This is a genomic window from Alcanivorax jadensis T9, from assembly GCF_000756655.1.
GTDB lineage: Bacteria > Pseudomonadota > Gammaproteobacteria > Pseudomonadales > Alcanivoracaceae > Alcanivorax > Alcanivorax jadensis.
Window position 1 is genome coordinate 1 of record NZ_ARXU01000006.1, and the last position, 57,671, is coordinate 57,671.

Genomic DNA, 57,671 nt, shown 5'->3' on the forward strand with positions numbered 1-57,671 from the left:
CGGGGAGTTTTTCAGAGGCTCCTTAACTATTTTTCATCACTCCACGCAGTGCCACCAGCACCACCTCATCCACCACACCCTGCCGCTGTGCCGGCGTTTCCGAGTCGCGGGGCTGGTACCAGTTGATTACCGAGTTCATGGCGCCGAAGACGGGCTTGATGGACATCTTCGGTCGTGCTGCACGCATGGTTCCATTGGCGATGCCCTCTTCCAGCACGGTCAGGAACAGGCCCTCGCAGCGCTTGCGACGCTCCTGCAAGCGCTCGAGCTGGGCACGCTGGGCCTCGGTGGTGCTGCTGCGCAGCAACATCTGCACCGCTTCCGAAACGGTACGCTGGTAAGGCTGAGTACGGATCAGGGTGCGCACATAGCAGCGGGCCATTTCCGTAAAACGTTCCGGAGCAGGAAGATCGGAACCGACCACCGGTTCCAGCTCTTCAAAAAGCGCGTCCATGGCCCGGTGATGGATCTCGAAGAAAAGCTGCGCCTTGGAATCGAAGTAGTGATACACCATCCCCTTGGTCGCAGAAAGACGCCGGGCAATGTCATCAATACTGGTGGCATTGAAACCCCTCTCCATAAAACAGAGGGCCGCCGCATCGAGAATCGCATCACGGGGATCGGTAAGCAGGGCTTCACTTTGTTCTGGCATGGTGCTCCTCAATCACGGTGCAGACCAATTTTATCGGAAAATAGTGACATACCCGGGGCCCCTCACCATTGACCCTCCCGCACAGCAGTGGCGGAATTCTCGCCCTTCATGGCGCTTTTCACCCTTTACGGCCAGTTACGCCACCCCCATACTGATATTTTTGAAATAATATTCTGAAAATATGGCGCGTTCGCGCCACTATTAGGGAGAGCCCCATGAGCAGAGCGCAGATTACGATTGAGGAACTGCAGACAAAAACCGGTGAAGCTGTGGGCGTGTCCCAATGGCGCACCGTGGACCAGCAGCGCATCGACGGCTTTGCTGAGTTGACCGAAGATCCCCAATGGATCCACACGGACCCGGCACGGGCCGCAAAGGAAAGCCCTTTCGGCGCCACCATCGCCCACGGCTTCCTGTCCCTGTCGCTGCTGTCCGCCATGGCCATGGACGTGCTGCCCACCATCAAGGGCCAGGAAATGGGCATCAACTATGGCTTCGACAAGGTGCGCTTCATGAACCCGGTGCGCGAGGGTAGCAAGGTGCGCGGCAAATTCACCCTGCTGGAAGTGAAGCAGCGCTCCGATAAAGAATGGCAACTGCGCCATGGTGTGGAAGTGGAAATCGAAGGACAGGATAAACCCGCTCTGATCGCCGAATGGCTGAGCCTGGCGATTGTACCAGCTTGATTTAACAGGCCGCTGTAGGAGCGTCGCTCGCGGCGCGATAACCGAACCCAGAATCAAAAGCCTTTTCACCACAGAGCATACAGAGTACACAGAGCACACCGAGGAAACCTGTCTTTTCCTCAGTGATCTCTGTGCCCTCTGTGGTAAGTCCGCCTTTCAGGTTTTGGGTTTATGCACTTCGTTCCGGTTCGCGCCGAGAGCGACGCTCCTACAAAAGGGTATTTGATGAAGATTATTGGGAGAGAGAAGCATGACAATCCGTTTTGATAACCAAGTAGCCATCGTCACCGGCGCCGGTAACGGCCTGGGAAAATGCCATGCGCTAGAGCTGGCGCGTCTGGGCGCCAAGGTCGTGGTCAATGACTTCGGCGGTGCTCGCGATGGCAGTGGTGGTTCCAGCGAAGCTGCCGAGCAGGTAGTGGCTGAAATCCAGGCCGCCGGTGGTGAAGCGATTGCCAACGGCGCCGATGTGTCCAGCCCGGAACAGGTGGACGCCATGGTGAAACAGGCCTTGGACACCTGGGGCCGCATTGATGTGCTGATCAACAACGCCGGCATCCTGCGCGACAAGAGCTTTGTGAAAATGACCCAGGACGACTGGGACAAGGTGGTCGCCGTTCACCTGACCGGCTCCGAAATTTGCACCAGGGCAGTATGGCCAATCATGCGCGAACAGGGCTACGGCCGTATCGTCATGACCACGTCCACATCCGGCCTGTACGGCAACTTCGGCCAGGCCAACTACGGGGCCGCCAAGATGGCCGTGGCCGGGCTGATGAATACCCTGTGTATTGAAGGGGAAAAATACGACATCAAGGTCAACTGCATTGCCCCCACTGCCGCCACGCGCATGACTGAAGACCTGATGCCCCCGGAAGTGCTGGCCATGCTGGAGCCAAAGGAAATCACCCCGGCAGTCTTGTTCCTGTGCAGTAACAAGGCGCCGACCCACCGCATCGTATTGGCAGGCGCCGGCTGCTACGCCATGGTTCGCCTGATGGAAAGCGAAGGCGTCTACCTGAATGAAGACGAGCGAAATGTGGATGGCGTCGCCGCCCACTTCGCACAGATTGGCAACATGGACAACGCCCGGGAAATTCTCGCCGGCGGCGACCATGTCACCAAGATTCTCACCAAGGCTGCCCAGGCCAAAGGCATCAAGCTGGGTTAAACGCAGCAGCTGATCAACCGGCTGCAGGCAAACTCCTTCAGCGAGACATCGACCGAATATCAATCTGGAGAGGCATCATGAGAGAAGCCGTCATCGTTTCCACCGCCCGCACCCCTATTGGCAAAGCCTACCGGGGCGCCTTCAACGACACTCAGGCCCAGGCGCTGGGTGGCCATGCCATCAAACACGCCGTGGAGCGCGCCGGCATCGACCCGGAGACTATTCAGGACGTGATCATGGGCGCCGCTCTGCAGCAGGGTAGCACCAGCGGCAACGTGGCCCGCCAGTGCGCCCTGCGTGCCGGCCTGCCCACCAGCGTGTCCGGCATGTCCATGGACCGTCAGTGCGCCTCCGGCCTGATGGCCATTGCCACTGCCGCCAAGGAAATCATTGTCGATAAAATGGACGTGGCCGTGGCCGGCGGCCTGGAGTCCATTTCCCTGGTCCAGAACGACAAGATGAACACTTTCCGCGCCGCCGATCCGTGGCTGAAACAGCATCGCCCGGACATCTACATGTCCATGCTGGAAACCGCCGAAATCGTCGCTGACCGCTACAACGTATCTCGCGATGCTCAGGACGAATACGCCTACCAGTCCCAGATGCGCACCGCCACTGCCCAGCAAGCCGGCAAATTCGATGACGAAATCGCCCCCATGACCACTGTCATGAAAGTGATGAACAAGGAAACCAAAGAGGTTTCCGATCAGGAAGTCACTCTGGGCAAAGACGAAGGTAATCGCCCGCAAACCACCCAGGAAGGCCTGCAATCCCTGCAGCCGGTCTTCAAGGGCGGACAGGAGGTTCAGGAAGGCCGCTTCATCACCGCCGGTAACGCGTCCCAGCTATCCGACGGCGCCAGCGCCTGCGTGCTGATGGAAGCTGCAGAGGCCGAACGACTGGGCCTGCAACCGCTGGGCGCCTACCGGGGCATGGCTGTGGCCGGCTGCGACCCGAACGAAATGGGCATCGGCCCGGTGTTCGCGGTACCCAAGTTGCTCAAGCGCTTTGGCCTGACCGTGGACGATATCGGCATCTGGGAGCTCAACGAAGCCTTTGCCAGCCAGTGCCTGTACAGTCGCGACCGCCTGGGCATCGACCCGGAGAAATACAACGTGAACGGCGGCGCCATTTCCATCGGGCACCCCTACGGCATGTCCGGTGCCCGCATGACTGGCCACGCCCTGATTGAAGGCAAGCGCCGTGGCGTTAAATATGTGGTTGTCACCATGTGCATTGGCGGCGGCATGGGTGCCGCTGGCCTGTTTGAAGTGTTCTGATTTCTGTCTCTGACTTCCCCTTCAGGGCGCCACACGGCGCCCTTTTTTTATCTTCACGATCAGGGACCATTGCCAGGCAAAGTCTTGCTGTGGTTTTCTGCTATGGAATTCTTTAGAAAATGTGTCAAAGCTCACAAATGCCACTAAAATGAAACCACCTTTTATTTGTTACCCTGGGTAACGAATTCCCACGAACAGTAAACACCACCTTCAGTATCGTTTCTTTTACTCGGTTTTAAATCACGAAAACTCCATAAAAAATACCGCACTTATTCCAGTAACAGGCCTTTCTCTCCCCATTTTCCCTCAACTTCGACCTTGGTCCGTCTTGACCACATACCCGTCGGTATGTATGAATTGAATCCGAATCATCGCTTTTCGAAATCATTGTCCAAAAAAATGAAAGGCGAGGATCAGGATTTTAACGCCCGATGGGACCGGGCGTGACAACAAGTGCGCTACAACAACGTTCACAACAACAAACGGAATTTCTACCCGGCTCATCACTGGGTAGTGGGAGAGCAAAATAATGCGAAGCAAAGCGATCGCTGTTGGCTGCAGCAGTGCCCTGGCTCTGGGCCTGCTGACAGCCGCAGCCCCGGCCATGGCTGGCGAAAAACAGTTCAATGAAGACGTCAGCGTCAAATGGAACCTGAAAGCCTCCGTGGGCGCTATTTCCCGTATGGAGTCTGCCCGCAAGGAAAACCTGTTTGCCGGTGATACCCCCGGCGGCACCTCCGGTTCCGCCGTCTCCGACGACGGCAACCTGAACTATGATGGTGGCGAAGTGGTGTCTGCCGTTGCCAAGGCAGTGGGCGACGTCAACCTGCAGTACAAGAATTATGGCCTGTTTGTGCGTGCCAAGGGCTGGTACGACTATGTGCAGAAAGAGAAGGATGTCCCTCACGGCAACTTCCCCAATGAATTTGTCGGCGGTGAACCGCTCAGCGATGACGGCTTTGATCGCAACTCCAAATTCCAGGGAGCCACCTTTCAGGATGTCTTTGTCCACGGCACCTTCCAGGTCAACGAACAGCCTCTGAAACTGAAAGCGGGTCGTCAGACTTTGCTGTGGGGGCGCAGCCTGTATTCCCGTGGCTCCCTCAGTTCGCTGAACGCCATCGACCTGGCCGCCCTTCATCGTCCTGGTGCCGAGTACACCGAGTTCCTCAAGCCCGCAGGCATGGTGACCGCCGACTACAAGTTTACCGACCGGCTCTCCATGAAGTCCTTCTACCAGTATGAGTGGCGGGCCGCGAACCTGGATGGCTGTGGCACCTTCTTTTCCACCCTCGACAACACCGCCGTCGGCTGTAACGCCACCTTCTCCAGCTCAGTGATCATTCCCAACAAGACCGCCTATGAAAATGGCGTCTACATTCCACGCCGGGACGAAAAAGAGCCGGATGATGGCGGCCAATACGGGCTGAAATTCGACTATGCCTTCCCAAAATCCAAGGCCAAGGTGGGCGCCTACTTCCTGAACTATCATATGCGTCTGCCGATCTACTCGGTGACCAAGGAAGACAGCCCGCTGGCGCAGGGGATTACCGCTGGCAACGACATCGCCTACTTCTATGAATACCCGGAAGATATTCAGGTGATCGGCCTGACCGCCGACAAAACCTTTGAGGGTGTCGGCAATCTGGCCATGAACCTGAGCTACCTCCCGGATATGCCAGTCCAGATCAACACCCCGGATCTGACAACCGCACGGGTGCTGGAAGCCAATGGCGTGCCGGCAGCGGCCGCACAAGGGTTTGCCACCGTTCCCCAGGACACCATTGACTACGTCTACGGCTCCGGCAACGAAGTCACCGGCTTCCAGGAGTTCGATATTCAGCGTGCCGAAGTGACCTTTACCACGGTCATCCCCAAATTGCTGGGGGCACAGAAAACCATCGTCTCAACTCAGATAGGCTCGGAATTCATCTCCGACCTGCCGGATCAGGAAGACATGCGCTTCCGCCGCCACACCAACTTCGGGGTTGGCGAGCTGGGTGAGGACGGCTATGTAACTGACTTCAGCTGGGGTTACCAACTGACGCTCAAATCCACCTATGCCAACGTCATTGGCCCGGTAGCGCTGACCCCGTCGCTGACCATGAAACATGGCGTGGAAGGCTACTCCAGCGATGACGCACTGCAAGAAGACGAACGCAGCCTGGGTCTGGGCGTGGGCATGAGCTACAAGAAACTCAGCGCCGACCTGTCCTACACCACTTATAACGATGCCAAGTACAGCGTGGTCAACGACCGGGATTATCTGTCCCTGAGCACCACCTACAACTTCTGAGAAGGCAAGGACACCGCAGGCTGCCCCCAGTGGCCTGCCAAACAGAATGAGGATGGAACGATGAGAAAAGTGAAATTTGCCATGGTGGCCCTGTTCGCTGCACTACTCGCGGCCTGTGCCACCGGCTACCACGACACCCGTATGGTCAACACCCAGACCGGCGTAGAAAAAGAACCCCAAGGTCCCTACCAGTCACTGGTGGTGGGGGTTCTGGTAGAGCATGAACTGCGTGCCCACCTGGAAAACGCCATTGTCGCCAAGTTTGCCGAACAGGGTATCCAGGCCACCGCCGCCCACACGGTTTTTGGTGACAAAGGGATTGAAGGTAAAAGCCGTGACTATTTGGCGCAACGCATGAAGGAAAATAGCTTCGACAGCGCCCTGGCGATCCACCTGGAAGAGCAGCGCACCGAAACCCTTGAAGTCAAAGGTGACCCGGGGACGGCCGTACCGGTCGCCGGCACCATGACCATGCGCCCTCAGGTGTTCAGCGACGACTTTTTCGTGAATGAGGACATCTATGTGGTTCGGCTGGACCTCTGGGATGTAGACCAGCAAGCGATTATCTGGCAAGGCAACACCGTCAGCTTCAACACCGGCGGCTTCAAGGGCCTGGAAAAGGGCGCAGGCCACTTCGCCCAGGTCATCACCAACGCCATCGGCAAGGCCGATATCTTCTGATCCTGTTTTCTCCTTGATTGTCTCCACCTTCCTTGCCCACTTCGGTGGGCATTTTTTTGCCTTGTCCTGTCACGATCCTGTCATGCCGACCCGGCATATTGACCACCTATCAAGGAGAGAGGCTCGCCCTCTTGCTTCTGACGGGCGCCATCGCTAGGCTTGAGAACTGAATTCAAAGAGATTTCACCATGAACGCAGCCCTGCACAATCACGGCATCAATGCAGACCGCAACCCGGTCGGCACGGTTGTGCCCGCTGCCTTCTATTATGGGTATTGGTTTAGCCGCTCGCGCGCCTGACCGTTACCCAGGCGCGCCCGCTACGGGACGCCTGCCGAATCATGAAAACCCCGGTCGGTATCCCGCCCGGGGTTTTTTATTGCCCGATAAATACCGAAACACCGCACCACAGAGGACAAACACCATGTATCGATATAGCCAGCACCACAAAGAATCGCGATTTAGCCAATGGCAAAGCCCGCTCCAGCGAACACTACGATCGAATCACGCGCGACGGTAATGCGCACAGAACAGTAAGGAACGACCATGCAACAGACACAGAGCACCACTACCCCCGCCGACACCAGTCCGCGCCGCAGCTTGCCGCTGCCCTCCCCCACCGTGCTGCGTGATCGCCTGCCGGTGGACGTCCGGCTGGCAGCACAGATTCAGGCACATCGCCAAACCGTACGCGATATTCTCAATGGCACCGATGACCGCCTGCTTGTTATTACTGGCCCCTGCTCGCTTCACGACCCGAAAGCAGCGCTGGAATACGGCCATCGTCTGAGCGAACTGTCCCGTCAGCTGGACGACAAGGTCTTCCTGGTAATGCGCGCCTACGTGGAAAAGCCACGCACCACCGTGGGGTGGAAAGGCATGCTCTACGACCCACACCTGGACGGCAGCAACGATATCGCCACCGGGCTGAACGTATCCCGCCACCTGTTGCTGGACCTGGCACGGCTGGGACTGCCCCTGGCCACCGAACTGTTGCACCCCATGGCCGCCGACTACCTGGGCGACCTGCTCAGCTGGGCAGCCATCGGCGCACGCACCACCGAATCCCAGATCCACCGGGAAATGGTCAGCGGCCTGTCCATGCCCGTGGGCTTCAAGAACGGCACCGATGGCAGCATTGATGTAGCGAGTGACGCCATGGGCGCCGCCGAGCATCCCCACACGCATCTTGGCATCGATGACAACGGCCACAGCGCCCTGCTACAGACAGCGGGCAACCCGGATACCCACCTGGTACTGCGCGGCGGGCATCAAGGCCCCAACTACGATGCCGACAGCATTCGCACTGCCGTCGACGCCCTGCAGGCTAAAGGCCGCAACCCGCGACTGATCGTGGACTGCAGCCACGCCAACAGTGGCAAAGATCCACTCAAGCAACCGGAGGTGCTGAACGATCTGCTTGAACAGCGGCGCAAGGGTGAAAAACATATCGCCGGTGTCATGCTGGAAAGCCATCTTCAGGACGGCAAACAGCCCCTGCAGAAACCCCTGCAGTACGGCCTCTCCATCACCGATGGTTGCCTGGGTTGGGACAGGACGGAACAGTTACTCTGTGGTATCGACTAGAGCGGCCCACGGAAACGAACCTGGCAGAAAGATTGATCCGAATCACGACACCGGCGCTTATTCAGTAAAGGCGGCGGTGCCGTGATAATGTCTACATAACAGACAGGAGACCTTCATCATGACTCTGGAACAACTGATTACCGCTTTCGTGCTGTTCCTCTGCGGCATTGCCGTGGTGGCATTTATTGTTTATCTGAAAAATCAGTCAAACAAATGATAAGAGGCTTTTGAGACCAGCAGTCAAACCGCTGCTTGCCCCTATAAACCCCGATACCGTAAATGCGACGCTTTACGCTCTTGCACGACTTTTTGTGGACTCCACATACCGAATACTCATACCAGCCCCCGAGCTACCGAAATCAAATAAAACTTTCCGTATACCCACCCACTGTCCTGTAATTAAAAGCGCTCACTTCCCCAGCACCTTGAATCGATGACGTAATCGAAACCCCTGATCATCCACCAGCGTCAGCGTATGCCAGCCGGGTTCAGCGATGATGGCCTGTTCATGGAAGTGACGGGTCTTGCCGAGAAAACGATCGTCCAGATGCCAGAACAGCTCTGCCTGGCTGCGCTGATGGACCGCGCGGAAAACGGCGCGGCCCAAGCGACCATTCAGCTCCACGGGGATGTAGATAGCGGTGCCGGCATGGGGGTAAACCAGCGCCATGGGCGGTTCGCTTTGCATGGCACGGGCGCCAGCCACACAGTCGGCCCGCCAGGCCGGCAAAGGCCGATAGCCGGGATGATGACGGCGATAGAACCAGGCCTGGGCCGGTGGCAGTACGAACCAGTCCCGATGCTGCATCTGACTCACTGATTCACACTGACTGTGCACCCGTTGGCCGTTGGCATCCAGGTGCACGCGGATATGGTGTGGTGTGACGGTCTGAAAATGGCTCTGTCTCGGAGCCCACTGGTCCACGGTCTCGCACCGCCCCCCAGCCAGGTAGCCATCATCGGCACAGACCTGCACGGTTTTCAGTTCGCCCAATGGCGGCTGCGGCCATGGCGCAGTGCCCAGCAGGCTGAACACATCCAGCATCAGTGGTGCAGCCGTCACTGCCCCGCCGAGGGACGGGGCCGGCTCGCCGTTGCCGTTGCCCGCCCACACACCCACCGTGTATTGCCCATTACTGCCGATGGCCCAGGCATCGCGCAGGCCGTAGCTGGTGCCGGTTTTCCAGGCTATCGGCTGACTGGAGGTGAACAGTCGCCACTGTTGTGCCGTGCCTGGTCTGGCGACCTCCCGTAAGGCCTGCAAGGTAAGCCAGGCGGCGCCCGGGCTGATTGCCACTCCCGGCACCGCCCCGGGTTGCGCCCCTGTTAGTGTCCGCACTGATTCAGGGGCCAGTCCATTGGCGCTGGCCATCATCTGCGCATAAATTGCGGTGAGTTCATCCAGCCGCCCTTCTGCCCCACCGAGGATCAGGGTGAGCCCGTAGTCTTCTGCGCTACGAAACAGGGTGGTCATGCCCAGGCGCTGTAGTTCGCTATGAAATCGCCCCAGCCCGTAGTCCTTCAACATACGTACCGCGGGAATGTTCAGTGACTGGCTCAGGGCCTGGTGCGCAGGCACTGCCCCCCGATAGCCGTGATCAAAGTTTTCCGGGCTGAAACCGCCATAGTTGGTGGGCAGATCCGGCACCAGGGTGCCGGGCAGCAAACGCCCGTCATCCAGCATCAACCCGTACAGCAAGGGTTTGAGGACGCTGCCGGTGGAACGGGGAGCGCTGGCGATATCCACCGCTGCCCCGTATTCCGCAGGGTCGCCATGGGAGACGTTGCCCACATAGGCGCGGGTTTGTCGTTGCTGATGATCAATGACCACCACCGCCACGTTATGGACCCCATCGCGGGCCAACCGCCGACCGTGCTGCCGGGCCAATTCCCTGACCCGCCGTTGAAGGTCCGCATCCAGCGTTGTGGTCAGTAGCCGTCCCGTGGAAGTCTTCGAGAGAGTGTTCAGCAAGTGAGGGGCCAGCCCCGGCAGAGGCCTGGGCGCGGCAGGTAAAGGCTCCATTAACGCCAGCCGCAGGTCTGCATCTGCCATGGAACCCTGACGGTGGAGGTGCTGCAGCAAGGCATTGCGCTTGGCCAGCAGACGTTCGCGATTACGACCCGGATGGATCAGCGAAGGCGAATTGGGTAGCACTGCCAGCAGGGCCGCCTCCGCCCAGCTCAAGGCTCCGGGTTCGCGGCCAAAATAACGCCAGGATGCGGCACGCAAGCCGACTATGTTGCCACCGAAAGGAGCCCAGCTGGCGTAATGGACAAGGATCTCCGGCTTGCTGAAGTGCCACTCCAGCTGCAATGCCAGTAGCGCCTCACGGGCTTTTTCGGTGAGAGTCCGCGGCGGGTCGTCACGCAGCAGCCGAGCCAGCTGCATGGTCAGCGTAGAACCGCCACTGACCACCCTTCCCGCCTCCAGGTTCAGGCGCATGGCCCGGGCGATGGCCAGCGGATCAATGCCCGGGTGCCGGTAAAAGCGCTTGTCTTCGAACAACAGCAGTGCCTGTTCGTATTTGTCCGGCAGCTGTGCCACCGGCACGAAACGCCACTGCTGATCCTCGGCAATCCGGGCATCCAGCAGGCGGCCGTGGCGATCCAGCATCAAGGTGGCGTAGGGCGTGTTATCCAGCCGCTCAGGCAGCGGCCACCATTGCAGGGCCGCCAGCATCAGTAGCAAAGCAAGCAACAAGCCTGTCAGAAGAAATCGTCTTTTTCGGTATTGTCGCTTCATGGGCTGGCAGGCAGAGGGAGATACCGAAAGCCTACTCAACAATAAGGAAAGGGTCGACCGAACAAAAAAACGGGCGCATTAAGCGCCCGTTTAGCGTGGTTCCGGAATAACTTAAAGGTGAAGGCCGCACTCGGTCTTCTGCTGGCCTTTCCAACGACCTTCGCGGCCTTCGCCCTTGAAGGTACAGTGGCTGCAGCCGATAGAGTTATAGCCTTCCGCCACCAGCGGATGGAACGGCAGATCGTGTTCTTCGATATAGCTATCGCGCTGTTCCTTGGTCACGTCGATCATGGGATTGAACTTGATCATCCCGCCACGCTCTTCGAATACCTGCAGCCCGGCGCGGTGCTCGGTCTGCCAGCCCATCAGGCTGGAAATCCACAGGTCGTAGTTTTCCTTGGCCTCATCCAGGGGATTCACCTTGTTCACCTGGCAGCACAGGTCCGGATCGGATTCCCACATGCGGTTTTCCAAAGACACCTGATGATGGTCCGGGTCCGGGGTCACATCAATGACGGTCAGGCCAAAGCGCTCCACCAGGTAGTCCTTGTACTTGAGTGTTTCCTCAAAGTGGTAACCGGTATCGATGAAATGCACCGGCTGCTCGGGACGGATGCTGGAGATAATATGCAGGAAATACGCAGAGGTAGCCGCAAAGGAAGAGGTAATCATAATGCGCTCGGGGGAAAAATCCTCAAACACGCGCGCGATACGCTCTTCAAAACTCAACGGACCATAGACACGATTCAAGTCTGACAAGGCTTCTTTGGACAAGCCGGCAGTGTTATCTCCGAAACGTGTAATAAGCTGTGCACTACCCATGATCTACAGCACCTCAAAACAGGAATTGCGAGTGCCATGATAGGGAGTTAGCGAAGAAGATAAAGGAATATATGGTGATACTTTTATAACCTTTAAGAATATAAAAGACAGCCTGTGATCGCACCGAGAGCCCGGACTACTCGCCGTCTCCCCGGTGCAACCCGGCATTTCCTCTCTCAGAACTTGTAGTTAAGTCCCAGCCCAATCAGTTCCTGAGTACCGAAGTCATTATCCACCAGACGCAAATACTCCAGACTCATGCTGATGTGCTTTTCCATCCCTAGGTCGAAGCCACCACCGTAGGAGGCACCGTCGTCACGCAGGGTTTCGCCATTGAAGTCATTCTCAACATAGCTGTAACCCCCGATCAGATACGGACGGACAGGGCCTGCTAGCGGTGGCGTCAGCCGGGCATACACGCCGTAGTGAAAGTCATTCTCCACCTCCACGCCGCGGTAGGAATCATCACCGAATGCCTTACCGGCATGAACCTCGGCGCTAATCAGCTCGTGCAGTACCATGCCACCACGCAGTGTCAGACCGGTGAGAGTCACATTGCTGACCGAGCCACGATCTATGTTCAGCATATTGACCTGGGCACCAGTGTAAAACTCAGCCTGTGCCGCCGTGCCGGCCAACAACATCCATGCTACGAGCGTTCCGCGAACAATTCCGGTTCTTTTCAACATTCAGCTCTCCTTGGTTTTTCTTATCAGTCCCATCGTGGACGAAATCCACCCACCTATTGAAACGGTCATAGCGTAAAAAGGAAAGTGCCGAGGACAGCAGGATCTTTGACTATCGATTACCGGTGATACGCGATGAATGACGATCGCCACACATATTTACACAACTTAACAAAAGGCAAGGAACGGATACTCACAGGTTTGTCGGACCTGTCAGGTGCCATGCGCGATGACCCGATACGCCATGGCACAAAACTGCCCTCTGACATTCATGCAGGGGGGCATGAATACGCAAAGGAGACTGATCTATGAAAAAGCCAATAACCGCCATGGCCGCACTGCTGTTTACCAGCGCTCTGACCGCCACCGCCATCGCACAGCAGCCTGGCACCACCGGTGCCCCGCAACAAGGCGCTCCGCAGACCCAGAACATGCCTCAGCAGCAGAACCTGCCGGATGCTTCCGACTTTTCCGATTCGGATCTGGATGCATTTGTTGCCACCCAGAAAGACATGGCAGGGATTCAGAAAAAGTATTCCCAGAAGCTGCAAGCCAACCAGGACAAGCCCAAGAAAGCCATGGAGGTTCAGCAGGAAGCCCAGCAGAAAATGGTGGAAGCCGTGCAAGACAACGGCCTGGAACTGGAAAAATACAACCAGATCGTCCGTCTGGCGCAGTATGATGCGGACTTCCGCGCCAGCCTTCAGGCAAAATTGTAATCGTAGGCCTGAAGACAAAAAACGCCGGCTGATGCCGGCGTTTTTTTTGCACAAACCATCAGAAGTTCATGGTTACGCCCAGCCAGTAACGCCGGCCATCTTCCACATAGCCATACTCATCCAGCAAAATTGTCTTGTCGGTGAGGTTATAGATGCCAGTGTTCAGTTTCGCCTGCGGTGACAACCGGAACCCCAGCCCCGCATCCACCAGCGTACTGGACGGCGCGATGATGGCACTACTGGAAGGCCCGGTAGTCGGCTGGCTTTCCTCTCCGCGATAGCGCACCGTTGCCCAGGGCGATACGGTGTCCGTGGCCTGCCAGTTGGCCTGCAGACTGGCCAGATGTTCCGGCAACTGGTTCAGCGGTTCCCCTTTGTACTCCCCGGATTTCTGCTCGGAATCCGTATAGGTATAACTGAGACTCAGTGTCAGCACTCGATACAGTGTGGACGACAGGGCAGCTTCTACCCCCCGGGTTACCGCTTCGTCCACGTTGACCCGATAGGTAGGATCAGCGCCGAACTGATTGGCACCGTCGGTGCAAATAGCAATCGGGCAGGCAATGCGGGTAATCTTGTCTTCAAAATCATTATGGAAAACGGTGACGTTCGCCATCAGGCTACGCCCGGCATTGAAGTACAGCCCCAGCTCCTTGTTTACTGACGTTTCCGGTTCCAGATCCGGATTGCCGTAGATATTGCCACCACGACTCACCTGCCCCCAGTCCGGGGTAATTTCACGCAACGAGGGAGAACGAAAACCGGTAGACACCCCCCCTTTCAGGGTCCAGCGAGGACTGAAGCCCCACACGCCATACAGTCGCGGACTGAAGTGACTACCAAAATTGTCATCGTCATCCAGCCGTGCCCCGGCGGTGAGCGAGAAAGTATCAGTCAGCATCCATTCGTCTTCTGCGAACAGCGCGTATTTTGCGGTATCGATACGGGTTCGTTCGGAAATCCGGTTGGAGGTCTTGTCGGAGAGCGCTTCCTCAATAAAGTCCGCGCCCATGGTGACCCTGTGATTACCCAGCGGCATGACCAATGACGATTTCGCCGTGGTGTTGGTGATCACCATCTCGCGGTTTTCGTTTTCCGCCCTTTCCCGTTGCACATAGGTATCAGAGGTTCCTATCGCCCAGCGCCCGGTATGGCTCAGCGAGAAGGCTTCGCGGCTGCTGCGATTATCGGAATCTGTACAGCCACCACGACAATCGGTGGCCGGGGCGCTGTAACCGACCAGCGAACGACGACGCTGGTCCACCTGGCTGGCCTCCAGCACAAGGTCATGATCCTTGCTGGGCGTCACCGACACCTTGGCAGTCAGGTTCTTCAGGGATTTTTCTTCAAAGCCGTTTTCAAACAGATCCTCTTCCCGGTCCTGGAAGCGACCGTAAAGCTGTAACCCCACCAGCCCTTCCTTGAGGGGGCCGTTGAGACTGAAATTACCCTGCTTGATATCCCCGGATCGGGAATCATCCTGAATGATGGTGTCCAGCTGCACTGAACCACCCCATTCATCGGCCACCTTGCGGGTGATGATGTTAACGACCCCACCAAGAGCATCGGAACCGTACAGGGTGGACATGGGCCCGCGCACCACTTCGATCCGCTCAATGCTTTGCAAGGGCGGCAACCAGTCCTGCTCGAAACCGGCGCTGCCGTTGGGGCGGGTTTCGCGGGTGGAGACGCGTTTGCCGTCGACGAGGATAAGGGTGTACGACGAAGGCATACCACGCATGACAATATCCGTGCCGCGATCACCGGAACCGCCACCGGTCACAACGACGCCGGGAATATCCCGCAAGGCATCGGTAGCATCCTTGTAATAGCGCTGCTCGATCTGCTCCCGGTTGATTACGCTAATGGAAGCCGGAGCATCTTCCACCTGCTGGGCGTAGCCCCCCGCAGTCACCGAAATCTGGCCAAGCTCGTGGCTGTCCTGCTCTGCCCAGGCGATACCGCTGGTCACCAGCAAAACCAGCCCCAGGTTCCCCAAACGCATTCCCATCTTCCTTATCTCCTCAATAACATCGACAACATGACCAGAGCCCCGGCGCCATTTCTGGCAACCAGGCGCTGATCCCCCCGCAAACGCGGCATAAAGCCGCCTAAGGAATTAATGAACATTATTCACTGGTGATGATATTGATTCTTGTTTGCATATAAAGGAGATTTACAAACTATACAGCCGCCGGCAATCGCAGATGGACCCGCAGCCCAGGGTCGGCGTTTTCTGCCCACAGTTGGCCGCCAAGCCACTGCACGGAGCGAAAGGCAATGCTCAACCCCAGCCCGAAACCACTGTTGCCGGCACGGGCACTGTCTAGACGGACGAAAGGTGCAAAGATGTCTTCCAGACGATTCGCAGGCACACCTGGCCCCTGATCAGTGACCCACAGGTGCCACCAGTCCCCCTCCCGGGTTCCTGACAGGGAAATCCGCCCCTCCGCCGGAGAATAACGCACCGCATTGCGCACCAGATTTTCCAGTACCTGGGCCAGCGCATTGAGATTACCGCGGACCTGCGCATCGGCAGGAAGATCACAGGGAAAGCGTGACTGGAGCCAGCCACTTTCGAAGGCGGCGTTGTCGCTCACCACATCCCAGAGGGCCAGTAACGAGATCGGCTCCTGCCCACCGTCACCGGATTCCGTATCCTGCCAACCCAGGGTAAGCGTATCGTTGACCAGGGTACGCATCTGCACCAGCTCACGCGCCACCCGCTGCCGTAGCCCCGCCTCATCCAGATCACTCTCCAGCGCCACCGCCAGACGACTGAGTGGCGTGCGTAGCTCATGGGACATATCGTTGAGAAGCTGCCGCTGGGTGGCCAGCATAGCCGACACCTGCTCGGCCATGTGATTGACACTGCGAGCCACATCGCCGAATTCGTCACGACGGTGGCTCAGCGAGGGCTGAACCCGGGCCTGCGGATCATCCTTGAACTGCAGCACCTGATGCTGCAATTCCCGCAGCGGCACACGCACACGCCAGAACAGCAGCAGCCCCAGTATCAGTGCCACCAACGCTGGTAGCCCCACCATCAACAAAGACTTCCAGAGTGGCCAGTCCTGGCCGGGCATGTAACGGGGCGGGAGTTGCATCACCAGACTGCCCTGCTCCGGGCTTTTGGGGAAAGGGACACCGATATAGGGCATGGAGCGATAGCGAAAACTCATCCGCCATTCCAGACCCCGTTGAAACCGCAGGCCGGCCCGTTCTGATTCCGTCAGGGGAATACCACTGAGTGACTGATCATCCTGGCTGACTACCATGATGTTACCGGGTTCGCGATCACCCATGGCAGCAATCCAGTGCTCTACCCCCGCTGCACCGTTCTCCAACCAGGCCTGCTCTGCATCGGCGGCATAACCGCGCAGGGCGCTTTTTGCCTCGTCGCTGAGCAACAGGGCACGGCTGCTGAGAGTACGGTTGAGCCAGTCGCTGAGCGTCACGGTGCACACCGCCGTCACCATCAGCAGCAACGCCAGCCGCCACAACAGAGAATGTCGCCCCAGCATCACAGGTGCTCGGTGATCAGGGTATATCCCTGGCCCCAAACGGTGCGAACAGAGGATTCCGGCGCGCCGGCATCCCGCAACTTGCGACGCAGATGGCTCACATGCAGGTCCAGGCTGCGATCGTGGCGACCACAGCCCCGGTACAACACCGTCTGGTAAAGGAAGGGTTTGCTCAATACCTGGTCATGGTGCTCCAGCAGCACCTGCAGCAAACGAAATTCCGTGGTGGTCAGCCCCAGGTCACGCTGGCGATAACAGGCAGTCTCGGACGGCTCTTCCAGAACCAATCCACCTACCGAATTCGACGACACCATCCGGTGTCGCTCCATGCTGACCCGGCGCAGCACCGCCTCTACCCGCACCGCCAATTCCGCCATGCTGAACGGCTTGGGCAGATAGTCATCCGCCCCGCCGATCAGCCCCTGAATCCTTGCCTGCTCATCGCCAAGAGCAGACACCACGATCACCGGCACCGGGCTCCTGTGGCGAAGCTGGCCCAGCAACTCCAGGCCATTCAGCCCGGGTAACAGAATATCCAGCAATACCAGATCAAAGTCGCCGGAGGACGCCGCCGCCAGCCCCAGGGTGCCATCCGCACAGAGGGTGACCTGGTATCGGCGCTCGGACAGGAAATCATGGAGATGCGCACTGAGCACAGCATCATCTTCGATGACCAGCAAACGGGAGGGAATTTGGGCAACAGCATTCATTCGCGAATGATAGAAATTATCATTTAACAAATCCAGAATTATTTGAACTTAATTCACTTCCACCAGCACCCCTTACATTCTTTACACCCTTACGGCTGTTTAAAAATAACCATTCTCATTACCATCCCTGCCACCGAAATATGCCGAGCCCTTTCCGTGGTGAACAAGAAACGCAAAGCCTTCTGGTTGAAACAGCTCCACCAGTGGCACTGGATTACCTCGGCCCTTTGCCTGATCAGTCTGCTGCTGTTCAGCATCACCGGGATCACGCTTAACCACGCCAGTGCCATCAGCGCCGACCCGACTATCCGGGAACAGGAAGCCTCCCTGCCCGCCCCTCTACTGGAAGCACTGAGTCTTCACCAGGAGGGCCCCCTACCCGTTCCGGTGCGCGACTGGCTGGACCAGGAGATGCAGATCCGCACCGGTGACAAGACCGCCGAATGGTCGGCCGGGGAAGTCTATCTGGCCTTGCCACGGCCCGGCGGAGACGCCTGGCTGGCCATTGATCTTGATGATGGCTCGGTGCTGGCCGAGCAGACCGACCGGGGCTGGATCGCGTTTTTCAACGACCTGCACAAAGGTCGTCATACCGGCATCGCCTGGTCCTGGTTTATCGACATCTTTGCCGTGGCCAGCCTGCTGTTCTCGCTCACTGGTCTGGGGCTGATGATGCTTCATGCCAAACGACGCCCGGCCACCTGGCCGGTCACCCTGGCCGGGCTGGTGCTGCCCTGGCTGCTGATCGTGGTTTTCATGCATTAACAAGGACAGCCCTATGCGTTTACTTCCTCTCGCACTGTTTTCCCTGCTGGCCAGTTACGCCAGCGCCGACACCTTCCAGGTAGAGGTAGAAGTCCCCCGGCTGCGGGTGGCGGAATACCACGCCCCCTACGTGGCCTTCTGGGTGGAAAACGCCGACCGCAGCACCATCGTGCCTCTGGGTCTGTGGTACGACGATCAGGAAAAGTGGCTCAAGGATATCCGCCAGTGGTGGCGTCGCACCGGCCGGGGCCAGCAAAAGCCCTATGACGGCCTCACCGGCGCCACCCGCAGCCCCGGCAAGCACCAAATGGATTTCAGCGAGTTGCAAAGCCTGCAGAAACTGCCCGCGGATGAGTACCAATTGGTAGTCGAGGCCTCCCGTGAAGTGGGCGGCCGGGAAGTAGTACGCCTGCCTTTCCAGTGGCCGGCCAGCAACCACCAGCAACAACAGGTTAACGGTACCAGTGAGCTGGGCACCGTCACGCTCAGCGTAAGACCCTGAAGCCCAATAAACTGAAAAGGATAAGCGCCATGAACATCACGCTAAAACGCATCGGCATGCTATCGCTACTGGCAATGGCTCTGCCGGCCCAGGCTCACAAACTCTGGCTGCTACCCAGCCACACCAGTGTCTCCGAACCGCAATGGGTCACCGTGGATGCCAGCATTTCCAACGAAATCTTCGGCGTGGAACGCGCCTACCCGCTGGACTACCTGGAAGTGAGCGATCCTGATGGGCAGGCCGCCACCGTGGAGAACCGGCTCGAAGGACATCGTCGCAGTGTCTTCGATGTGAAACTGAACAAACCCGGTAGCTACCGTATCGCCGTGGCCAAACCCGGTTATTTTCTGATGTACCAGGTGGATGGTGAGCGGAAACGTGCCCGCGGCATGGATGCGGACAAGCTGCTTGCCCAACTGCCGGACAATGCCAGCGACGTAACACTGAGCGAAGTCCATAACCGCCTGGAAACCGTAGTTACACTGGGCGCTCCGACCGCCATCGCACCTACCGGTAAAGGCATGGAACTGGAAATGCTCACTCACCCCAACGATCTCTACGCCGGTGAAACCGCACAATGGCGGTTGCTGGTGGACGGTGAACCAGCCTCTGGGGTGGAAATGGAACTGGTCCCCGGTGGCACCCGCTACCGCGACAGCCAGGACAACTGGACTGTGACCAGTGACGACAATGGCATGCTGTCCATCACCTGGCCCCAGGCCGGCCGCTACTACCTGGAAGCCGCCAGCTCTGATGACAAGGTCAGCAACAAGAAAGCCGATCAGCGGCGGCTGCAGTATCTGGGGACGGTGGAAGTGTTGCCGATGTGAAGAGAAGCGCTGCAAGCTACAACGCGGTAGGGGCCGAGCCTGACGGCCCGTACCCTGTCCGCGATATTATCCCTAATGCTTCTACGAAGCCGCTGCAGGAACGTAGCGTAGCGGAGTAACGACCGTAGGTCGCCCCGAAGGGTGAGCGTAGCGAATACGGAGCTTGGGCCGCGAACCTTGCGCAACAAGGAAATCGTCCGCAGGACGATCAGGGATCCCAGAGCTCGAGAGATTCCGTTAATTAGCCACCGTAGAGCGCTAATCGCGCCGCCAGCGACGCTCCTACAGCAGCTTTGTACAGATGACGAAGTCCTGCAGCTTTCCGACGTTTTCCGATCCAACGCTCCTAGCTAGCGGTTAACCCCGTCAAGCAGATCCCGCATTGTGCGCACCGCGTCATCCAGCCCGGACATCACGGCCCGGGCGATGATGCTGTGGCCAATGTTCAGTTCGTTGATGCCGGGAATAGCGGCGATGGGCAGAGTGTTGTGGTAATGCAGACCATGGCCGGCGTTCACCACCAGGCCTTGCTCCAGCGCATAGGCAACACCATCTCGAATTTTCGCCAGTTCCTGCTGCTCGCTGGCCGGGTCCGTCGCATCGGCGTAATGGCCGGTATGAATTTCGATGGTGGGCGCACCACATTCCCGGGCGGCACGGATTTGCGCCGGGTCCGCATCGATAAACAGGGACACATCAATGCCCGCCTGCCCCAGGCGCTGGCAGCACTGGGCAATCCACGCCTGGTTACCCACCACGTCCAACCCACCTTCTGTGGTCAGCTCTTCGCGCTTTTCCGGCACCAGGCAGCAATGGGGCGGCTTGATGCGACAGGCAATGGCGACCATTTCCTCGGTGGCAGCCATTTCCAGGTTCATGCGAGTCTGCAGGGTCTGCGCCAGCAGCTCCACGTCGCGGTCATTGATGTGGCGGCGGTCTTCGCGCAGATGCACAGTAATTCCATCCGCCCCCGCCTGCTCCGCTACCAGCGCAGCCTGCACCGGCTCCGGATAACGGGTGCCACGGGCCTGGCGCAGGGTGGCGATGTGATCGATGTTAACGCCGAGCAATACTCTGGACATGGAATTCCTCAAAAAATCAGCTGCAAGTTACAAGCTTCAAGCTACAACGCGAGTCAGTTTTGTGCCAATCGAAACTGTCTGTGCTCCGCGCTACCAAAATCTGTTCGCCGTGCAAGCATGGGCTCCTACAAAACCATACACCTTAGAAAAAACGGCTGGAAAAATGCATCATAAACCGTGACAAAGGGGCCACAGAATAGCTTCAGCCTGGTTTGCGTTGTGGCTTGTAGCTCATTATTCATTTCTCACGAAACAGCTCACGGCTTTTCAGAGGTTTGTCCCCCAGGTGCGGGGCCAATAACACCCGGCACAGGTGGAGGGCGGTTTTACGGGCTGACGGTTGCCAGTCGCCGTTGACGATGGCCAGTAAGTCGTTGCCGTGATAACCCTCCTGGGCGGGCAACAGGCCCTGCTGAGGATCCAGCAGGTAGTATCCGTCTGGGCGCAATGCCTCGCCGTGAATATCGTACCCCAGTGCGATGCCGTAGCCCATTTCCTCCACCAGTCCCAACTCGAACTGCCGCAGGGCCACATCCAGCCATTGCCCTTCCGCCAGCGCATTGAGCGCCTGTTCGTAAAGCGGCCAAAGCTCCGGGTGTGGGTCGTCCCGATGCAACAGACGGGTCAGGAGTTCGTTCAGATAAAAGCCGCAGTACAGAGGCTTGCCTTGCAGGGCCAGGCGCGGGCCACGAGGTTCGCAGCCACGAAAGCTGTAAAGTTCGCCGGCGCTTTTCAGTTCGATCCACAGGGGAGTAAAGGGTGCCAACAACGGATCCTTGCGACCGCCTCGCACCACCGCCCCCACACGGCCCAGCGCGGGCACAAACAGCTCCACGATCAGGCTGGTGTTGCGGAAGGGCCGGCGGTGTAACAGCCAGGCCGGTTGCAGGGTGGGGTTCACGGGAAAAGCTCCTAGCTTCTAGCTTCTAGCTTCTAGCTTCTAGCTTCTAGCTTTCAGGATGGTGCTTCGCATAAAGCCAAACACAATGTTTTTCTAGCAGCTCGTAGCTATAAGCTCGTCGCTCAATTCCGTTCGTCATAACCAAGCGAGCGCAACGCCCGCGCGTCGTCGGACCAGCCAGCCTTGATCTTCACCCACAGATTCAGCATCACCTTGCGATCAATCAGGCGTTCAATGTCTTCCCGTGCCTGAGTGCCGATCTGCTTGATACGGTCACCACCGTCACCGATGAGAATCTTTTTCTGGCCACGACGCTCCACCAGGATCGCCGCAGAAACTTCGGTGACACGGGGACCATCTTCCCACATTTCCACTTCCACGCTCACCTGATGGGGCAGTTCCTGGCCCAACTGGCGCACCACTTTTTCACGAATAATTTCTGCCGCCATGAAGCGCAGGCTGCGGTCGGTGAGCTGATCTTCGTCGTACCAGAACTCCCCTTCCGGCAAGCGCTCGACCAGCGCCTTTTCCAACTCCATCAGGTTCTGTTCCTTGAGCGCCGACACCGGTATCACCGCATCAAAGGGATAACGCTCGGTAAGCGCTTCAATGTGTGGTAGCAACTGGGCCTTGTCATCCAGGCTGTCCACCTTGTTGATGATCAGCAGCACCGGCATTTCCGGATGTGCGGGCAACAGCGACAGCACGTACTCATCACCCGGCGTCCACTTGAGACCATCCACCATCATGCACACCACATCGACGCCACTGAGCGTGGAGACTGCAGCTTCGTTCATGGCTCGATTAAGCGCCCGCTCCTGACCGGTATGAATGCCAGGGGTATCGGCAAAGATAATCTGATAGTTGTCACGGGTATGGATACCGTGAATACGGTGACGGGTGGTTTGCGGCTTGCGCGAGGTAATGCTGACCTTCTGCCCGATCAGGTGATTCATCAGGGTAGATTTACCCACGTTGGGCCGCCCAACGATGGAGATCATCCCGCAACGGGTCGGTGTTACGTCAGTCATACTGCTGCTCCAGCCAGCTCAGGACAGTGGCCGCGACCTGCTGTTCGGCCTTGCGGCGACTGGCTCCCTGGGCCTTGAAGGTTTGTTGCATCTGCTCCAGTTCACAGGTCACTTCAAAGGTCTGCGTGGGAGCGAGACCCTCCACCTGAGTGACCTGGTAGGTGGGCAATTCGAATTTGCGGGCCTGCAGCCATTCCTGCAGGCGGGTTTTAGCGTCTTTCTGGGCACTCTGCGGGGTGATGATCTGCAGCCGTTCATCAAACCAGTCCAGCACCACTTCCCGGCAGGGCGCCTCGCCGCCATCCAGCAGGATGGCACCGATTATCGCTTCCAGAGAATCAGCAAGAATGGAATCGCGGCGAAAACCACCACTTTTCAGTTCGCCACCGCCCAGTACCAGATAATCTCCCAGGCCCAGCTCCCGCGCCACCAAGGCCAGGGTCTGGCCCCGCACCAGGGACGCCCGCATCCGGGTGAGTTGCCCTTCTGCTGCATCCGGGAAGCGCTCAAACAAGGCAATGGAAATGATCTGCCCGAGCTGGGCGTCACCGAGAAATTCCAGGCGTTCGTAGTTACGGTGGCGGCTGACACTGCGATGGGTCAGTGCCAGTGCCAGCAATTCAATATCATTGAAACGATAGCCCAGCCGGGCCATCAACCTGTCGAGATCATTATTCACTGGCGAACGTCTTTGCTGAACTCGTCCTGAAAGGTCATCACGATACTGACGTTGTAGAACATAGGTTCGCGAACCTCGTAATCAGTACTGATTTTAAGGATCCCGCTATCCTTGCTGATTGTAAGATCGTTGGCGCTGATCACATTAACTTGGTTGATTTTAAACCGTTTTCTCAGGGCTTCGCGCACTTCATTGGGTGACATTAACGCGGTCTTGCTATCCTGCATCAGGGACTTGATTGATGAAGATATTGTGTTGTGTTCCATGTAGGCGGGCACCATCCGCAGAGCTGCCGTACCCAATACAACGGCAACAAGCAGAATCACTGCCCAGCCAATCATTGAAATCCCGCGTTGTTGTGATGGCATTGTCATCATTGTTAGTTCGCCTCCACCTTGTCTATGGCGCCATTACGAGAAAAACTGGGTATCGAGAAGATCGGCTTCCAGTGCATCCAGATCAGGAAAGCCTCCCCCACTACCAGCTCTTCCGGGACTATACCCCAGAATCGGCTGTCGTTACTGTTATCCCGGTTGTCGCCCATCACAAAGTAGGCACCTTCCGGGACTTGCCATTCACCTTGAGTCCGGCTCTGTGGCACTTTGCGGCCGGTGAAGGGGTTAATCTTGCCTTCCTGCCATATCAGGTGACGGCTATCACCGAGCTGCTCTACATACTCGCGCCGCCAGGCGCCGGAGCCTTCCCACTCCCGTGCCAACTCACGCGTCACCGGCTCGCCATTGACCGTGACCACGTTATCTTTGACCTGCACGCTATCACCAGGCAGCCCAACCACTCGTTTGATGAAGTTCTGGCTGCGATTTTCCGGAAATTTGAATACCAGAACATCGCCACGCTGGGGCTCGCCGGTCTCGACAATCTTGGTGTTGGTCACCGGCAGGCGCAGGCCGTAAGCGAATTTGTTCACCAGAATGAAGTCGTTCACCTGCAGGGTCGGCAGCATGGATCCGGACGGGATGGTAAATGGCTCAATGATGAAGGAGCGAATTACCAGCACAACGAAGAAAACGGAAATCAGGGAATTAGAGGTTTCTACCGCCCCTTCCACACGCCCGCCTTTCTGCTTGAGCTTAAAGATCTTGTCGATCACCCAGACCGAAACAGTGAACAGCAGCGCCAGGGAAAGCCAGAAACCAATATCGATATCCATCAATCATCCACCTTGAGTACTGCAAGGAACGCTTCCTGGGGGATTTCCACATTCCCCACCTGCTTCATGCGCTTCTTACCTTCTTTCTGTTTCTGCAGCAGCTTTTTCTTACGCGATACGTCACCGCCGTAGCACTTCGCGGTCACGTTCTTGCGCAACGCCTTGACTGTCTGGCGGGCGATGACCTTGTTGCCGATGGCCGCCTGAATAGCCACATCGAACATCTGCCTCGGCACCAGTTCCTTCATCTTTTCGCACAGAGCCCGGCCACGATAGGCGGACTGGTCCAGGTGACAGATCATTGCCAGAGCATCCACCTTGTCACCGTTGATCAGTACATCCACCCGCACCAGCTTGGTGGCTTCAAAGCGCTCGAAGGCATAATCCATGGAGGCAAAACCCCGACTCACGGACTTGATGCGGTCGAAGAAATCCAGCACCACTTCGGCCATGGGAATGTCGTAGGTCAGCGCCACCTGTTTGCCCAGATACTGCATGTTGATCTGTGAGCCCCGGCGCTCCACGCACAAGGTAATCACATTGCCCACAAACTCCTGGGGAACCAGGATGTTGACGCGGGCGATGGGCTCACGGAATTCCTCAATTTTGTTGGCGTCCGGCAGCTTTGAGGGGTTATCCACGTAAAGCACGCTTTCATCGACCTGCATGATTTCATAGACCACCGTGGGGGCGGTGGTGATCAGGTCCAGGTCGTATTCGCGCTCCAGGCGCTCCTGGATGATCTCCATGTGCAGCATGCCCAGAAAGCCCACCCGGAAACCGAAGCCCAGGGCATCGGAGGTTTCCGGTTCATAGAACAGCGAGGCATCGTTGAGGGTCAGCTTGGCCAGCGCATCACGAAAGTCTTCGTAATCATCGGCACTGACCGGGAACATGCCCGCATAGACCTGCGGCTTCACTTTCTTGAAGCCCGGCAGCGCCGGCACATCCGGGGTCTTGGCAAGGGTCAGGGTATCGCCCACCGGCGCGCCATGAATATCCTTGATGCTGCCGCTCACCCAGCCCACTTCCCCGGCTTCCAGGTGTTTGGTCTCGGTCCGTTTTGGCGTAAAGATGCCGAGCTGATCCACCACATGGGTCTGGCCGGTGGATTTCACCAGAATCTTGTCACCCTTCTTCAGGCGGCCATGCTTCATACGCACCAGGGAAATCACACCCAGATAGTTGTCGAACCAGGAATCAATGATCAGCGCCTGCATATTCCCTTCCCGCTCGCCTTCCGGGGCGGGAATGCGCTCCACCAGCTGCTCCAGCAGGTCATCCACGCCAACCCCGGTCTTGGCGGACACCCGGCAAGCATCGTGGGCATCCAGGCCGATGATCTCTTCGATCTCGTTGATCACCATATCCGGCTCTGCCTGAGGCAGGTCAATCTTGTTGAGCACCGGCAGCACTTCCAGGTCCTGCTCGATGGCGGTGTAGCAGTTGGCCACCGACTGGGCTTCTACGCCCTGGGCCGCATCCACCACCAGCAAGGCCCCTTCACAGGCAGACAGGGAACGGGATACCTCATAGGAGAAATCCACGTGGCCCGGGGTATCAATGAAATTCAGCTGGTAGGTTTCCCCATCCCGGGCCTTGTAATAGAGCGTCACGCTCTGGGCCTTGATAGTGATGCCCCGCTCACGCTCCAGCTCCATGGAATCGAGCACCTGCTCTTTCAGCTCGCGCTGGGTCAGCCCCCCGCAGACCTGGATGAAGCGGTCCGCCAGGGTGGATTTGCCATGGTCGATGTGGGCGATGATGGAGAAGTTGCGAATATTCTTGATGTCAGTCATAGGGCCTGTTGCACAAAAGAGGGTTGCCGGGAAAACGGCACGCAGTGGGGCGCGATTCTAGCCTGAACGGGAGGGGGTTGCACGGGGGTTGGTGATCCTGGGCCCACCAGGGCATCAGGAGCACTTGCATGGGAAGGGGCCGAGGCCCGATTCGCCATGCAAGCATAGCTCCAACAACAGTCAGCCTCAGGGCAGCTTGATGGGCAGGAAACGGGGGTTGCCGTTCCGGTTGATCAGAGCGGCAACGGTGCCGCTCTCGGGCAGGCCCGCCACCACCTCACTGAAGGATTCCGGGTCATTCACCGCTTTATTGTTCAGCGTCACCAGAATATCCCCACTGGCAATGCCTGCCTTCGCGGCGGGGCCGTCCCCCACCTCGGCGACGATCACCCCGGCTTTCAGATCCAGGCGGCTCAGTTCGGCGGCGCTGGCAGCGCGCACTTTCAGCCCCAGGGCATTGGCGCCATCCGGCGCAGCCTGGCCGGCAGCACCACGCAGGGCCATCTCCGGGTCGTCCGGCAGCAGGCCGATAGTCACTTCCAGTTTCTTTTCCTTACCGTCACGAATGACCACCATGTCGGCATCCGTTTCCGGTTTCACCCGACCAACCCAGCGAGGCAGCTCGGAGGAGCGATAGATGGTTTCGCCGTTGAACGAGACAATGATGTCACCGGCCTGGATACCGGCCGCCTCAGCGGGGGAGTCTTCCAGCACCTGGGAGACCAGCGCCCCTTTCGGCTGATCCAGCCCGAAAGATTCCGCCAGATCACGATCCACTTCCTGAATCAGCACCCCGAGCCAGCCACGGCTAACCTTGCCGTACTCCTTGATCTGGCTGACCACATCCATGGCCATATCAATGGGAATGGCAAAACTGACCCCCATATAGCCGCCGGAGCGACTGAAAATCTGGGAATTGATGCCCACCACTTCACCACTCAGGTTAAATAGCGGGCCGCCACTGTTGCCCGGGTTGATGGCCACATCGGTCTGAATAAAGGGCACATAGCTGTCATTGGGCAGGCTGCGGCCCTTGGCGCTGACAATCCCGGCGGTGACACTGCTGTCAAAGCCGAAAGGCGCACCGATGGCCAGCACCCACTCGCCGACCTTGAGATCGTCGGAGGAGCCGATATTCACCACCGGCAGATCTTCACCGTCCAGCTTCAGCAGAGCCAGATCGCTCTGTTCGTCGGCGCCGATCAGCTCGGCCTTCAGCTCACGGCGATCCTGCAGACGTACAATGATTTCATCCGCCTCGGCCACCACATGGTTATTGGTCAGTACATAGCCATCCGCGGAAATGATGAAGCCGGACCCCAGTGAACGGGCCTCTCGCTCCTGCGGCATGGAGGGCACGCCCTCTTCACCGCCGAACTGTTCAAAAAAGCGACGGAATAATTCCGGCAATTGATCAAGCTGATCGCGAACAGATTCTTCACTCTGACGAGTAATGGTGCTGATATTCACCACCGCCGGGCCTTCTTTCTCCACCAGGCGGGTGAAATCCGGCAGGCCCGTTACCAGCGGTTCCGCCCGCTCCTGGGAGGCCTTGCCATCCGGCTCGGCACAGGCCACCAACAGGCTCGTGAAAATCACCAGACACAGTGTCGCCATTCGCTGAAATCCGCTCATTGGGCTCTCCTTTTATTTTGCAGGCTGCACCACAACCGCCTGGCAACCGTCGTCCCCGGATGTCACCAGATACGGCTGATAAGCCCGATTATGGCTCGCGCTTCGGCTCAGTACACGGTTGATGACAAACCCCAACACCAGGCCGCCCATGCCAAACAGGGCCGATGCATCAAATGCCGTCACCGGCAGCAACGTCCCCAGCACAGCCCCGCCGACCAGAAGAGCCAGCGGTAGGCCATAGACCCACAGGGCGCCACGCATGAGCGCGCCTTCCGGCAGTGCCAGTTGCACCGTATCGCCGACCTGATGAATCTCACGGGAAGAAACAGGAACACGCAGGTGGGCACGCTGCCCGCTCTGCTGTTGATTGACAAGATGGTGGCCGCATCCGGCCTTGGCCTTACAGGCGCCGCAGGTTGAGGCACGCACAGTCTCAACCCAGATGGCCTCGGCTTCCACCGCTACCACTGTGCCCTGCTCCAGCAGCATTACGGTTGACTATCCCTGACGCTGATGCCATCGATCACGCGCAGCGCCGTACTCTGCGGCACTTCACCGACCAGGGTCACCAGATAAACACCGCTGGGGGCGGCCAGGCGGCGGCTTACCGCTACCGTAGGTCCAACCCGGCTGACACCCTCTTCCACGCTGTTCTCGCCAATGGCTTCCACGAACACCGTAAAGGCCGCCAGGCCATCACTGAAACCACGGGCCGCCACCGGCGCGCGATCCGTTGCCGCCTGCCGCCAATCCTGCTTCATGGCCCGGAAACCGGCCGGTAACCACTCAGGGGTAACCGCCAGTTTCATGGAAGGGTGAGACTCGGCCACCGGGGCCAGTGCCTTTTCATGGCGAGCTTCCGGCACAGCGAAATGGTCGAGGCCCAGCTGCGGCGACAAGGTGAGAGTGACAAATTCCACCCGCTCCAGGGCGACACCACTCCCATCCACGATTTCGGATTTGAGCAGCAGGCGGGATTCCTGATCCAGCCACAGACGATAACCGTAACGATGGGTATCCAGCGGCGCCACCCGCATGCGCGTGGCATGACGGCCCGCTACCCGGCCATCGCCATCCACCAGGATGTTGTACTGTTCCGGCAGATCACTGGCCAGGCGATCACCCAATGCCAGGGGGCCGGCTTGCTGACTATTAAGACGGGTGAGACTGCGATCCGGGTGCAGACAGAGCACCTCATCGCCACGGCGAATCACTTCCACCAGGCGCCCATCAAGATGGGTCAGGCGCTGGTACTGTCGACCATCGATAACCGCATGGCTGACTTCCATGGTGCTGATCTCAGCACCGAACTGGTAAAGAAAGCGACCGGTGTAATTCAGGGAACGGTTGGCCTCGGCCATGGCCTGGAGCTGGTTGTGCGCCGACGAATCATCCGCCAGCGCCACCAGGGGCGTACAAAGAGACAGGGAAAGAGCGAGTACGCGCAGCATCATCCGTTAGCGGGCTCCACTGCGTGCGTCCATGCTGACCAGGCGAGCAAAAGGCATCATCCCCTGGCCACTGTTGCGGGCCGCAAACTCGCTATGCCGCAGCAGCATGTCATTGCCACGGGGCTGGACCTGAGCTGCCGGTGTCGCCACTGGAGTGGTGCCATTAAAAGACCGGGATACCAGCGACGCCTCCGCAAACGGACGGCTCATGCGACTATCCTGGGCCGACGCCATCACCGGCGCAGCACCGGTAGACTGGGTTGCCTCCCAGCTCTGCCAGCCCACCACCGTAGCCGCAGCCACGGACGCGGCCACCGCCAGGCGGCTCACGCTACCCAGCCAGGCCGGACGTCGCGACGGCGCCTGTTCCGCAGCCAATGCCGCAGACAGGCTGGCGTTGAAGCCCGCCGGCACACTCGTGGATGGCTGCTTATGCATCACATCCCGAGCAAGCTGCCAACGAGACAGTGCATCCAGATCGGCATTGTCGATATCACGCATTACCCGACGGGTTTCCAGCTCGCTGGTTTCCCCATCAAGGAAAGCAGACAGTGTTTCCAGGTCCCTGCTCATACACTCACCCTTTGTCGCCACGCTGGGAGCCCAAAAGCGGGCGCACAGCTGTATCAATTGCTTCCCGGGCCCGGAAGATGCGGGAACGAACAGTTCCCACCGGGCATTCCATTACCGCCGCGATGTCCTCATAGCTGAGACCCTCGAATTCACGCAGGGTCACGGCAGTTTTCAGTTCATGGGGCAGCTCTTCGATGGCTCGATGGATGACTGCCTCCAGTTCCTGTGACAACACGAGGGACTCCGGGGTTCCAATCTCGTGCAGCATTTCTGCACCGGCGTACTGCTCTGCCTCGGCGGCATCCAGGTCAGAGCCGGGCGGCCGCCGACCGGCGGCCACCAAATGGTTCTTGGCGGTATTCACGGCAATACGATAAAGCCAAGTGTAAAAGGCACTATCACCCCGGAAACGGGGCAAGGCACGCCAGGCTTTAAGAAAGGCTTCCTGGGCCACGTCCTGCACTTCATCCGAGTCACGCACATAGCGGCTGATCAGGGCGAAAATACGCTGCTGATATTTACGCACCAGCACTTCAAAGGCACGCTGATCGCCGGTTTTGGCTTTTTTGACCAACTCTTCGTCTGACACCGATCCCCCGGATCTTTCGCGAAACGCGGATATAAGGCAATGACTGAAATTTCAGTCAATTAAAGCAGGCCATTGTAGCAGGTGTGAGGGTCGCGGCTATACTATAGGGCCGCTTTACCGCCCTTTTCACATTGCTTGAACATTTGTTCAGGCGCTCTAAGGATTGTTCATGGCCACCTTCCGACACGATGTACTCATCATTGGTTCCGGAGCCGCAGGATTAACTACCGCCCTGCGCCTCCCTGATGATTGCCGGATCGCCCTGTTATCCAAAGGCGAGCTGACCAGCGCCAGCACCTACTACGCTCAGGGCGGTGTCGCTGCGGTGCTCGATCAGGAGGATTCCCTGGAAAGCCATGTGGCCGATACGCACGTGGCCGGGGGCGGCCTGTGCCATGACGATGCGGTGCGTTACACCGTGGAAAACGGCCCCGATGCGATCCGCTGGCTGATTGATCTGGGAGTCGACTTCACCCGCCTGGCCGGCAACAACGAGGGGTCCCTGCCCTATCACCTGACCCGCGAAGGCGGTCACAGCCATCGGCGCATCATTCACGCCGCCGATGCCACCGGCAAGGCCATCTCCGGCACCCTGATCGACCAGGTGCGCAACCGCCCCAATGTCACCCGCTTCGAATACCGGGTGGCGGTAGATCTGATCCTGCAGGAGCATAACGGCGAAAAACGTTGTTGTGGCGCCTATGTGCACAATATCGATACCGGCGAAACCGATGTCATCCTGGCCCGCGCCGTGGTGCTGGCCACCGGCGGCGCCTCCAAGGTGTACCTTTATACCTCCAACCCGGACGTGGCCACCGGCGACGGCATCGCCATGGCCTGGCGTGCCGGCTGCCGGGTGGCCAACATGGAATTCATGCAGTTCCACCCCACCTGCCTGTACCACCCCAAGGCCAAGAGCTTCCTGGTCACCGAGGCCATTCGCGGCGAAGGTGGCCACCTGCTGCTGCCCAGCGGCGAGCGCTTCATGCATCGCTTTGACGAGCGCGGCGAACTGGCCCCCCGGGACGTGGTGGCCCGCGCCATCGACCATGAGATGAAACGCCTGGGCGCCGACTGCCTGTACCTGGACATCAGCCACAAGCCGGCTGATTTCATCATCGAGCATTTCCCCACCGTCTACGCCAAGTGCCTGCAACTGGGCCTGGATATCACCCGCGACCCCATGCCGGTGGTACCCGCCGCCCACTACACCTGCGGCGGCGTGATGATCAACGAAACCGGCCAGACCGACCTACCCGGCCTCTACGCCATCGGCGAAACCAGTTTCACAGGCCTGCACGGCGCCAACCGCATGGCCAGCAACTCCCTGCTGGAATGCATGGTCTACGGCAAGGCCTCCGCCGAACACATCGGCGCCACCCTGGCCGGCGTACCGGAACCACGCGAGCACAAGGAATGGGACGAATCCCAGGTCACTGATTCCGATGAGGATGTGGTGATCAGCCACAACTGGGACGAGCTACGCCGCTTCATGTGGGATTACGTGGGCATCGTGCGCACCGAAAAACGCCTGCAGCGCGCCCAGCACCGGGTGGACATGCTGAAAAGTGAAATTGCCGAGTACTACAGCAACTACCACATCAGCAACGACCTGCTGGAACTGCGCAACCTGGTCGTCATCGCCGAACTAATCATCCTCTCCGCCATGCAACGCAAGGAAAGCCGGGGGCTGCATTTCATGCGTGACTTCCCGGGAGTGAATGACGAGGCGGTGGATACGGTGCTGACACCGCCAATCAGTTGACATTTGATAGTGGACAGTTGACAGCTAAAACCCGCGATTGAGATTTCCTGTTTCAGAACGCAAGAGGCCGCGCCCAAACGGTGGACGCGGCCTCTTGCGTTTCAAATTCCACCCATTCCGTATCGCGCCGCTGTCAACTGCCCACTATCAACTGTCAACTATGTTTCCTGTTGGTCCACAGCCACTGATAAAACGGCTGTAATTGCTCCCGAGGGGCCTGATCGTCGAACAGGTGCAGCCAGCCTTTGGGGGTCTGGATGGCCATCCAGGGGCCAGCGCGCAATACCCGGCGGGGGCTTTCCAGTTCCTGCCAGTGGCGGCCGATGAGGGTAAGGCGTTGTTCGTGAAGTTCCATCTGGGCAAGCTGGACAGGCTGCCATCTCCGGACCAACAGCGGCAACGCCAGCAGCATCAATGCCGACGTCCACCAAGGGATTTGCGCCAGCAAAATCGCCGGGGCCACCGCCGCCATCGCCAGCCAGCGAATTCTGGCGGGATAGCGAGAGGGGTTCAGCTCAACCTTTTTTCGCGGAGACCAGAGCAAGGACATGCCGTACATACTCGCGCAAGGCCGGGTCCTGTGGCTCACTGCGGCGAGTAAACCACTCGAACATGTCAGCATCTTCACAGGCGAGCAGTTTCGGGAACCAGGCCTGATGTTCCGGCGATTCATTATCGAAGTGATCGTCCAGATAGGCGAACAGCACCACCTCCGCCTCCGAGGCCCCACGGCGGCACTGCCAACGATATTGACGTTTCAGGTCATCATGACTCATTACTGCATTATCCTGATCAGAAATTGCGGCACCACGTTCCGCGCCGTATGCGCATTATCCAACACCTGCCCTACTGACTCCAGCAGCAAACCCCGACCCCAAAAAAATTGCCAGTGACCGCAAATTCCTGCTTCATAGAGCCACGCTGCGGACCTGGATTCAGGTACCATGTCCGATGATTTTTCGTTTCTATCGCAAGCACACCGAGCAATAACAGGAGCCCCATGAGCTGGTCCGATTTCATTGCCGCCCAGGCCTTGGCCATCAGTGCCGAGACTCCCTACCTCAGTCATTGCGACCACCTGGCCGTGATCCGCGCCCATGGCGAAGAGGCCGGCCATTATCTGCAGGGCCAGGTGTCCTGCGATCTGCGCGAAGTCGATCAACAGGGCCACCGCAACGGCATGCACTTGACTCTCAAAGGCCGCGGCCTGGTCAGTGCACGTATCGTCCGCGATGGCGACGACTACCTGCTGCTGTGCCCTGCGGAGCTGAGCGAAGCGGTGATCAAGGCATTGATGAAATACCGGCTGCGCGCCAAGGTGGAATTCAGCGTGGACCAGGAACTCGTGGTGCTGGGTCTGGCTGGCAATTTACCCGCCGGTGCCCCCGATCACGGCAACAGCGCCGAGACCGATCAAGGCCTGTGGTTGCGCTATCCCTTTACCGATCATGCCTTGCTGCTCGTCAAGCAGGACAACGCCGAGCAGGTCTGGCAGACCCTGGCCGCTGATCGGGCCACCACGGGCGCCAACGGCTGGCAGCTCGCCGACATCGACGCTGGCGAAGGCATGGTCTACCCCGGTGCGCAAGACCTGTTCCTGCCCCAGGTGCTCAACTACGACGTCACCGCCGGGGTGAACTTCAAGAAAGGCTGCTACACCGGCCAGGAAGTCGTCGCCCGCATGCACTTCAAGGGCAAGCTCAAGCAGCGCATGCAGCGAATCAACTACAGTGCCGATGTGGACCTGACACCGGGCGAAACCCTGCGCGACAGCAACGGCAAAGCCGCCGGCGAAGTAGTCAGCGCCGCCCGCACCTCACAGGGCGGCGCCGCTCTGGTGGTGCTGCGAAAAGATACCGATGGCGTGCTGTTCCGGGAAGAGCTGGCGCTGGACAGTCAGCTTGGGGCGCTGCCTTATTCGTTGCCCTGGAAAGAGTGAGACTTCAATTAATAGTTAATAATGGATAGCTGGCGCGAGCCGGCTTTTCTATGGCTGTAAACGCAAGAGGCCGCGCCCAGGCATTGGGCGCGGCCTCTTGCGTTGTAAAGCAGGGAAAACCGGTCAAGTAGGATGCACTGAGCCTAAGGCGAACTGCACCCTACGGAAACCTGGATCGGCGCAGCCCTTCCCTTTCCGTAGGAGCGTCGCTGGCGGCGCGATTGCAGCATTGACCACAACACATTGCGCCGCAAGCGACACTCTGCCTTGTTAAAGAGTGGACTGAGCCTGCAGCCGCAATCCATCCGGGTCGGAGATGGTGTTGTCCGGAATCCATTTGGCCATGCAATCCCGATCTTTCACACACGGATCGGTGAGTGTCTCCAGGAACGCCAGCAACTGATCCACCTGCTCATCACTCAACACCGCTTCCGGCAGCTGTGACTTGCCCGCCAGTCGCAGGCTGGCCAACTGGTCCAGTGCCTTCTGGGTATTGGCTGTCATGTTGCTCACCTGCACGGCAGGGTCCAGCTGGCTGAAATCAAAGTTGTCGATGGCCTGCTGCGGATTCAGGTGATGGCGCACCACGGCTTCCAGCGAGGTATAACCACCAGCATGCCCCCAGGGACCGGTTTCGGTCACGTTGAGGAGGTGTGGCGTGCGGAAAGCGTATTTGTCGTCGGCATCACCGGTTTCCCGGAAACGACCAAAGTCTTCACTGCCATCCGGACCATCACCCTTGCCGCGGCCCACCTGCGGCATTCCCACCACATGGAACTGTTCGTCGGTCAGGAAATCACCACTGTGGCAACCCGCACAGCCCGCGCCGCCTTGCTCCTTGCTGTTATAAAACAACAAGGCGCCACGCTTGGCCTGATCGCTGATCGCCTGTAGATCCCCTTCCCGGTAAGCTTTCCAGGGTGAGTCGATCAGCACCTGAGAGTTCTGGTAGCTGGCGAGCGCCTCGGCGACATTGTCATAGGTGATCAGGGTATTTGCATCCGCTGCCGGTTGCTCAAACCCATGACGGAACGCATCCAGCCATTGATTGGTTACTAGCGCGAGCTCAACATCGCTGCCACGCAACCGCTGCTCAAGGTGGGTACGCAACGCGGCATTATTATTGCCAGCCTCAAAGCTGAAACCGCGCATTTCCTCCGGGGATGTTACCGGGAAACGAGCCTGAGCTATGGAGAGGTTGGCTCCTGCATCCGGGTCCGCCACTCCAAAGGCGCTGTCTGGCGTGCGGATGCCTCCACCGGCGCCATTCAGGCCGGCAGTCTTGTCCAGGCTCTCTACCCGGCCGTCGTGAAACAGCACTTCATCGTAGAAAACGATATTGAACGTGGAAGGCGCATTACGTGGCACAGTGGGCCCGCCATCAAAATGCGTTCCGGTGCTTAAATGCAGGCGCCCTGGCCCCAATAAGTCCGGCTGAACTGCTTCCACGCCAATTGACAGGGAAAGATCATCACCGCCACCCAGCATGGGGTGGTGACAGGAAACACAAGCGGAATCCAGATCTCCCCCCAGGCCCTTGCTAAAGAAAAGCTGCATGCCCAGCTGCGCCTTGGGCGACGCAATATCCGGTAGGCTCCGGCCCACACTCGGGTCGCCACTGATTCCCTGCTGCTGTGCTACTGCGGCCACTCGCTCATCCAGCGTTGGCTGGAAACGCGCTTTGTCATTACTGTCACCACCACAACCACCAAGCAGCAACAGACACGCCAGTACCCCACTGACCTTCCATGGACTCTGTATCATCCCTTTCCCCAAAAGTGTGATTTATTGCATATTGTTTGCGGGCTGATTTTTTACCAAACCCACACAATAAACAAGGCATTTATAAAAATTCACAGCAATGAGGTCGAAGGGGTCTAGTTATTAGTGAGCAGTGAATAGCCCGCAGCTCGGTCGTAGCAGTAGCCACAAACGCAAGAAGCCGCGCCCAAACACCGGACGCGGCCTCTTTGCTGTACGAACCATGAAAACCCGGATCGCGTCGTTATCAATTACCCATTATCAACTATCAATTGCCTCCAACGGGTGCTTCGGTGCCGGGCACTCGAAAAAACCATCAATGTATTCTCTCGGCACATCGTTGACGCTGCGATGGCGGAAGCCGGGGCTGCCATCCTTGTCGATCAGCAGGGCGCGCACCCCTTCACGGAAGTCACCGTGCAGGGAGCACTGCACCGCCAGGCACCATTCCATGCGGAAAATATCGGCCAGGGACAAATAGGTGGAGCGGGCCAGCTGCTCCCAGACCAGGTGTGCGGTTTGCGGGCAGCCGCGTTCCAGGTTACCCAGCGCCTTGTCCAGCCAGGCATCACGATCCTTGGCGCTGAGCAGCTGCTCCACCACCACTGGCAGACTCTCGCCATCGCACAGGCGATTGATCTGCGGCAGGTGGTCGATCAACGGTTGATTCAGCTCGCTCATGTCCGCGGCCTGTTGTTTGAACAGGCGATAGAGCACGGCCCGGTTGTCGGTGGCGTCATCGGCAAAGTCCTGCTCCGCCAGTGCCGCCAGCAGGTTATCCGCATCGCCATCCACCATCCGGTCGGCCATGCCGATTTCCACAGCCTCACGGCCATTGATGTGCACACCGGTCAGGCCCAGAAACAGCCCCACGCGACCCGGCAAACGATTCAGGAACCAGCTGCCGCCCACATCCGGAAACAGGCCGATGGTGATTTCCGGCATGGCCATGCGTGAACGCGGAGTTACCAGACGGAAATCCGCGCCCTGCAGCAGCCCCATGCCGCCGCCCATGACAATGCCATCACCAAACACCACCACCGGAATCCGGCTGGTGTGGATACGATAATCCAGGGCATATTCCTCGGCGAAATACTGCTCGGTGAAGGGGTTTCTGCCCTGCCCCGCATGTTTCACCATGGACTTGTGCATCTGTACGATATCGCCCCCGGCACAGAACGCCTTGCCACCAGCCCCTTCCAGCCAGATCGCCACCACATCGTCACGCTGCTCCCATTCGTCCATCTGCTTGCTCAGGACCTGAATCATGTCCAGGCTCAGGGCATTGAGGGCTTTGGGGGCATTCAGGGTGGCCCGGGCGATCACACGGCCGCAGCGGGTCTCGATTTCGGAAAACAACACGCAGTCAGACACAACAACTCCATAAAGCAGTGAATAGTTAATAGTGAACAGTTAACAGCGCGCGGGCTAGCGTCGCTGATGTTCATAGCCAAGAGGCCGCGCCAACATTCTGGGCGCGGCCTCTTGGGCCGAGAAACAACAGAACCTCCCGCGAGCTATTCACTGTTAACTGTTCACTATTAACTGATTGTCCAGTCGATGGCCGTCTTGCCCTGTTGCAACAGGTACTGATTCGCGCGGGAGAAGTGCCCGCAACCAAGGAAGCCCCGGTGGGCGGATAACGGCGACGGGTGTGGGGCGGTGAGCACGCAGTGCTTGTCGCGGTCGATCAGCTTGCCTTTCTTCTGGGCATGACTACCCCAGAGCAGAAACACCAGCCCTTCCCTTTCCCGGTTCAGGTGCTCGATGGCCTGGTCGGTGAACTGCTCCCAGCCCTGCTTCTGGTGAGAGGCGGCCTGGCCGGCTTCCACCGTAAGCACCGCATTGAGCAGTAGCACGCCCTGCTCCGCCCAGTGAGTCAGATTGCCATGGGTCGGTATCTCGATACCCAGGTCCCGATGAATTTCCTTGTAGATATTGACCAGCGACGGCGGGGTTTTCACACCACGCTGCACGGAAAAGCACAGGCCGTGAGCCTGATCCGGGCCGTGGTAAGGGTCCTGGCCCAGGATCACCACCTTTACCTTGTCGAAGGGCGTCAGGTTGAAGGCGTTGAAGATATCCGGGCCGGGCGGAAACACGGTTTTCCCGGCCTGCTTTTCAGCGGCCAGGAAAGCCCGCAACCGGGCCATATAGTCCTGCTCGAACTCCCCGGCCAGGTGCTGCTTCCAGCCCGGCTCCAGCTGTACGTTCTGGGCGCTGCTGTCAGCCACGGGGCAACAACTTGTCCAGCAGGTTACACATACGAGCCTCCACGAACTCCTCGGAGATTTTTTCCGGGTGCACCAGCAAACGCTGCTCGATGGACATCATCGCCATCAGAATCAGCTCTGCATCCAGGCGGGGATTGCTGCTGCCAAACAGTTCCGTGGCGATCATCAGGCTTTCCAGCTGCTGATGCAGGTACAGATCCGCCAACTCACGCAGGCGGCTGTCCATGATCGCTTCCTGCATGAACGCCTGCTCCGCCACCAGATGGCCACGGCGGGTGTTCAGCTCTTCAACGATAAAGGCCGCCATCATCTTGCCCATCATATCGATCAGGCGCTGACGTTCTTCGGCATCGGCGAGACTGTCACGGGAAAATTGCGACAACAGGGCAAAGGCCCGCTCCTTGAACGGCTCGATCACATCCTTGAGCGCTCGTTCGGCGAACAGGGTGAAGGTATCGGCGATCAGGTCGGAGATATCTTTGAAGTAGTAGGTGGTTGCCGACAAAGGCACATCCGCCTCACGGGCCACGGCCCGGTGACGCACTGCGCGGATACCCTCTTTGACAATAATATTCAGCGCGGCTTCGAGAATGGCCTGACGACGCTGTTCACTGCCGGCGCGGCGCGCTTTTCTTCCCTGGTATTGAATTGCACTACTCATGGACACAGTCAGCCTTTGTTGATTCAGCCCGGTACTCCCCCTCGGGGGATGTGTTGTGTCGCTCTCCCACCTTGCTACCCGCAAGCCGGGGCACAAACCGTGCCCCAAATCAGCCTTAACGCCCCTGGGGACGCATATGCGGGAACAAGATCACGTCCCGAATGGACGGTGAATCCGTAAACAACATTACCAGCCGGTCGATGCCAATGCCCTCACCGGCTGTCGGCGGCAGGCCATGTTCCAACGCGGTCACGTAATCCTCGTCGTAGAACATGGCTTCATCATCGCCGGCATCCTTTTCCGCTACCTGCTGACGGAAACGCTCAGCCTGGTCTTCCGCATCGTTCAGCTCCGAGAAGCCGTTGGCGATCTCGCGGCCACCCACGAAGAACTCAAAACGCTCGGTGACGAACGGATTATCGTCCATACGACGGGCCAGCGGCGACACTTCCGTGGGGTACTCGGTGATGAAGGTCGGATCTTTCAGACGGTGCTCCACCGTCTTCTCGAAGATCTCGATTTGCACCTTACCCAGGCCGTAACCATCCTTCAGCGGAATCCCCAGTCCCTCGGCGATAGCGCGGGCCCCGTCCAGGTCCGCCAGCTTCGCCGGGTCGATATCCGGATTAAAATACAAAATCGAATCGAAAACCGTTATACGGGTAAAGGGTTTACCAAAATCGTACACATCACCCTGATAACTTACCTGGGTGGTACCCAGCACGTCCTGGGCCAGCTTGCGCAGCATTTCCTCGGTCAGGTTCATCAGGTCGTGGTAATCACCATAGGCCTGGTAGAACTCAAGCATGGTGAATTCCGGATTATGACGGGTGGATAGCCCTTCATTACGGAAGTTGCGGTTGATTTCGAACACCTTCTCGAAACCGCCTACCACCAGGCGCTTGAGATACAGTTCCGGCGCGATGCGCAGGTACATGTCCATATCCAGGCTGTTGTGGTGAGTAATGAAGGGGCGCGCGGTGGCGCCACCGGGAATCACCTGCAACATGGGGGTTTCCGCTTCCACGAAATCCTTTTCCACCAGGAAGTTGCGGATACCCGCCACCATCTTCGAGCGGATCTGGAAGGCCTTGCGGGTCTCTTCGTTAACGATCAGATCCACGTAGCGCTGACGGTAGCGAGCTTCGGTATCGGTGAGGCCCTTGTGCTTTTCCGGCAGCGGACGCAGTGCCTTGGTGAGCAGCAGGTATTCATCCATCATCACGTACAGGTCACCCTTGCCCGATTTGCACAGGATGCCTTTCACACCAACGATATCGCCCAGATCCCAGTGTTTGGTGTCTTTCTGCACGTCCTTGGAGGCATAAATCTGAATGCGCCCGGACATGTCCTGCAGCACCTTGAAAGCCTTGCGATCAAGCATCATGCGGCCGGCAACAGCGACCTGAATGTTCTTCTCAGCCAGCTCTTCCTTGCTGAACTCGCCATACTGCGCCTGCAGGTCGGCGGCCAGGAAATCACGACGGAAGTGATTGGGGAAGGCATTGCCCGCCTCACGCAGGTCGGCCAGTTTGGCGCGGCGCTCGGCGATCAGGCGATTTTCGTCCTGAGACGCTTCCTGGGAATCAGTCTGTGTCTGTTGCTCGTCGGCCATCGGGTTACCTTAATTCGGTCTCTCGCCTGCCTGCTGGCAAGGCTGATGCTGCTTGTGTTAATACAGCGGGGACCCTCTGGGGCCCCGCTTCCCGGAATTACAATCCTGCTTTCAGGGACGCTTCGATAAACTGATCCAGCGCGCCGTCCAGTACCTGCTGGGTATTGTGGCTCTCTACGCCGGTGCGCAGATCCTTGATGCGGCCATCATCCAGTACATAGGAGCGGATCTGGCTGCCCCAGCCAATATCCGACTTGTTGCTTTCCTGGACCTGCTTTTCCGCGTTGCGGCGCTGCATTTCCACTTCATAGACCTTGGCCTGCATCATCTTCAGGGCCTGGTCCTTGTTCTGGTGCTGGCTTCGCCCGCTCTGGCACTGGGTCACCAGGGTGTGCTTCTCGCCGCCCTCGTCGGTGTAATCATAAGTCAGGCGCACCGCGGAATCGGTCCTGTTAACGTGCTGGCCACCGGCACCGGAGGCCCGGTAGGTATCCACCCGCATGCTGCCCACGTCGATATTCACATCGATATCGTCGTCCACTTCCGGGGACACGAACACCGAGCTGAACGAGGTATGGCGGCGGCCGCCGGAATCGAACGGGCTCTTGCGCACCAGCCGGTGCACGCCGGTTTCGGTACGTAGCCAGCCGTAGGCGTACTCACCTTCGAAACGGATGGTGGCAGACTTGATGCCGGCCACATCGCCGGCGGAGGCTTCCACCAGCTCGGTCTTGAAACCGTGGGCCTCGCCCCAGCGAAGGTACATACGCAGCAGCATCTCGCCCCAATCCTGGGCCTCGGTGCCACCGGACCCGGCCTGGATATCCAGGTAGGCGTTACAGGCATCCATCTGCCCGGAGAACATGCGACGGAATTCCAGATCCGCCACCATCTTCTCCAGCCGCTCCAGCTCGCTTTCCACTTCCGGCAGGCTGTCTTCGTCGCCCTCTTCCACCACCAGCTCCAGCAGGCCGGAGGTGTCTTCTACCCCCTGGGAAGCGTCGTCGATGGTCTTGACGACCAGCTCCAGCTGGGCGCGTTCCTTGCCCAGGCCCCGGGCATAGTCCGGGTCGCTCCAGACATCCGGGTTTTCAAGCTCGCGCTCGACTTCGGTCAGACGTTCACTCTTCTGATCGTAGTCAAAGATACCCCCTAAGCGCTTCGACGCGCTCAGACAGGTCGGAAAGATGGGTTCGCAGCGGATTGACTTCCATTACGTCTCTCTAGAATCAGTACTTGGCAGAATTGATACGCGGAAAACAGCGCAGTCTAACGGTTTGCGGGTTAGCTGACGAGGGGCGGCACCTCCGCCTTCGCCGCAGGAGCGCGGCCCGCACGTTTATAACGAAGCCGCTGTAGGAGTTCCTCTTGAGGGACGAACCACGCGTCAGCGTGGAAATCATCCACAGAGCCTACCCCAGATTCGGTTCGGAGTAGCAGAGCAACCCGGGCCTCCAGAATGATCAGGTGACGCCCGCATCGGCTGTCTCCTCGCCAGGGCTCGGATTCGTCCCTCAAGAGGAGTTATTCGCTTCGCTCACCCTTCGGGCCGCACGGAAATGCGTGCTTTACTCCGCTACGCTCCGTTCCTACAGCGGCTTTGTAGATGTCACGGATCGCGCCGCCTGCGACGCTCCTACAAGGAAGCTGGCCCGATCAGTCTCTCAACTCGTAGACGTGGTGAGCCTCGCCCTTCATGTTATCGATGGTGGTACCGATATAGCGGGCATTGTTGGGAATGCCGGAACCGGTGGTGAACACCTTGAAGGTGCGCACTTCTTTGGGGGTGTCGATCACGGTGTCCGCGTCCACTTCCACCCACATGAAAATCACCGCTTCCTGGGGGATGTAATCCACCCGCAGTACCTTGCCTTCTTCGGGCAGGCGCAGCTCCTGCACCTCGTTGACCACCTTCAGGCGGTGCTTGTGTATGGTCTTCATTCGAGTCCCCTCCGTTAAGGACACAACACGACGGTGGACGATAGCCACCCCGCGCAGTCAATGCCGGCACGGCCTTTTGGGCCGCACCCTGGTAAAACAGGCGCCCGATAGTGAGCGCGAGGCGCAATGCTAGCAAAAACCGGGGCCGCCGACAGCATTGTCGACAATTTTACGAGGAGGCAGGGTGCGCCAGATCAAACCCCACCCGTTGGAGCCTTGCTCGCAAGGCGAAAAGCGAGCCCAGGCGAGCCTCCGACGCGTTCGCCTTGCGAGCAAGGCTCCAACGATGACTGGGGTAATCAGGGTAGCCCGGATAGCTACGGTGGCGGTTGGCAGCGTTACAGCGTAATCAAATGCTCGAACAGCAGCTGCGGGTTACGCTGGCCGCGGAATTCGTTCACTTCCAGGCGGTAAACGCCACGCACCCGGCTGATGCGCTTGGGCAGGGTCTCCACCGGCACATTGAAATGGATGGCATCGATGATGCCGCTGACGCCGGGCAGGCCCAGGGTCAGCTTCAGGTGGCGCTCGCCGACGATGCGGTGCTTGAGCACCTCGAATTCGCCGTCGAAGCTCGGCGCCGGAAAGCCCTGCCCCCAGGGGAAGCGGTGGCTGAGCAGTTCCGCGTTGGCCAGGGACAGCTCGTGGTCATCCAGCTCGCCATCGGTCTCCACCACCTTCTCCAGTGCCTTGGGCGACAGCAGCTCGCTGACCGCCTTCTCGAAGGCCACCTTGAACTGGTCCAGCTTGTCCCGCTCCAGGGACAGCCCCGCCGCCATGGCGTGGCCGCCGAACTTGCTCAGCAGCCCCGGGTTGGCGGTGGCCACGGCATCCAGGGCATCACGCAGATGCAGACCGGGGATCGAGCGGCCGGAGCCTTTCAGGGTGCCGGGCTGTTGGGCCGGGGCGAAGGCGATCACCGGGCGGTGGATGGCTTCCTTTACCCGTGAGGCGAGAATGCCCACCACCCCTTCGTGCCATTCCTTGCCATACAGGCACAGCCCCGCCGGCAGATTCTCCGGGTTCAGCCGCGACACCTCGATCATGGCCGCATCGCGCATGCCGTGTTCGATGGAGCGGCGCTCGCGGTTGATGGTGTCCAGCTCCTGGGCCATCTCCAGGGCTTCGGCATCGGTCTCCGCCAGCAGGCAGGCAATGCCGTGGGTCATGTCCGACAGGCGCCCCGCCGCGTTCAGGCGCGGGCCCACCGCAAAGCCCATGTCCGCCGCCAGTGCCCGGTTGGGGTCGCGACCAGCCACCTGCAACAGCGCGCGGATGCCCGGGCAGCCCTTGCCGGCGCGGATGCGACGCAGGCCCTGCTCCACCAGCACCCGGTTGGCATCGTCCAGGGACACCACGTCCGCCACCGTGCCGAGCGCCACCAGGTCCAGCAGGTCGGTGATCGGCGCCGTGGGCGTGAAGCCCTGCTCGCGCAGGGCGCGTTGCAGGTCCATCAATAAATAGAAGGCGACACCGACACCGGCCAGATTGGCGGCAGGGAAATCCTCGCAGCCCGGCAGGCGCGGGTTCACCAGGGCATCGGCCTCGGGCAGGGTGTCACCGGGCAGGTGGTGATCTGTGATCAGCACCTTGATACCCCGGGCGCGGGCGGCAGCTACACCATCCACACTGGCGATGCCGTTATCCACGGTAATGATGAGGTCCGGCTGGTACTGCTGCTGGGCCAGCTCGACGATGGCCGGCGACAGGCCATAGCCATACTCGAAGCGATCCGGCACCAGGAAATCCGGGCGCGGAAAGCCCAGCAGCTCCAGCCCACGCACCATCAGGGTGGTGGCCGTGGCCCCGTCCGCGTCGTAGTCGCCGACAATACAGATACGCCAGTGGTCGGATCGCCCTTGTAACAGCAGCTCCACGGCCCCACGCAATCCTGTGAAGGACGATGGATGGGGTAAGCGCTTGAGCGCCAGATTCAGCTGCGCCGGGTCGTCCACGCCCCGCCCGGCCAGAATTCGCGCCAGCAATGGCGGCACATCCGGCCAATCCGGTGTATGCCGCGGGCGGCGGGTAATGGCGGGCAGGCTGAGTTTGTCTACGGGCATGAATGACCAATGGATAGTGGAGAATTGATAATTGAGAAGGAAAGACAGCCCTCTCCCACACGGGGAGAATAGGGCCGGATTCCAGCACCATTCTCATCCCGCCGTAGGAGCGGCGCTCGAGCCGCGAACCTGCTCGCGATGGCCCAGCCAGAGAGCTTCGCGCCTCAAGCGGCGCTCCTACAGAAAACAGACCGGCAAGTCTGCCACGCCGCACCCGGAACAGCACCATCACAAGGAGCAAGTGTTGAAATTTTCACCAACCGCCACCCATCCACCGAGCCCACGACCAATTAGTCACAAATTGGGGCTAAAAAAGTCATTCACCTTCCCTATACTTGCGGGCCTACAAGTTTCGTTGTTTATGTAAGCAAACACTCACATGAAAATGCTAGTGGCTTATATAAGTAGCGCCGCCTCCCCCATTTTCGGGGACCGGGGCAATACCAAAGCGGCCTAGTTAGCCGCGTACTTTGGGACTGGAGAGCAGAAGCTATGATCTATCAAGGCAACGCCGTAAGCGTACAACTGCTTGACGACGGCATCGCCGAACTGAAGTTTGACCTTCAGGGCGAGTCCGTTAACAAGTTCAATCAGGAAACCGTGGAAGATCTCGGTAAGGCCGTCGATGCCATTAAAGGCAACAGCGACATCAAGGGCCTGGTCGTGACCTCCGGCAAGTCGGTTTTCATCGTTGGCGCCGACATCACCGAATTCACAGACATGTTCAAACTGCCGGAAGACGAAATCGCCGGCTGGTGTCTGAAATCCAACCAGGTCTTCAATGCCTTTGAAGATCTGGACATCCCCAAAGTGGTTGCCGTTAACGGCATCGCCCTGGGTGGCGGCCTGGAAATGTGCCTGGCTGCAGACTTCCGTGTACTGAGCGAAAAAGCCCAGGTGGGACTGCCGGAAGTGAAGCTGGGCCTGTACCCGGGCTTCGGCGGCACCGTCCGTCTGCCCCGTGTCATCGGTGTGGACAACGCCGTTGAGTGGATCGCCGCTGGCGGTCAGCACAAAGCTGCCAAGGCTCTGAAAGTGGGTGTTGCCGATGCCGTGGTTGCTCACGACAAGGTCAACGACGCAGCCATCGACCTGGTCAAGCAGTGCCTGGCCGGCAAGATCGACTTCCGCGCCAAGCGTCAGGAAAAGCTCGAGCCGCTGAAGCTGCCGCCCATGGAAAACATGATGGCCTTCCAGACCTGCATGGCCATGGTCCAGGGTCAGGCTGGCAAGAACTACCCCGCTCCCGTCGCTGCGGTTAAAACCATGCAGGCTCACGCCGGCATGAACCGCAACCAGGCTCTGGAAGTGGAAGCCAAAGGCTTCGCCAAAGTCGCCAAGACCCCGCAAGCCACCGCCATGGTCGGCCTGTTCCTGGCAGACCAGCAGGTGAAGAAGGTCAACGGCAAAACCGCCAAGGCCTCCAAAGGCTTTGAGCAGGCCGCCGTACTGGGCGCCGGCATCATGGGTGGCGGTATCGCCTTCCAGTCCGCCCTGAAAGGCACCCCCATCATCATGAAGGACATCGCCGACAAGGCGCTGGACCTGGGCATGAACGAAGCCTCCAAACTGCTCGCCAAGCGCGTCAGCAAAGGCAAACTGGATGCGGCCGGCATGGGCAAAGTACTGTCCAACATCCGCCCCACCCTGAACTACGGCGACTTCGGTAACGTCGGCGTGATCGTGGAAGCGGTGGTCGAGAACCAGAAGATCAAGCAATCCGTTCTGGCCGAGACCGAAGAGAAAGTGGAAGACGGCACCATCCTGGCGTCCAACACCTCCACCATCTCCATCACCAAGCTGGCCGAAGCCCTGAAGAAACCGGAAAACTTTGCCGGCATGCACTTCTTCAACCCGGTACACATGATGCCGCTGGTGGAAGTGATCCGTGGCGAGAAGACCTCCGACGAAACCGTCGGCACCCTGGTGGCCTACGCCCAGAAAATGGGCAAAACCCCCATCGTGGTCAACGACTGCCCCGGCTTCCTAGTTAACCGCGTACTGTTCCCCTACTTCGGCGGCTTCGGCATGCTGATGCGCGACGGTGCCGATTTCCAGGCCGTGGATAAAGTGATGCAGAAGTTCGGCTGGCCCATGGGCCCCGCCTACCTGATGGACGTGGTCGGCATCGACACCGGTGTTCACGCCGCCCAGGTCATGGCAGACGGGTTCCCCGAGCGTATGCAGTACGACTTCAAAGACGTCTCCACCGTGATGTTCGAAAACGAGCGTTATGGCCAGAAGAACGGCGTTGGTTTCTACAAGTACGAGCAAGACAAGAAAGGCAAGACTCAGAAAGTGGTCGACGAAAAGACCTACGAACTGATCAAGCCCCACGTCGCCGACACCAAGGAATTCGATGCCGAGGAAATCATCGCCCGCATGATGATCCCCATGTGCACCGAAACCGTTCGCTGCCTGGAAGACAACATCGTAGGTTCCGCTGCCGAGGCCGACATGGCCATGATCTACGGCATCGGCTTCCCTCCCTTCCGTGGTGGTCCGCTGCGCTACATCGACAGCCTCGGCGTGAAAGAATTCGTCGCGCTGTGTGACAAGTACGCGCACCTGGGTGGCATCTACGAAGCACCGCAGATGCTCAAAGACATGGCCGCCAAAGGCGAGTCTTTCTTCGCCTAAGCCACGGACTGAAAGGAGTTAGAGAAATGAGTTTGAATCCTAATGACGTAGTCATCGTCGATGCGGTCCGTACCCCCATGGGCAAGAGCCGTAATGGCCAGTTCCGTAATGTGCGTGCCGAAAAACTGTCTGCCCTGCTGGTGGAAGCGCTCATGGAGCGTAACCCCAACTGGGATATCCAGCAGACCGAAGATGTGATCTGGGGCTGCGTAAACCAGACCAAAGAACAGGGCATGAACATCGCCCGTAACATCTCCATGCTGGCTGGCCTGCCGCGCACCAGCGCTGCCCAGACCGTGAACCGTCTGTGTGGTTCTTCCATGCAGGCCCTGCATTCCGCCGCCCAGGCCATCCAGACCGGTAACGGCGACGTGTTCGTCATCGGTGGTGTGGAACACATGGGCCACGTGGCCATGGATCACGGCATCGACCTGAACCCGGAAATGTCCAAAGTGGCCGCCAAGGCCTCCAACATGATGGGCCTGACTGCGGAAATGCTGGGCAAGATGCACGGCATCAGCCGTGAGAAACAGGACGAATTCGGTGTGCGTTCCCACCGTCTGGCCTGGGAAGCCACTCAGGAAGGTCGCTGGAAGAACGAGATCGTTCCCATCGAAGGTCACGATCAGGAAGGCAACAAGGTCCTGTGTGAGATCGACGAAGTGATCCGCCCCGGTGCCACCCTGGAAGACATGCAGAAACTGCGCCCGGTATTCGACCCGGCCAACGGTACCGTCACTGCCGGTACCTCCTCTGCCCTGTCCGACGGTGCTTCCGCCATGCTGGTCATGAGCGCCGCCAAGGCTGAAGAAATGGGCCTCAAGCCCCGCGCCAGGATCGTCTCCATGGCCGTGGCCGGCTGCGATGCCGCCATCATGGGTTACGGTCCCGTACCGGCCACCCAGAAGGCCCTGGCTCGTGCAGGCCTGACCATCGACGACATCGACTACGTGGAGCTGAACGAAGCGTTCGCCGCCCAGTCCCTGCCCGTCATGAAGGACCTGAAGCTGCTGGACGTAGCCGACCAGAAAGTGAACCTGAACGGCGGCGCCATCGCCCTGGGTCACCCGCTGGGCTGCTCCGGTGCGCGTATCACCGGCACCCTGCTGAACGTACTGGAATGGAAAGGCGGCAAGCTCGGCCTGGCCACCATGTGCATCGGCCTGGGTCAGGGTATTGCGACCGTGATCGAGCGTGTATAACGCCTGATGCCCGAAGCCTGACGCCGGACGCGCTCCGGTGTTCAGGCCCGGAGCCAATTTCCGGCCCTGCCCCACAAGGGCGGGATTGGGAACAAAAAACCCCGGCTACCCGCCGGGGTTTTTCTTTGTTAGGGTCCTGTTTAGCAGTTATACGTCCTTCCATAAAAATACAATAAGCATAATCTCACATGCCCATTAGTTATCACTACGAAGACAGACACTTAACCGTTTACGGCAGCAGTAACAACATCCGCCAACATATCGTCACTCTTTCCATCATTACTCTGGCTTCTCTTTTTACTGGGTGGATGCTGCTTAACAAGCCATTTAAAGACGATGACAGAATGTTTTTTATAGCAATGTACTACAGTTTTTGCTTTCTCATCGTACTGTTTCGCTCCCCCCAGCACGTTATTATTTATACCAAGCCAAGCAACAACAACCTAAACATCCGCGGTAACTTCAAAGAAGGAGTCGAACACCAGGAAGGCCCTGCCGAGGACTTCTCTTTCCATATTGGCGATCAGTATTTGACGTTTGAATTCAAGGACAAGAAGCCACTTACACTAGACAAAGGAAAGTTCAGTAAAAAGGGTCAAAACCTGATTGTTTCCGCCATTGAGAAAGCCCCTACATTAAGCCCTGAGAGCTTCAATCAGTGGCTATCAAGGGAGGGCCTTAATTTCAGAACAGTCAAAAAATCCCTTAACCCGCCGGACTATTTAGCCACTATGGACGATTACGCTATTTATTATAGATTTTCCGAAACTAGCTCTTATCTCATCTGGCAAAGGGTGTATTTTGGAATATGCGGCAGTGTCATAGGAATGATAAGCCTGATCGGGGCAGCCACGCACAGCTAAGGTCAAGCTATGACGCCCTTTTGTTTGGCTACAGAACATCTCAAGCTGGGACACCCATAACTTTATACCGCCGAATGCCTCAACCCTCACCAGTAAATCAGAGTCAGATCCCTTTTGGCTTCATAGCGGGGTTATACACCCCTTCCCAGTCCGTTCTGTATTTCCTTCAGCAGCTCCGCAGGGCTCGCCGCTCCGTTCCGCTTCTCGCAATGTAGCGCGGATAAATGCTACTTCACGAGCACCTTCCTTCTAACGCAACTTGCACTAACGGATAATCTCACGCACCACTTCACGCAGACGCCCATACAATTTAGTAGCATAGATCCGCACATGAGGGGGAAAACGCCGCTCCTCTGGCTACAAATGCAGTGGGGGTACGACGTGTCACCCAGTGAGACTTGTTAATATCGCGCCCGGAGCACGGCCACCTCATTGCTGATCCATGGCCCCCGGATACGGACCTTACGGGCAGCCACACATCAGCCAACAACCATCAGATCCGCAGGAGGTCTGCCAAGTTGTGTGAGTCCTGTTGTTCGTGGTTGCTGTCCGCTACGCAGGCAGCGTAGTGTTATCAAAACTCATCAAGTCAGTGGGTCCAACTCCAGGGAAGGTCACCCTGGACAAGCAGCGAGGTCGCTCATTAATGGATGCTTACAGTTCCCGGTTGGAATCACTGAATGCTCTAAAAAATACCGCAGGAAAAGTCCGCACTGTGGGCTTTGAGCTTGAGTTCTCCGGTATTACATTCCGCGATACCGCCCGCGTGGTGCGCGATAAGTTCAACGGAAAAGTGACAGACGAAACCGCCGCGGAAGTGTGTGTGCAAACCGATCACGGTGATTTCAATGTCGAGCTCGACTGGGATTTTCTCAAGACCATGGCGGCCAACGCGGGCGAGACGGTGGAGGAACTGCTGCACCCGCTGTCAAAGGCGGCAGAGCTGCTGGTGCCCGTCGAAGTGGTGTGCCCGCCACTGCCCGTCACATCGCTGCATATACTTGACGATCTGGTCGAGGCGCTGCGCAAGGCCGGCGCAAACGGTACCGAAGAATCATTGATTGCGGCCTACGGCGTGCATATCAATACGGAAATTCCGGCACTGGATGCGCCCACCATTCACCGTTACCTGCGCGCGTTCGTGCTGCTGCAGTGGTGGCAGGTCGAGGCCAACGATGTCAACCTGGCAAGACGGATCAGCCCTTACATCGACTTGTTCGAGGAGTCATATATCAAGGTCCTGCTGACGCGAGAGGCGCCGGATATCAATACCCTGATCGACGATTATCTTGAGCATAACCCCAGTCGCAACCGCGCGCTGGACATGCTGCCCCTGTTTGCCGAAATCGATGCTGACCGTGTTCGCGCCACTGTCGATGACGCGAAAATCAAATCACGGCCGACCTTTCATTACCGATTGCCCAATTGCCAGATTGACGACCCGCAATGGAGCCTCGCATCCTCCTGGATACGCTGGTGTCGGGTTGAACAACTCGCCAACGACGACGCCTCGCTCCAGCAGCTGGGCGATGAATTCCTGGCCGCGGACAGGCCGCTGATTGGTGTGGATCGTGGCGCTTGGGTGAAAAGGATATCCCGATGGCTGGACGACCCCACATAGGCGTTACGGGCAACCACCGTCGCTGGGCGCCGGCCTGGTGGTGCACGGCGCTGGCATTACGCCTGTGCGGTGCGGTTCCCCAACGCATTTCGGTTGATCATCCGTGGCAGGGGGCGCCGCCGGATGCACTGGTGATCGGTGGCGGTAACGATATCAGCCCGGAGCATTACGGCGGTGAAGTCGATGCCAGGGTCAAGCTCGATCCAGAACGAGACACACTGGAAATCGAATGGATTCGGCACGCGCTGAAACACGGCATCCCCATGATTGGCATATGCCGCGGGGCGCAACTGATCAACACCGTCCTCGGCGGCACCCTGCACAATGACATCCGCCATATTCGCCGTCTGACCTACAACCGCCCCGGGCTGCTGCCCACCAAACAGGTCTGGCTCGAACCCGATTCCCGACTCGCCCACATCACCGGCAAGACCAAGCTCCGCGTCAACAGCCTGCACCATCAAGCCGTAAAGCGCCCGGCCGAGCCCCTACGCCGTACCGGCTGGGATCTGGACAAGATCACCCAGGCCATTGAGCCCACCGACAATATCCCTGTCCTCGGCGTCCAGTGGCACCCTGAATACATGATCTACCTGCGGTCACAATTCAGGATCTTCCACTGGTTGGTGGACAATGCACGGGATCGATCACCCCAGCCTTGATAGGGACATACAGGGTGAACAATGAGCGGGGTTACACTCGCGCTGGTAGTGGATTGATGCACGGGGCCGCTCCCCAAGACAGACATCGCTCAGGCGCGAGAAGGAAACACCACCATATCATCGCTCTCCCGCCATACCGGCAGCTTGATCATGGTTTGCAGAAAGAGTGGGTGCGCCAACCAGTGCTGTAACCACCGCTGCAGATTCGGGTAAGGCAGCTGGCCAAACACATCGCGATCAACATGGGCGAATTGGCGGACAAACGGCATAACACCAATATCCCCGATGCTCGGATCATTCCCAAGCAGGTAAGGACTTCTCTCAAGCAACGTCTCCAAGACCTGCAGAAAAGCCTCTCCTCGTTGCCGATACTCTGTCTGAGTCATCTCAACATGGCGGTCCGCGTATTTATAGCGGTCCAGCCAGTGCTTGAACTCGTTATCGTTTTGCTCAATCAGCGCATTCGCCTGATCCAGGATCGTGGCGTCTAACAGCCCTTGTGGATCCTGCTGCTCAAGCGCCCACACCATGATGTCCCGGCTTTCTTCAATCACAGCACCATTGGCAAGCCGCAACACAGGCACGGTGCCTTTCGGGCTTATCGCCAGCATTTGCGCAGGCTTGTTTTTCAGGGTCACCTCCCGCAGCTCAACCTGCAACCCAGCGAACAACACGCCCAGGCGGGCGCGCATGGCATAGGGGCAGCGCCGAAAGGAATACAGACAATCAAATGAGGCCGTCATAGCGATACTTCACAACTGAACCAGGGGTGTATTTGCGCAACGGGGAACCGGTATTTCTGCTCACCGCCAAAAGGGTTATCGATGAACGCAGCCCACAGGGTGCGCGCAGGGAAAGGATGCTATTGAAGCCGCGCCCCGCCTCGATGCATCGCAATGTCGTCTTGTGCGCCAGTCTGGATACTGGCTAAAAAGGGGTTTATGTCATAACGCCCCTATGCCCGCATCCCCCCCAGAAAGTCCGCGATCAATGTCTTCATATCTTGCAAGGTATAGTCATCCGGCGAGGACGCCAGATTGATGGCGGCCTCAACCAGGACGCCATAAATCATGCTGTTAAGCAGATTGCGGGGATAAGGTTTGAGCCACCCGCCGTCCTGTAGGCGTGAAATGGTGCGAGCCAGCGTGCCCATGGTGTAGCTGCTATCAATGTCACGCCATGTCTCCCAGCCGAGAAAGGTGATCACCTCCTGAAGCGGCATGGTGTGGCGTCCATTGCTCACCACAAAGTCCAGGAAGGTGTCGCAAAGCCGCAAGGTATCATCCCAGGGGTTATCGGTTTCAGGCACAGCCCCCACCGCCTCGGCAACCCACTGCGCCTGGAGCTGATAACAGGCGATTAACACCTCTTTCTTACTGCTGAAATAGTAGTAAACAGCACCCTTGGTCATGCTGACTTTTTCAGCAATACGATCAATAGACGTCCCTGCATAGCCGTGCCTGGCAAACAGTTCCAGTGCCTCTTGAATGAGGGTGTCGCGCGTTTCTTCCGCGAATTTTGGTGTGGGTGATTTGACTGACATACCAAGAGTATGTCATACATACCGCCGGTATGTAACTCTCATTAGAATGCCCAACGAGCCTCAACCATGCTGAAGATGAAGAAAAAATGTGAGCGCTGCACCGCGCCGCTGCCTTTGGACGGGGAGGCTCTGATTTGCTCGTTCGAATGCAGTTTCTGCGCGGGGTGTAGCGCCGAGATGGATCACATCTGCCCAAACTGTGGTGGCGAACTGCACCTGCGCCCTCCCCGTGTCATTACGCCCATACAGGCGCTGACAAAACGGCTTACAGGAGGCGGAAACCGTGTCCGCTAGCTCCCGGTGGGAACATTGCCCCGACGGTACCGCGCTGGAATATGTCGAACACAGCGCGGACCGGGCAGCGCCATACCAAGGCGTCATCCTGATTGCCAGCGCACTCGGCGTGCCCGCCAGGTTCTATCGCGCGTATGCCAATTTCATGGCCATGAAGGGTTTTACTGTCCTCAGTTTTAACTATCGAGGTATCGGCCTGTCCGGCCAACAGGCTGATCCGGATGTAATCCGCCTGGCACAGTGGGGCAGCCAGGATCTCGACACCATGATCGGCAAGGCAACGAAGATCGCGGGCAGCAGCCCCGTTTATCTGGTCGGCCATAGTATTGGCGGGCAACTGGTAGGTCTGGCAAAGCGCGCGACTCAGTTGAGCGCAGTGATCTTTGTCGGCGCATCGTTCCCTTACTGGAGCCGCGGGCCTCTCGCGTATCGTCTCAAGCTATTGAGCTTTTATTACTGTCTGGTACCGATACTTGGCCGCCTGCACGACCCCTTCCCTGCTCGCGCACTGGGGCTTTCCAATGCCGATATGCCTAGCCGGTTGCTTAGAGACTGGGCCGAGTGGGCTTCGCAAAAAGAGTATCTGCTATCCCCACGCTTTCATCTCAATGCCAAACAGGCCTACAGCGAACTGAGTCTTCCCGCCCTGGCGTTTGAATTCGCGGATGATCACATCGCTCCCAAAGCGGCGACACAGAAGCTATATGACAGCTACCCGAGCCTGCAGATCGACGTGCGGCGCAAGCCGGCGGCCAAGCCGGTAATCGGCCATATGGGGTTCTTTCGGGAGAGCTGTGGTCACCCTTTCTGGGAAGAACAACTGGCCTGGATGGCCAACAAGGAACCCGCCATCGCCAGCCATAGCGGTTAGTGGCCTTGCGCTGCAGGGCTTGCCTCAGAGAGCGGAACAATGAATGCCGAGGGATTCCCCGGCCTTAAACATACCAAGGGGTTATACGATGTCGAACATGGTAAGCACCATGCAAAGAGCCGAACAATGGCCACTAGGGAAGCAGTTCATTCAGCTGGCCATGCGCTGGATGGTGCCCTTCTCTGCCAGCATAAAACCGGAGCTGGAGATTCTGGAAACAGGCCATACTCGCGGGCGAATGCGTGACCGACGCGCCGTCCGCAACCACCTCTCCTCGATTCATGCGGGCGCCCTGTTTACCCTTGCCGAGACAACGGGCAATCTCGCCCTGATGAGCATCACCCCCGATAATGGGCGCTGGATCGTTACCGGCATGGATATCGAATACCAAAAAAAGGCACGCGGCGTGCTGATTGCAGAAACGATCCTGGGGGAGCTGGACTGGTAAAGCAGCCACGAGGTTCGGGGAGAAACCCGTATCTTTGATGAACAGGGGGATACGGTTGCCAAGGCTGAACATCGCTGGCGGGTTTCGCCCCGCTGATAGCGCGCCACATCTTCGGCGATCTACAAAAACCTACCGGACACCCATGCATGGAGAATCAAGGCTGCCAATGCCTGAATGGATGGGTGTCGTGTTGTTTCTTACTTCTGGGTGTTGGGCGCCTTGCAGGTGGAAATACCGAACGGCAGATAGGCCGGACACCAGCGGGTGGTGCCGGTGAACAGCGGGATAAGGCCGATGGCACCCCACCAGCTCTGGAATACCACGCCCAGGGCGATGATCGCCACACCCGCTACTAATCGCAGAGTACGATCTGCGTTACCCACGTTGGGTTTCATGACAGCCTCCTTTTTGAATGCTTATTTTTTGAGTCTGTCCTTATTCCTGCTGGCGGGTATTGATCCAGGTCAGGAAATCCCGTCAGCCTCTCTGCCAATTGGTGGGAATCCTGAGCTTAGAAATTAACGAAACGTTCGCTGAACAATCGCTGCCAGTGGCCCAGGCCAGGACCTGACGCTGCTGGACAAGATAGAACGGAAAGGAAGCCAAACCGGCCTGGCCACCATATGTATCAGCTTGGGTCAGTGTATTGCGACCATGATCGAGCGGGCGTGATACACGCCGAAGCCTGATGCGGGACGCGCTCCGGCGGTCAGGCTGAGGCAGATTTCTGGTCATGCCTTACGAGGGCGAGACTGAAAACAAAAAGGTGTCACTGCGCCACAAAAAACCGTTAACTGAAATACTCCATTTAGTTTTTAGAAAACGCATGGGAATTTTTAAGCATTCGCGCCGCTTTTTTCACGCTTCCAAGATTCCGGTATTTTTTCATTAAGTACTAACGATATACTTTCATTAATGCAGAAAGCGGATGAATCAGTTCAGGAATAAGTTCCTCGTAAGGAGCCCACTTCGCGACCGAGGTTTTGTAAATCGGCTGCCGTACCTGGGTAATACTCGCTGTTCTCACTAACCGATCTGATTCATAAAACTTGAGACAGGCGTCATCCCAAGGCAAACCAATGTGCTCCAGCAACTTCCGCGAACCACTTTCCTGATCATCAATCAGGACTTCATAATCCGCATTCATGAACCCGTCCGGGCAAACGTTTTGCCAATGGGCCATCATTTCTAGGTAACCCTCAAACCTGGCGACAAGATGCTTAATATGACATGCCCACCGGATCATGCCGAACTGTGTCTGCCAGCAAGATATTGCCACGTCACGCATATCCCTGCGTGCATGAATAATACTGGCATTGGGAAAGAGTAACTTGATCCACCCCACATTCATGTAGTTGTCCGGCATTTTGTCCACGACATAGCGAACGCCTGGTTTGTTCGCTTTTTCAATCTGCTCCCGGAGAGAGGTCAGATACTCCTCTGCAACCCGGTGCAGCAAATCACTGTCCGGTTCAGTAAGGGAGCGCTTTTTGGCTTCAGCATGACCAAGAGAGAATTTTTCGGCGTAGAGGTGCTGATATGCCTGAAGCGCAATCACTGCATAATTACGCTCGCCAACACCCAGTACACTCGGGTGTCGAGCCATGATCTGCTCAGTCAGGGTTGTTCCTGAACGCGGCATGCCGACAATGAATACAGGCATGTCAGAAGAGTGACCAATCTGCTGACCTGTCTCGATTAACTGCCGGGTAAAGAGTTGCTTGTTGGTAGCAACAACCTGCTGATGTGAGTCCTGTTGATACTCCCAACCCTGCCGGACCCTGGATGCCCATTGGAAGCGATTCGCTTCCGCCATATGGGCCACCGCACTGGAGAAATCCTTGTTGCCCGAGTAATAGTAAGATAACGCACTGTGCAGCGACCCTTTGGCGCCATCGGGTAGTGCATCCTTTTCCAGAAGCTCATGGGCTTTTTGCACATGAGAGGCCTCCAGGGAGGATTTCTTCAACGTAGCCAGCCCGCTGATCGCACCAATGCAATCCTCCTGCTCAGCAAGCGCCTGCCGGAAGCAAGCATCGGCCCCCTCCATATTCCCTGAAGAAGAAAGAATACCGCCCATTTTGCAGTAGAGGCTGGCTTGCTGGGGAGCAAGTGCACTGGCTTTCTCAAGACATCGTAAGGCCTCATCCGCCTCCCCTTCATTCCAGTAAAGATCCGATAAGGTCACCCAGTACTGGGGAAGAGAGGAAAGCGACTCAGCGTTCTCATTCAGTAACGCGATACCCTGGCCATGCAAATCATGTTTATCCAGACATTGAGCCATGCCCAGGATGGCCACAGGCAACGACGAATCCAGGGATAGCGCCTTGTTGAACCAGCTGGACGCCTCTGAATGATCACCAATATTGAGGTAGTTGTTACCAATAGCCGTGAGCAATTCCGGGTGTTCCGGTTTTTTTTCAAAGGCGGATGCGAATGTATCCATCCCCTCTTCATAACCCTCTTCCGCAATATGGGCTCTGCCTAACGCAATATAGGCATCGATATTGTCTGGATTTTTTTCTATTGCCTTGCGCGCTGCCTCTTTAACCTGGCCGTGATGCTGCAGATTCAAATGCATCAGTGTCAGATTATTGTTGGCTCTTTCATCATCCGGGTTGATGGTAATGGCACGCTTATAAAGCTGTATCGCCTTGCGCCAGTTTCCCAATGAGCGCTCGGCGTCAGCCAAACCGGAAATAACCGTTGAATTATCCGGAGCCAGAGAAGCTGCTTTTGAAAAGGCTTCCTTGCACTCTAAAAATGATTTTTTCTGATAGTGGCAACTACCAAGATTGATTAACGCCTGGATATTAACCGGCACAATGGCAAGCACCGCAAGATAGGCCTGAGTGGCGGCATCCATTTTTCCCAAACGTTGATATGCAACACCTAAATTCAGCAGGACATTAAGGTTTTTATCATCGAACCCAAGCGCAACTTCCAGCTGTTGAACTGCTTTTCCATTTTCCTGGGCTAGCAAT

Annotated in this window: 54 protein-coding genes (1 of these 54 running past the window's edge); 21 read left to right on the forward strand and 33 right to left on the reverse strand. The window is 58.1% G+C overall.

The genetic code is table 11. The features are described from left to right. Nucleotides 1–22: 22 nt before the first annotated feature. Nucleotides 23–652: a TetR/AcrR family transcriptional regulator gene (locus T9A_RS09235; protein ID WP_035247503.1), complete on the reverse strand. Its 630-nt coding sequence runs from the start codon at nt 650–652 to the stop codon at nt 23–25. A 215-nt stretch (nt 653–867) separates the two neighbouring features. Between T9A_RS09235 and T9A_RS09240 the strand changes: the two genes are divergently transcribed. From T9A_RS09240 to T9A_RS09265, 6 genes are all read left to right on the forward strand, one after another. Next, nucleotides 868–1,338 carry a MaoC family dehydratase gene (locus T9A_RS09240; RefSeq protein WP_035247504.1) on the forward strand — a complete coding sequence of 157 codons (471 nt, stop codon included), beginning with the start codon at nt 868–870 and terminating at the stop codon, nt 1,336–1,338. 250 nt (nt 1,339–1,588) lie between these two features. Beyond that, complete coding sequence (locus tag T9A_RS09245; protein WP_035247506.1) at nt 1,589–2,509, forward strand: SDR family oxidoreductase; 921 nt, start codon at nt 1,589–1,591, stop codon at nt 2,507–2,509. A gap of 77 nt (nt 2,510–2,586) precedes the next feature. Then, complete coding sequence (locus T9A_RS09250; RefSeq protein WP_035247509.1) at nt 2,587–3,789, forward strand: acetyl-CoA C-acyltransferase; 1,203 nt, start codon at nt 2,587–2,589, stop codon at nt 3,787–3,789. 529 nt (nt 3,790–4,318) lie between these two features. Beyond that, nucleotides 4,319–6,085, forward strand: coding sequence for a DUF1302 domain-containing protein (locus tag T9A_RS09255; RefSeq protein ID WP_052042729.1), 1,767 nt, complete (start codon nt 4,319–4,321; stop codon nt 6,083–6,085). A gap of 60 nt (nt 6,086–6,145) precedes the next feature. Beyond that, the gene (locus tag T9A_RS09260; RefSeq protein ID WP_035247511.1) at nt 6,146–6,766 is read left to right on the forward strand and encodes a hypothetical protein; all 621 of its coding nucleotides are present in this window, start codon (nt 6,146–6,148) and stop codon (nt 6,764–6,766) included. A gap of 545 nt (nt 6,767–7,311) precedes the next feature. After that, a complete protein-coding gene (locus T9A_RS09265; RefSeq protein ID WP_035247513.1) occupies nt 7,312–8,352 on the forward strand; it encodes a 3-deoxy-7-phosphoheptulonate synthase in 1,041 nt (346 codons plus the stop codon). 409 nt (nt 8,353–8,761) lie between these two features. Here T9A_RS09265 and pbpC read toward each other — a convergent pair whose 3' ends face one another. From pbpC to T9A_RS09280, 3 genes are all read right to left on the reverse strand, one after another. Beyond that, nucleotides 8,762–11,032 (reverse strand): penicillin-binding protein 1C, encoded by a 2,271-nt coding sequence (pbpC, locus tag T9A_RS09270; RefSeq protein ID WP_084573455.1) that lies wholly within the window; start codon nt 11,030–11,032, stop codon nt 8,762–8,764. 174 nt (nt 11,033–11,206) lie between these two features. Then, complete coding sequence (locus T9A_RS09275) at nt 11,207–11,917, reverse strand: phosphoadenylyl-sulfate reductase (RefSeq protein ID WP_035247517.1); 711 nt, start codon at nt 11,915–11,917, stop codon at nt 11,207–11,209. A gap of 176 nt (nt 11,918–12,093) precedes the next feature. Beyond that, nucleotides 12,094–12,606 carry an outer membrane beta-barrel protein gene (locus T9A_RS09280; protein ID WP_035247519.1) on the reverse strand — a complete coding sequence of 171 codons (513 nt, stop codon included), beginning with the start codon at nt 12,604–12,606 and terminating at the stop codon, nt 12,094–12,096. Nucleotides 12,607–12,911: 305 nt separating this feature from the next. Between T9A_RS09280 and T9A_RS09285 the strand changes: the two genes are divergently transcribed. Next, the gene (locus tag T9A_RS09285; RefSeq protein ID WP_035247522.1) at nt 12,912–13,322 is read left to right on the forward strand and encodes a DUF4168 domain-containing protein; all 411 of its coding nucleotides are present in this window, start codon (nt 12,912–12,914) and stop codon (nt 13,320–13,322) included. Nucleotides 13,323–13,380: 58 nt separating this feature from the next. Here the strand turns inward: T9A_RS09285 and T9A_RS09290 are convergent, their stop codons facing one another. From T9A_RS09290 to T9A_RS09300, 3 genes are all read right to left on the reverse strand, one after another. Further along, nucleotides 13,381–15,327: a ligand-gated channel protein gene (locus T9A_RS09290; RefSeq protein ID WP_084573456.1), complete on the reverse strand. Its 1,947-nt coding sequence runs from the start codon at nt 15,325–15,327 to the stop codon at nt 13,381–13,383. A gap of 178 nt (nt 15,328–15,505) precedes the next feature. Further along, nucleotides 15,506–16,846: a sensor histidine kinase gene (locus T9A_RS09295; RefSeq protein ID WP_035247527.1), complete on the reverse strand. Its 1,341-nt coding sequence runs from the start codon at nt 16,844–16,846 to the stop codon at nt 15,506–15,508. Next, complete coding sequence (locus T9A_RS09300) at nt 16,846–17,556, reverse strand: response regulator transcription factor (RefSeq protein WP_035247529.1); 711 nt, start codon at nt 17,554–17,556, stop codon at nt 16,846–16,848. The genes T9A_RS09295 and T9A_RS09300 overlap by 1 nt, the downstream gene beginning before the upstream one ends. A gap of 156 nt (nt 17,557–17,712) precedes the next feature. On the opposite strand from T9A_RS09300, the gene T9A_RS09305 reads away from it, so the two are divergent. From T9A_RS09305 to T9A_RS09315, 3 genes are read left to right on the forward strand one after another with little or no spacing between them, the layout of a single operon-like run. After that, nucleotides 17,713–18,321, forward strand: coding sequence for a PepSY-associated TM helix domain-containing protein (locus T9A_RS09305; RefSeq protein ID WP_232222057.1), 609 nt, complete (start codon nt 17,713–17,715; stop codon nt 18,319–18,321). A 13-nt stretch (nt 18,322–18,334) separates the two neighbouring features. Beyond that, nucleotides 18,335–18,823, forward strand: coding sequence for a DUF2271 domain-containing protein (locus T9A_RS09310; RefSeq protein WP_035247533.1), 489 nt, complete (start codon nt 18,335–18,337; stop codon nt 18,821–18,823). A gap of 29 nt (nt 18,824–18,852) precedes the next feature. After that, nucleotides 18,853–19,653: a DUF4198 domain-containing protein gene (locus tag T9A_RS09315; protein WP_035247534.1), complete on the forward strand. Its 801-nt coding sequence runs from the start codon at nt 18,853–18,855 to the stop codon at nt 19,651–19,653. 350 nt (nt 19,654–20,003) lie between these two features. Here the strand turns inward: T9A_RS09315 and pdxJ are convergent, their stop codons facing one another. The 12 genes from pdxJ to rpoE all read right to left on the reverse strand — a co-directional run bounded on the left by pdxJ (nt 20,004) and on the right by rpoE (nt 30,564). Further along, a complete protein-coding gene (pdxJ, locus tag T9A_RS09320) occupies nt 20,004–20,735 on the reverse strand; it encodes a pyridoxine 5'-phosphate synthase (protein WP_035247537.1) in 732 nt (243 codons plus the stop codon). Nucleotides 20,736–20,973: 238 nt separating this feature from the next. Further along, nucleotides 20,974–21,636, reverse strand: coding sequence for a DNA repair protein RecO (gene recO, locus T9A_RS09325; protein ID WP_035247540.1), 663 nt, complete (start codon nt 21,634–21,636; stop codon nt 20,974–20,976). A 122-nt stretch (nt 21,637–21,758) separates the two neighbouring features. Beyond that, on the reverse strand, nt 21,759–22,667 hold the full coding sequence (era, locus tag T9A_RS09330) for a GTPase Era (RefSeq protein WP_035247543.1): 909 nt from the start codon (nt 22,665–22,667) through the stop codon (nt 21,759–21,761). Continuing rightward, nucleotides 22,660–23,346, reverse strand: coding sequence for a ribonuclease III (gene rnc, locus T9A_RS09335; RefSeq protein ID WP_035247546.1), 687 nt, complete (start codon nt 23,344–23,346; stop codon nt 22,660–22,662). The genes era and rnc overlap by 8 nt, the downstream gene beginning before the upstream one ends. Beyond that, nucleotides 23,343–23,723 carry a DUF4845 domain-containing protein gene (locus tag T9A_RS09340; RefSeq protein WP_232222058.1) on the reverse strand — a complete coding sequence of 127 codons (381 nt, stop codon included), beginning with the start codon at nt 23,721–23,723 and terminating at the stop codon, nt 23,343–23,345. Before T9A_RS09340 ends, rnc begins: the two co-directional genes overlap by 4 nt. A gap of 2 nt (nt 23,724–23,725) precedes the next feature. Next, complete coding sequence (gene lepB / locus T9A_RS09345; protein WP_035247549.1) at nt 23,726–24,517, reverse strand: signal peptidase I; 792 nt, start codon at nt 24,515–24,517, stop codon at nt 23,726–23,728. Further along, nucleotides 24,517–26,316 (reverse strand): translation elongation factor 4, encoded by a 1,800-nt coding sequence (gene lepA, locus T9A_RS09350; protein WP_035247552.1) that lies wholly within the window; start codon nt 26,314–26,316, stop codon nt 24,517–24,519. Before lepA ends, lepB begins: the two co-directional genes overlap by 1 nt. Nucleotides 26,317–26,502: 186 nt before the next feature. Beyond that, nucleotides 26,503–27,951 carry a DegQ family serine endoprotease gene (locus T9A_RS09355; RefSeq protein ID WP_156964876.1) on the reverse strand — a complete coding sequence of 483 codons (1,449 nt, stop codon included), beginning with the start codon at nt 27,949–27,951 and terminating at the stop codon, nt 26,503–26,505. A gap of 12 nt (nt 27,952–27,963) precedes the next feature. Further along, nucleotides 27,964–28,440: a SoxR reducing system RseC family protein gene (locus T9A_RS09360; protein ID WP_035247553.1), complete on the reverse strand. Its 477-nt coding sequence runs from the start codon at nt 28,438–28,440 to the stop codon at nt 27,964–27,966. Then, a complete protein-coding gene (locus T9A_RS09365) occupies nt 28,440–29,405 on the reverse strand; it encodes a MucB/RseB family sigma factor regulatory protein (RefSeq protein WP_084573457.1) in 966 nt (321 codons plus the stop codon). Before T9A_RS09365 ends, T9A_RS09360 begins: the two co-directional genes overlap by 1 nt. 3 nt (nt 29,406–29,408) lie before the next feature. Further along, nucleotides 29,409–29,975, reverse strand: a complete 567-nt coding sequence (locus T9A_RS09370; protein WP_035247556.1) for a sigma-E factor negative regulatory protein — start codon at nt 29,973–29,975, stop codon at nt 29,409–29,411. Nucleotides 29,976–29,979: 4 nt separating this feature from the next. After that, complete coding sequence (rpoE, locus tag T9A_RS09375; protein WP_035247559.1) at nt 29,980–30,564, reverse strand: RNA polymerase sigma factor RpoE; 585 nt, start codon at nt 30,562–30,564, stop codon at nt 29,980–29,982. 169 nt (nt 30,565–30,733) lie between these two features. On the opposite strand from rpoE, the gene nadB reads away from it, so the two are divergent. Then, the gene (gene nadB / locus T9A_RS09380; protein WP_035247561.1) at nt 30,734–32,329 is read left to right on the forward strand and encodes an L-aspartate oxidase; all 1,596 of its coding nucleotides are present in this window, start codon (nt 30,734–30,736) and stop codon (nt 32,327–32,329) included. Between the two features lie 154 nt (nt 32,330–32,483). On the opposite strand, the gene T9A_RS09385 is transcribed toward nadB, so the two are convergent. Next, on the reverse strand, nt 32,484–32,879 hold the full coding sequence (locus tag T9A_RS09385) for a hypothetical protein (protein WP_232222059.1): 396 nt from the start codon (nt 32,877–32,879) through the stop codon (nt 32,484–32,486). Next, nucleotides 32,845–33,105: an FAD assembly factor SdhE gene (locus T9A_RS09390; RefSeq protein ID WP_035247568.1), complete on the reverse strand. Its 261-nt coding sequence runs from the start codon at nt 33,103–33,105 to the stop codon at nt 32,845–32,847. Before T9A_RS09390 ends, T9A_RS09385 begins: the two co-directional genes overlap by 35 nt. A 224-nt stretch (nt 33,106–33,329) precedes the next feature. Between T9A_RS09390 and ygfZ the strand changes: the two genes are divergently transcribed. Beyond that, nucleotides 33,330–34,268, forward strand: a complete 939-nt coding sequence (gene ygfZ, locus T9A_RS09395) for a CAF17-like 4Fe-4S cluster assembly/insertion protein YgfZ (RefSeq protein ID WP_035247569.1) — start codon at nt 33,330–33,332, stop codon at nt 34,266–34,268. A 270-nt stretch (nt 34,269–34,538) separates the two neighbouring features. On the opposite strand, the gene T9A_RS09400 is transcribed toward ygfZ, so the two are convergent. From T9A_RS09400 to recJ, 8 genes are all read right to left on the reverse strand, one after another. Beyond that, entirely contained in the window at nt 34,539–36,032 is a 1,494-nt protein-coding gene (locus tag T9A_RS09400; RefSeq protein WP_035247571.1) for a cytochrome-c peroxidase, read from the reverse strand. Nucleotides 36,033–36,290: 258 nt separating this feature from the next. After that, a complete protein-coding gene (locus tag T9A_RS09405) occupies nt 36,291–37,403 on the reverse strand; it encodes an enoyl-CoA hydratase/isomerase family protein (RefSeq protein WP_232222060.1) in 1,113 nt (370 codons plus the stop codon). A gap of 167 nt (nt 37,404–37,570) precedes the next feature. Beyond that, complete coding sequence (ung, locus tag T9A_RS09410) at nt 37,571–38,263, reverse strand: uracil-DNA glycosylase (protein WP_035247573.1); 693 nt, start codon at nt 38,261–38,263, stop codon at nt 37,571–37,573. Next, a complete protein-coding gene (locus tag T9A_RS09415; RefSeq protein ID WP_052042732.1) occupies nt 38,256–38,924 on the reverse strand; it encodes a TetR/AcrR family transcriptional regulator in 669 nt (222 codons plus the stop codon). Before T9A_RS09415 ends, ung begins: the two co-directional genes overlap by 8 nt. A gap of 115 nt (nt 38,925–39,039) precedes the next feature. After that, nucleotides 39,040–40,539, reverse strand: a complete 1,500-nt coding sequence (gene lysS / locus T9A_RS09420) for a lysine--tRNA ligase (protein ID WP_035247577.1) — start codon at nt 40,537–40,539, stop codon at nt 39,040–39,042. 97 nt (nt 40,540–40,636) lie between these two features. Next, nucleotides 40,637–41,753 (reverse strand): peptide chain release factor 2 gene (prfB, locus tag T9A_RS09425; protein WP_156964877.1). Its coding sequence is split into 2 segments (ribosomal slippage): nt 40,637–41,680 and nt 41,682–41,753, totalling 1,116 coding nucleotides; the frame shifts between segments, so codons are not numbered across the junction. A 442-nt stretch (nt 41,754–42,195) separates the two neighbouring features. Continuing rightward, on the reverse strand, nt 42,196–42,480 hold the full coding sequence (locus T9A_RS09430; RefSeq protein WP_035247581.1) for a DUF7352 domain-containing protein: 285 nt from the start codon (nt 42,478–42,480) through the stop codon (nt 42,196–42,198). Nucleotides 42,481–42,818: 338 nt separating this feature from the next. Beyond that, a complete protein-coding gene (gene recJ / locus T9A_RS09435; RefSeq protein ID WP_035247584.1) occupies nt 42,819–44,543 on the reverse strand; it encodes a single-stranded-DNA-specific exonuclease RecJ in 1,725 nt (574 codons plus the stop codon). Nucleotides 44,544–45,035: 492 nt separating this feature from the next. On the opposite strand from recJ, the gene fadB reads away from it, so the two are divergent. The 5 genes from fadB to T9A_RS09460 all read left to right on the forward strand — a co-directional run bounded on the left by fadB (nt 45,036) and on the right by T9A_RS09460 (nt 51,531). Next, a complete protein-coding gene (gene fadB, locus T9A_RS09440) occupies nt 45,036–47,183 on the forward strand; it encodes a fatty acid oxidation complex subunit alpha FadB (protein WP_035247586.1) in 2,148 nt (715 codons plus the stop codon). A gap of 26 nt (nt 47,184–47,209) precedes the next feature. Next, the gene (gene fadA, locus T9A_RS09445; RefSeq protein WP_035247589.1) at nt 47,210–48,385 is read left to right on the forward strand and encodes an acetyl-CoA C-acyltransferase FadA; all 1,176 of its coding nucleotides are present in this window, start codon (nt 47,210–47,212) and stop codon (nt 48,383–48,385) included. 188 nt (nt 48,386–48,573) lie between these two features. After that, nucleotides 48,574–49,248, forward strand: a complete 675-nt coding sequence (locus T9A_RS09450; RefSeq protein ID WP_035247591.1) for a hypothetical protein — start codon at nt 48,574–48,576, stop codon at nt 49,246–49,248. A gap of 646 nt (nt 49,249–49,894) precedes the next feature. Continuing rightward, complete coding sequence (locus T9A_RS09455; protein ID WP_035247594.1) at nt 49,895–50,869, forward strand: amidoligase family protein; 975 nt, start codon at nt 49,895–49,897, stop codon at nt 50,867–50,869. Further along, complete coding sequence (locus tag T9A_RS09460) at nt 50,848–51,531, forward strand: gamma-glutamyl-gamma-aminobutyrate hydrolase family protein (RefSeq protein ID WP_035247597.1); 684 nt, start codon at nt 50,848–50,850, stop codon at nt 51,529–51,531. The genes T9A_RS09455 and T9A_RS09460 overlap by 22 nt, the downstream gene beginning before the upstream one ends. Before the next feature lie 89 nt (nt 51,532–51,620). Here T9A_RS09460 and T9A_RS09465 read toward each other — a convergent pair whose 3' ends face one another. Together T9A_RS09465 and T9A_RS09470 are read right to left on the reverse strand one after the other, a co-directional pair. Further along, complete coding sequence (locus T9A_RS09465) at nt 51,621–52,274, reverse strand: glutathione S-transferase (protein ID WP_035247603.1); 654 nt, start codon at nt 52,272–52,274, stop codon at nt 51,621–51,623. A 212-nt stretch (nt 52,275–52,486) separates the two neighbouring features. Next, entirely contained in the window at nt 52,487–53,074 is a 588-nt protein-coding gene (locus T9A_RS09470) for a TetR/AcrR family transcriptional regulator (RefSeq protein WP_035247605.1), read from the reverse strand. Nucleotides 53,075–53,149: 75 nt separating this feature from the next. On the opposite strand from T9A_RS09470, the gene T9A_RS16860 reads away from it, so the two are divergent. The 3 genes from T9A_RS16860 to T9A_RS09480 all read left to right on the forward strand — a co-directional run bounded on the left by T9A_RS16860 (nt 53,150) and on the right by T9A_RS09480 (nt 54,687). After that, on the forward strand, nt 53,150–53,368 hold the full coding sequence (locus T9A_RS16860; RefSeq protein WP_232222073.1) for a DUF1272 domain-containing protein: 219 nt from the start codon (nt 53,150–53,152) through the stop codon (nt 53,366–53,368). Next, entirely contained in the window at nt 53,358–54,239 is an 882-nt protein-coding gene (locus tag T9A_RS09475) for an alpha/beta hydrolase family protein (RefSeq protein WP_052042737.1), read from the forward strand. Before T9A_RS16860 ends, T9A_RS09475 begins: the two co-directional genes overlap by 11 nt. Before the next feature lie 88 nt (nt 54,240–54,327). Beyond that, entirely contained in the window at nt 54,328–54,687 is a 360-nt protein-coding gene (locus T9A_RS09480; RefSeq protein ID WP_052042740.1) for a DUF4442 domain-containing protein, read from the forward strand. Between the two features lie 197 nt (nt 54,688–54,884). Here the strand turns inward: T9A_RS09480 and T9A_RS09485 are convergent, their stop codons facing one another. Continuing rightward, complete coding sequence (locus T9A_RS09485; protein ID WP_035247608.1) at nt 54,885–55,082, reverse strand: YgaP family membrane protein; 198 nt, start codon at nt 55,080–55,082, stop codon at nt 54,885–54,887. Nucleotides 55,083–55,227: 145 nt separating this feature from the next. Here T9A_RS09485 and T9A_RS16865 point away from each other — a divergent pair, with 145 nt between their 5' ends. Further along, on the forward strand, nt 55,228–55,359 hold the full coding sequence (locus tag T9A_RS16865; protein WP_084573470.1) for a hypothetical protein: 132 nt from the start codon (nt 55,228–55,230) through the stop codon (nt 55,357–55,359). 223 nt (nt 55,360–55,582) lie between these two features. Here T9A_RS16865 and T9A_RS09490 read toward each other — a convergent pair whose 3' ends face one another. Beyond that, nucleotides 55,583–57,671, reverse strand: partial view of a tetratricopeptide repeat-containing sulfotransferase family protein gene (locus T9A_RS09490; RefSeq protein ID WP_035247610.1) — the 3' portion only. The gene runs 149 nt beyond the window's last position; only the last 2,089 of its 2,238 coding nucleotides appear in the window; its start codon lies beyond the right edge, outside the window; its stop codon occupies nt 55,583–55,585.

Excerpts from the sequence above, each read along its gene's own strand:
- T9A_RS09470 (WP_035247605.1), bottom strand. The coding sequence starts at position 53,074 with ATGTCAGTCAAATCACCCACACCAAAATTCGCGGAAGAAACGCGCGAC.
- T9A_RS09370 (WP_035247556.1), bottom strand. The coding sequence starts at position 29,975 with ATGAGCAGGGACCTGGAAACACTGTCTGCTTTCCTTGATGGGGAAACC.
- T9A_RS09355 (WP_156964876.1), bottom strand. The coding sequence starts at position 27,951 with ATGAGCGGATTTCAGCGAATGGCGACACTGTGTCTGGTGATTTTCACG.
- T9A_RS09300 (WP_035247529.1), bottom strand. The coding sequence starts at position 17,556 with ATGAATGCTGTTGCCCAAATTCCCTCCCGTTTGCTGGTCATCGAAGAT.
- T9A_RS09465 (WP_035247603.1), bottom strand. The coding sequence starts at position 52,274 with ATGACGGCCTCATTTGATTGTCTGTATTCCTTTCGGCGCTGCCCCTAT.
- T9A_RS09415 (WP_052042732.1), bottom strand. The coding sequence starts at position 38,924 with ATGAGTAGTGCAATTCAATACCAGGGAAGAAAAGCGCGCCGCGCCGGC.
- ygfZ (WP_035247569.1), top strand. The coding sequence starts at position 33,330 with ATGAGCTGGTCCGATTTCATTGCCGCCCAGGCCTTGGCCATCAGTGCC.
- T9A_RS09240 (WP_035247504.1), top strand. The coding sequence starts at position 868 with ATGAGCAGAGCGCAGATTACGATTGAGGAACTGCAGACAAAAACCGGT.
- T9A_RS09460 (WP_035247597.1), top strand. The coding sequence starts at position 50,848 with ATGGCTGGACGACCCCACATAGGCGTTACGGGCAACCACCGTCGCTGG.
- T9A_RS09430 (WP_035247581.1), bottom strand. The coding sequence starts at position 42,480 with ATGAAGACCATACACAAGCACCGCCTGAAGGTGGTCAACGAGGTGCAG.
- pdxJ (WP_035247537.1), bottom strand. The coding sequence starts at position 20,735 with ATGTCCAGAGTATTGCTCGGCGTTAACATCGATCACATCGCCACCCTG.
- T9A_RS09250 (WP_035247509.1), top strand. The coding sequence starts at position 2,587 with ATGAGAGAAGCCGTCATCGTTTCCACCGCCCGCACCCCTATTGGCAAA.
- T9A_RS16860 (WP_232222073.1), top strand. The coding sequence starts at position 53,150 with ATGAAGAAAAAATGTGAGCGCTGCACCGCGCCGCTGCCTTTGGACGGG.
- era (WP_035247543.1), bottom strand. The coding sequence starts at position 22,667 with ATGACTGACGTAACACCGACCCGTTGCGGGATGATCTCCATCGTTGGG.
- T9A_RS09450 (WP_035247591.1), top strand. The coding sequence starts at position 48,574 with ATGCCCATTAGTTATCACTACGAAGACAGACACTTAACCGTTTACGGC.
- pbpC (WP_084573455.1), bottom strand. The coding sequence starts at position 11,032 with ATGCTGGCGGCCCTGCAATGGTGGCCGCTGCCTGAGCGGCTGGATAAC.
- T9A_RS09280 (WP_035247519.1), bottom strand. The coding sequence starts at position 12,606 with ATGTTGAAAAGAACCGGAATTGTTCGCGGAACGCTCGTAGCATGGATG.
- T9A_RS09385 (WP_232222059.1), bottom strand. The coding sequence starts at position 32,879 with ATGTCCTTGCTCTGGTCTCCGCGAAAAAAGGTTGAGCTGAACCCCTCT.
- lepA (WP_035247552.1), bottom strand. The coding sequence starts at position 26,316 with ATGACTGACATCAAGAATATTCGCAACTTCTCCATCATCGCCCACATC.
- T9A_RS09480 (WP_052042740.1), top strand. The coding sequence starts at position 54,328 with ATGTCGAACATGGTAAGCACCATGCAAAGAGCCGAACAATGGCCACTA.
- fadB (WP_035247586.1), top strand. The coding sequence starts at position 45,036 with ATGATCTATCAAGGCAACGCCGTAAGCGTACAACTGCTTGACGACGGC.
- T9A_RS09315 (WP_035247534.1), top strand. The coding sequence starts at position 18,853 with ATGAACATCACGCTAAAACGCATCGGCATGCTATCGCTACTGGCAATG.
- T9A_RS09310 (WP_035247533.1), top strand. The coding sequence starts at position 18,335 with ATGCGTTTACTTCCTCTCGCACTGTTTTCCCTGCTGGCCAGTTACGCC.
- T9A_RS09360 (WP_035247553.1), bottom strand. The coding sequence starts at position 28,440 with ATGCTGCTGGAGCAGGGCACAGTGGTAGCGGTGGAAGCCGAGGCCATC.
- T9A_RS09365 (WP_084573457.1), bottom strand. The coding sequence starts at position 29,405 with ATGATGCTGCGCGTACTCGCTCTTTCCCTGTCTCTTTGTACGCCCCTG.
- recJ (WP_035247584.1), bottom strand. The coding sequence starts at position 44,543 with ATGCCCGTAGACAAACTCAGCCTGCCCGCCATTACCCGCCGCCCGCGG.
- T9A_RS09455 (WP_035247594.1), top strand. The coding sequence starts at position 49,895 with ATGGATGCTTACAGTTCCCGGTTGGAATCACTGAATGCTCTAAAAAAT.
- T9A_RS09245 (WP_035247506.1), top strand. The coding sequence starts at position 1,589 with ATGACAATCCGTTTTGATAACCAAGTAGCCATCGTCACCGGCGCCGGT.
- T9A_RS09260 (WP_035247511.1), top strand. The coding sequence starts at position 6,146 with ATGAGAAAAGTGAAATTTGCCATGGTGGCCCTGTTCGCTGCACTACTC.
- T9A_RS09390 (WP_035247568.1), bottom strand. The coding sequence starts at position 33,105 with ATGAGTCATGATGACCTGAAACGTCAATATCGTTGGCAGTGCCGCCGT.
- T9A_RS09295 (WP_035247527.1), bottom strand. The coding sequence starts at position 16,846 with ATGCTGGGGCGACATTCTCTGTTGTGGCGGCTGGCGTTGCTGCTGATG.
- T9A_RS09255 (WP_052042729.1), top strand. The coding sequence starts at position 4,319 with ATGCGAAGCAAAGCGATCGCTGTTGGCTGCAGCAGTGCCCTGGCTCTG.
- T9A_RS09485 (WP_035247608.1), bottom strand. The coding sequence starts at position 55,082 with ATGAAACCCAACGTGGGTAACGCAGATCGTACTCTGCGATTAGTAGCG.
- lepB (WP_035247549.1), bottom strand. The coding sequence starts at position 24,517 with ATGGATATCGATATTGGTTTCTGGCTTTCCCTGGCGCTGCTGTTCACT.
- T9A_RS09285 (WP_035247522.1), top strand. The coding sequence starts at position 12,912 with ATGAAAAAGCCAATAACCGCCATGGCCGCACTGCTGTTTACCAGCGCT.
- T9A_RS09275 (WP_035247517.1), bottom strand. The coding sequence starts at position 11,917 with ATGGGTAGTGCACAGCTTATTACACGTTTCGGAGATAACACTGCCGGC.
- T9A_RS09290 (WP_084573456.1), bottom strand. The coding sequence starts at position 15,327 with ATGCGTTTGGGGAACCTGGGGCTGGTTTTGCTGGTGACCAGCGGTATC.
- T9A_RS09340 (WP_232222058.1), bottom strand. The coding sequence starts at position 23,723 with ATGATGACAATGCCATCACAACAACGCGGGATTTCAATGATTGGCTGG.
- T9A_RS09400 (WP_035247571.1), bottom strand. The coding sequence starts at position 36,032 with ATGATACAGAGTCCATGGAAGGTCAGTGGGGTACTGGCGTGTCTGTTG.
- nadB (WP_035247561.1), top strand. The coding sequence starts at position 30,734 with ATGGCCACCTTCCGACACGATGTACTCATCATTGGTTCCGGAGCCGCA.
- T9A_RS09265 (WP_035247513.1), top strand. The coding sequence starts at position 7,312 with ATGCAACAGACACAGAGCACCACTACCCCCGCCGACACCAGTCCGCGC.
- T9A_RS09235 (WP_035247503.1), bottom strand. The coding sequence starts at position 652 with ATGCCAGAACAAAGTGAAGCCCTGCTTACCGATCCCCGTGATGCGATT.
- fadA (WP_035247589.1), top strand. The coding sequence starts at position 47,210 with ATGAGTTTGAATCCTAATGACGTAGTCATCGTCGATGCGGTCCGTACC.
- lysS (WP_035247577.1), bottom strand. The coding sequence starts at position 40,539 with ATGGCCGACGAGCAACAGACACAGACTGATTCCCAGGAAGCGTCTCAG.